This is a genomic window from Dietzia sp. Die43 (assembly GCF_024519835.1).
Taxonomy (GTDB): Bacteria; Actinomycetota; Actinomycetes; order Mycobacteriales; family Mycobacteriaceae; genus Dietzia; species Dietzia kunjamensis.
This window is the reverse complement of sequence record NZ_JALJRF010000012.1, coordinates 115,344-156,819: the sequence shown is the minus strand read 5'-3', so window position 1 is coordinate 156,819 and position 41,476 is coordinate 115,344. Positions and strand designations below refer to the sequence as shown.

At 71.2% G+C, this 41,476-nt stretch carries 38 protein-coding genes, 1 tRNA gene, 1 other RNA gene and 1 pseudogene (1 of these 41 running past the window's edge); 21 read left to right on the top strand and 20 right to left on the bottom strand.

What is annotated here, in order from left to right:
- Positions 1-209 precede the first annotated feature (209 nt).
- From NR111_RS12020 to NR111_RS11970, 11 genes are all read right to left on the bottom strand, one after another.
- Positions 210-1,214, bottom strand: a complete 1,005-nt coding sequence (locus tag NR111_RS12020; protein WP_256820879.1) for an alpha/beta hydrolase — start codon at positions 1,212-1,214, stop codon at positions 210-212.
- Entirely contained in the window at positions 1,211-2,083 is an 873-nt protein-coding gene (locus tag NR111_RS12015) for an SDR family oxidoreductase (protein ID WP_256820878.1), read from the bottom strand. The genes NR111_RS12020 and NR111_RS12015 overlap by 4 nt, the downstream gene beginning before the upstream one ends.
- Positions 2,080-3,240 (bottom strand): hypothetical protein, encoded by a 1,161-nt coding sequence (locus NR111_RS12010; protein WP_256820877.1) that lies wholly within the window; start codon positions 3,238-3,240, stop codon positions 2,080-2,082. The genes NR111_RS12015 and NR111_RS12010 overlap by 4 nt, the downstream gene beginning before the upstream one ends.
- Positions 3,241-3,338: 98 nt before the next feature.
- Positions 3,339-4,358, bottom strand: a complete 1,020-nt coding sequence (locus tag NR111_RS12005) for an AraC family transcriptional regulator (RefSeq protein WP_256820876.1) — start codon at positions 4,356-4,358, stop codon at positions 3,339-3,341.
- Between the two features lie 115 nt (positions 4,359-4,473).
- Positions 4,474-5,280, bottom strand: a complete 807-nt coding sequence (locus tag NR111_RS12000; RefSeq protein WP_256820888.1) for a sucrase ferredoxin — start codon at positions 5,278-5,280, stop codon at positions 4,474-4,476.
- Between the two features lie 92 nt (positions 5,281-5,372).
- The gene (locus tag NR111_RS11995) at positions 5,373-6,620 is read right to left on the bottom strand and encodes a cupin domain-containing protein (protein ID WP_256820875.1); all 1,248 of its coding nucleotides are present in this window, start codon (positions 6,618-6,620) and stop codon (positions 5,373-5,375) included.
- A complete protein-coding gene (locus NR111_RS11990) occupies positions 6,621-6,899 on the bottom strand; it encodes a BatC protein (RefSeq protein WP_182634398.1) in 279 nt (92 codons plus the stop codon).
- A 272-nt stretch (positions 6,900-7,171) separates the two neighbouring features.
- Complete coding sequence (locus NR111_RS11985) at positions 7,172-7,843, bottom strand: enoyl-CoA hydratase/isomerase family protein (protein WP_256820874.1); 672 nt, start codon at positions 7,841-7,843, stop codon at positions 7,172-7,174.
- Between the two features lie 180 nt (positions 7,844-8,023).
- Positions 8,024-8,236: a type II toxin-antitoxin system PemK/MazF family toxin gene (locus NR111_RS11980; RefSeq protein ID WP_256820873.1), complete on the bottom strand. Its 213-nt coding sequence runs from the start codon at positions 8,234-8,236 to the stop codon at positions 8,024-8,026.
- Entirely contained in the window at positions 8,229-8,456 is a 228-nt protein-coding gene (locus NR111_RS11975; protein ID WP_061917071.1) for a hypothetical protein, read from the bottom strand. The genes NR111_RS11980 and NR111_RS11975 overlap by 8 nt, the downstream gene beginning before the upstream one ends.
- A gap of 201 nt (positions 8,457-8,657) precedes the next feature.
- The gene (locus NR111_RS11970; protein WP_256820872.1) at positions 8,658-9,692 is read right to left on the bottom strand and encodes an aspartate-semialdehyde dehydrogenase; all 1,035 of its coding nucleotides are present in this window, start codon (positions 9,690-9,692) and stop codon (positions 8,658-8,660) included.
- Positions 9,693-10,048: 356 nt separating this feature from the next.
- Here NR111_RS11970 and NR111_RS11965 point away from each other — a divergent pair, with 356 nt between their 5' ends.
- Positions 10,049-10,954 carry an endonuclease domain-containing protein gene (locus NR111_RS11965; RefSeq protein ID WP_256820871.1) on the top strand — a complete coding sequence of 302 codons (906 nt, stop codon included), beginning with the start codon at positions 10,049-10,051 and terminating at the stop codon, positions 10,952-10,954.
- Positions 10,955-11,080: 126 nt separating this feature from the next.
- Here the strand turns inward: NR111_RS11965 and NR111_RS11960 are convergent, their stop codons facing one another.
- Complete coding sequence (locus NR111_RS11960) at positions 11,081-12,343, bottom strand: aspartate kinase (protein ID WP_067714585.1); 1,263 nt, start codon at positions 12,341-12,343, stop codon at positions 11,081-11,083.
- Positions 12,344-12,414: 71 nt separating this feature from the next.
- Here NR111_RS11960 and NR111_RS11955 point away from each other — a divergent pair, with 71 nt between their 5' ends.
- The 5 genes from NR111_RS11955 (at position 12,415) to NR111_RS11935 (ending at position 18,144) form a co-directional block, all read left to right on the top strand.
- Complete coding sequence (locus tag NR111_RS11955) at positions 12,415-13,308, top strand: DMT family transporter (protein WP_256820870.1); 894 nt, start codon at positions 12,415-12,417, stop codon at positions 13,306-13,308.
- 103 nt (positions 13,309-13,411) lie between these two features.
- Positions 13,412-14,224 carry a trypsin-like serine protease gene (locus NR111_RS11950; protein WP_256820869.1) on the top strand — a complete coding sequence of 271 codons (813 nt, stop codon included), beginning with the start codon at positions 13,412-13,414 and terminating at the stop codon, positions 14,222-14,224.
- Positions 14,225-14,276: 52 nt separating this feature from the next.
- Positions 14,277-14,708, top strand: a complete 432-nt coding sequence (locus NR111_RS11945) for a GNAT family N-acetyltransferase (RefSeq protein ID WP_256820868.1) — start codon at positions 14,277-14,279, stop codon at positions 14,706-14,708.
- Positions 14,709-14,866: 158 nt separating this feature from the next.
- Entirely contained in the window at positions 14,867-16,726 is a 1,860-nt protein-coding gene (leuA, locus tag NR111_RS11940; protein WP_256820867.1) for a 2-isopropylmalate synthase, read from the top strand.
- Positions 16,727-17,043: 317 nt separating this feature from the next.
- On the top strand, positions 17,044-18,144 hold the full coding sequence (locus NR111_RS11935; protein ID WP_206473353.1) for a peptidoglycan recognition family protein: 1,101 nt from the start codon (positions 17,044-17,046) through the stop codon (positions 18,142-18,144).
- A 223-nt stretch (positions 18,145-18,367) separates the two neighbouring features.
- Here the strand turns inward: NR111_RS11935 and NR111_RS11930 are convergent, their stop codons facing one another.
- The 3 genes from NR111_RS11930 to NR111_RS11920 form a co-directional block, all read right to left on the bottom strand.
- On the bottom strand, positions 18,368-18,799 hold the full coding sequence (locus NR111_RS11930; RefSeq protein WP_069389444.1) for a phage holin family protein: 432 nt from the start codon (positions 18,797-18,799) through the stop codon (positions 18,368-18,370).
- Positions 18,800-18,806: 7 nt separating this feature from the next.
- Positions 18,807-20,168, bottom strand: a complete 1,362-nt coding sequence (locus tag NR111_RS11925) for an aspartate aminotransferase family protein (protein WP_067714604.1) — start codon at positions 20,166-20,168, stop codon at positions 18,807-18,809.
- 143 nt (positions 20,169-20,311) lie between these two features.
- Entirely contained in the window at positions 20,312-21,253 is a 942-nt protein-coding gene (locus tag NR111_RS11920; protein WP_256820866.1) for an exonuclease domain-containing protein, read from the bottom strand.
- On the opposite strand from NR111_RS11920, the gene NR111_RS11915 reads away from it, so the two are divergent.
- The 4 genes from NR111_RS11915 to NR111_RS11900 all read left to right on the top strand — a co-directional run bounded on the left by NR111_RS11915 (position 21,252) and on the right by NR111_RS11900 (position 24,660).
- Positions 21,252-21,374: a hypothetical protein gene (locus tag NR111_RS11915; RefSeq protein ID WP_256820865.1), complete on the top strand. Its 123-nt coding sequence runs from the start codon at positions 21,252-21,254 to the stop codon at positions 21,372-21,374. The two genes, NR111_RS11920 and NR111_RS11915, sit on opposite strands and share 2 nt — an antisense overlap.
- Positions 21,375-21,418: 44 nt before the next feature.
- Positions 21,419-22,726, top strand: a complete 1,308-nt coding sequence (locus NR111_RS11910) for a MurT ligase domain-containing protein (protein WP_256820864.1) — start codon at positions 21,419-21,421, stop codon at positions 22,724-22,726.
- On the top strand, positions 22,723-23,556 hold the full coding sequence (locus NR111_RS11905) for a type 1 glutamine amidotransferase (protein WP_206473347.1): 834 nt from the start codon (positions 22,723-22,725) through the stop codon (positions 23,554-23,556). The genes NR111_RS11910 and NR111_RS11905 overlap by 4 nt, the downstream gene beginning before the upstream one ends.
- Positions 23,557-23,730: 174 nt before the next feature.
- Positions 23,731-24,660, top strand: coding sequence for an amidohydrolase family protein (locus NR111_RS11900; protein WP_256820863.1), 930 nt, complete (start codon positions 23,731-23,733; stop codon positions 24,658-24,660).
- A gap of 231 nt (positions 24,661-24,891) precedes the next feature.
- Here the strand turns inward: NR111_RS11900 and recR are convergent.
- From recR to ffs, 5 genes and pseudogenes are all read right to left on the bottom strand, one after another.
- Positions 24,892-25,497, bottom strand: a pseudogene (gene recR / locus NR111_RS11895) (recombination mediator RecR); the annotation flags it as partial.
- 112 nt (positions 25,498-25,609) lie between these two features.
- The gene (locus NR111_RS11890) at positions 25,610-25,945 is read right to left on the bottom strand and encodes a YbaB/EbfC family nucleoid-associated protein (protein ID WP_067714618.1); all 336 of its coding nucleotides are present in this window, start codon (positions 25,943-25,945) and stop codon (positions 25,610-25,612) included.
- Positions 25,946-26,093: 148 nt separating this feature from the next.
- On the bottom strand, positions 26,094-28,865 hold the full coding sequence (locus NR111_RS11885) for a DNA polymerase III subunit gamma and tau (RefSeq protein WP_256820862.1): 2,772 nt from the start codon (positions 28,863-28,865) through the stop codon (positions 26,094-26,096).
- A 525-nt stretch (positions 28,866-29,390) separates the two neighbouring features.
- Entirely contained in the window at positions 29,391-30,665 is a 1,275-nt protein-coding gene (locus NR111_RS11880) for an aminotransferase class I/II-fold pyridoxal phosphate-dependent enzyme (RefSeq protein WP_256820861.1), read from the bottom strand.
- Between the two features lie 59 nt (positions 30,666-30,724).
- Positions 30,725-30,819: signal recognition particle sRNA small type (gene ffs / locus NR111_RS11875), an RNA gene on the bottom strand.
- Positions 30,820-30,937: 118 nt separating this feature from the next.
- On the opposite strand from ffs, the gene NR111_RS11870 reads away from it, so the two are divergent.
- From NR111_RS11870 to nuoI, 11 genes are all read left to right on the top strand, one after another.
- Positions 30,938-31,025, top strand: a tRNA-Ser gene (locus NR111_RS11870).
- Positions 31,026-31,237: 212 nt separating this feature from the next.
- Positions 31,238-31,657, top strand: coding sequence for a hypothetical protein (locus NR111_RS11865; protein ID WP_374210719.1), 420 nt, complete (start codon positions 31,238-31,240; stop codon positions 31,655-31,657).
- Between the two features lie 250 nt (positions 31,658-31,907).
- A complete protein-coding gene (locus tag NR111_RS11860; RefSeq protein ID WP_067714630.1) occupies positions 31,908-32,267 on the top strand; it encodes an NADH-quinone oxidoreductase subunit A in 360 nt (119 codons plus the stop codon).
- A gap of 27 nt (positions 32,268-32,294) precedes the next feature.
- On the top strand, positions 32,295-32,849 hold the full coding sequence (locus NR111_RS11855; RefSeq protein ID WP_067714633.1) for an NADH-quinone oxidoreductase subunit B family protein: 555 nt from the start codon (positions 32,295-32,297) through the stop codon (positions 32,847-32,849).
- Positions 32,846-33,598 carry an NADH-quinone oxidoreductase subunit C gene (locus NR111_RS11850; RefSeq protein WP_206473334.1) on the top strand — a complete coding sequence of 251 codons (753 nt, stop codon included), beginning with the start codon at positions 32,846-32,848 and terminating at the stop codon, positions 33,596-33,598. Before NR111_RS11855 ends, NR111_RS11850 begins: the two co-directional genes overlap by 4 nt.
- Entirely contained in the window at positions 33,595-34,947 is a 1,353-nt protein-coding gene (gene nuoD / locus NR111_RS11845) for an NADH dehydrogenase (quinone) subunit D (protein WP_256820860.1), read from the top strand. Before NR111_RS11850 ends, nuoD begins: the two co-directional genes overlap by 4 nt.
- A complete protein-coding gene (nuoE, locus tag NR111_RS11840) occupies positions 34,944-35,741 on the top strand; it encodes an NADH-quinone oxidoreductase subunit NuoE (RefSeq protein WP_256820859.1) in 798 nt (265 codons plus the stop codon). Before nuoD ends, nuoE begins: the two co-directional genes overlap by 4 nt.
- A 1-nt stretch (position 35,742) precedes the next feature.
- Positions 35,743-37,161 (top strand): NADH-quinone oxidoreductase subunit NuoF, encoded by a 1,419-nt coding sequence (gene nuoF / locus NR111_RS11835; RefSeq protein WP_256820858.1) that lies wholly within the window; start codon positions 35,743-35,745, stop codon positions 37,159-37,161.
- A complete protein-coding gene (locus tag NR111_RS11830; protein WP_256820857.1) occupies positions 37,158-39,956 on the top strand; it encodes an NADH-quinone oxidoreductase subunit G in 2,799 nt (932 codons plus the stop codon). Before nuoF ends, NR111_RS11830 begins: the two co-directional genes overlap by 4 nt.
- A gap of 95 nt (positions 39,957-40,051) precedes the next feature.
- Positions 40,052-41,407, top strand: coding sequence for an NADH-quinone oxidoreductase subunit NuoH (nuoH, locus tag NR111_RS11825; RefSeq protein WP_256820886.1), 1,356 nt, complete (start codon positions 40,052-40,054; stop codon positions 41,405-41,407).
- Positions 41,400-41,476, top strand: the 5' portion of a protein-coding gene (gene nuoI, locus NR111_RS11820; RefSeq protein WP_256820856.1) for an NADH-quinone oxidoreductase subunit NuoI. The gene runs 553 nt beyond the window's last position; 77 of the gene's 630 nt are visible here — the first part of the coding sequence; the start codon lies at positions 41,400-41,402; its stop codon lies off the right edge, out of view. Before nuoH ends, nuoI begins: the two co-directional genes overlap by 8 nt.

Sequence of the window (41,476 nt, the reverse complement as noted above, 5' to 3'; positions counted from 1 at the left end):
TCCTCCGCCTGGTCGACGCGGCCGTAGAAGAGGCCGTGCGGCAGGACGAGCATCGTCGCGGCGAAGCGGTCGCTGCCCGGCTACTGAGCCGGATGCGTGGTCCTCGGCCGGTGCTCACGGACCGGGAGTCCGAGGTCCTGCGCGCCGTGACCGAGGGGGCTCGAGCAACCGGCAGCCCGCCGAGTCGCTGCACCTGTCCGAAGGCACGGTCAAGACCCATCTCGTGCATGTCTTGAGAGAGGATGCTGTGAGACCGGTGCCGTCATCGTCCGGCGCAAGAACTCGGCCGTGATCCCGCCGGCGTGGCGGCTGTGCGGGGTCAGGCCGGCGAGCACCGGGAACGCGTGGACTGCCGAGTACCACCGATGGGTCTCGACGGGCCGCCCGGCCGCGTGGAGGCGTTCGGTCAGCTGGAGCGCGGCCGGTTCCACGAGTTCGCCCGCAGCCAGGGTGATCAGCGTCGGCGGGAACACCTCCGGATCGCAGGTGAGCATCGAACGGCTGCTCTCCAGCCCGTCGGCGTGGAGCTGCCACAGCCTCTGGAACCGCTGCACCGTGACGGCCGGTTGGTAGGAGTCGCGCGTGGCCCACGGCCCCTCACGCACCTCGCCATCGACGTCGAGCAGGGGCGAGTAGCCCACCATCGCGGCGGGCTGGCGGACGCCATCGCGGGCGGCCAACTCGCAGATCGCGGCGGCCAGGTACCCGCCCGCCGAGTCCCCGGCCACCACGATCCGGTGATCCGCGGGCAGTTGCTCGGACAGAGCGCGATACCCGGCGTAGGCATCCGCGACCGCGGTCGCCAGGTCGACCTCCGGCAGCATCCGGTAGTCCAGCGAGTGCACGGTCACGCCGAGGTCTATCGCCAGCCGGCCGCAGAGCCCACGGTGGGTGCCGGGGCCGCAGAAGACGAACGCGCCGCCGTGGAGGTAGAGCAGGGTCACGTCGGCCAATGCGTCCGGGCCGACGGAATCGGGGGTCGACGTCTCGGCCGCGGTGCCGCCGAGCACGGTCCGTTCCACACGCACCCCGGCGGGGCCCGCCAGCCGCGAGAACCCGCGCTCGACTTCGGCCAGCCCCCGGATCCCGGCGCCGGTCATGGGCCAGAAGCGGTACACCTGACGGAGCGTCGCCCGCCCGGCCCAGTAGAGCAACCGGGACTGCAGGTCGACCTCACGATGGATGATCACGGAGGGGTCTGTCCGAGTGGTCAAGAGCGGGACGATCCTTGCGTTCGTAGGAGAGTGCGCTGCTTCCGGCGACCCTTGGCGGCCATCAGCGGCAGGAGGGCGGACGCCAGGCGGGGGAACGCGGCACCCAGCCTGGCCAGCGCCCCGCGCCTAGCCGGGACGGCCGTAACCGGGCGCCGCGACTCCAGCACTCTGCCCACCGCGCGCACCACGTCCTCCGACTGCAGGAGGACACCCGAGAACGACAGCGCCGCCTGCGGGTCCTCGAGTTTGTCGAAGAGCATCGGGGTCCAGATGCCGTCCGGGCAGATGCACGAGATGTCGATATCGTCCACCCCGGCCAGCCGCAGGTCGGCGGCCGAGCTGGAACTGAAGCCCATCACCGCGTGTTTGGACGCCGCGTAGACGGCCTCGCCCGGGACCGCGGAGATCCCCGCCAGCGAGACGATGTTGACGATGTGCCCGCCACTGCCGGTCGCGCCGGTGCCCGGGATACCAGCGCTGCGGGCGCGCATGGCCTCGATCGCGGCGACCGTGCCGTTGATCGTCCCCAGCGCGTTGACGTCCAGCATGAGCCGCCGCTGGTCGTCGGTCTGCTCCCACGCCGGGCCGGTGAGCAGGACACCGGCGTTGTTGACCCACACGTCCACGCCCCCGGTCTCCGCGACCAGCCGGTCCCGGGCCTCGTCGACCTGCCCGCGATCACGGACGTCGACAGCGGCCCAGAGCGCACCCCGCCCGATCTCCGCGGCCGCCGTCCGGGACGACTGCTCGTCCAGATCGGTGATCATGACGCGATACCCGCGGTCGGCCAGCAGGCCCGCGATATCTCGGCCCAGGCCGCGACCGGCCCCGGTCACGAGCGCACTGCGGGTCCTCGCCGTCGTCGTCACTTCCCGTCCCTCAGTCCGGCGCGGATCTCGCCGTAGGAGATCCCACCGTGGCAGTACGTCGGCACCACCGGCCAGAAACGCTTCCACGGCGCCAGTTCGGTGGAGGGCAGGATCTGGAGCCAGCGCGGGTCGGTCGAACACGGGTCGGCGAGTGTCTTCTCCTTGATCATGGAGTCGTACTGGTCCAGCGCGTCCTCGAGGGTGTTGGCGTTGGGGCAGATCTCGCGGCCGTACTCGCGGTGGTAGCGGCGCACGCCCGGGATCTTCGACAGCTCCGGCTGCCAGTTGTCCAGGGAGATGCCGTTCTCGGAGGACACCCACACGCCGTCCGGGGTGTTGATGACCAGCGAGTGGTTGCCGTCCGTGTGGCCGGGCGTCCACAGCAGGGCGATGCCGGGGCCGAGCTCGATGTCGCCGTCGAACACGGCGAACCTGTCCCGGTGGACGCCGTCGAGTCCGTCCTCGACGTACCAGGCCCATTGCATGGGGTGCAGGTCCTCCAGGGTGGCCAGTTCGCGGCGGTGCACGAGCAGCTGCGCGTCGCCGAACAGGGCGGTGCGCGGCGTCGGCTCGCCCGCGATCACCTCGCTCGAGCCGAGAATCATCCGGGGGTCCTGCACGTGCAGGTGGTCGAACGTGAGGAAGTCCACGTCCTCCGGCCGCAGCCCCACCTTCGCCAGGGCCTCGCCGGGCTCGTTGAAGTACTTGAGAATCGCCTTGCTGGCCAGGCGGCCGCCGGGGACGGCGTCGACCAGCCTCTCCAGACTGGCGTAGAACGGCGCCTTGGCGGAACCGGCGGGGACGGTCGGCTCGAACACCAGGGTGCGGGGCCGACCGTTCCAGTCGTCGTACTGGACCACCACCATGCGGTTGATCATGGTGACCAACGGCAGGCTGGGCACCGACACCGCGTTGTCGAAGGCGTACTTGACCGGGTACGGCGCCCCGGCCACGTCGACTGACCGCACCGCCCGCACCTGCCCCTGTTGCACGAACCGCTTCTTGTACTCGGCGGCCGCCGAGCGCACCGCCCTCAGCCGCTCGCCCCGCGGCCACACGTCGTGGACGCCGTCGAATTCGGGGATCGGCCGCGCGCCGATCTGCTCGAGCATGGGTCCGGACACCTGGTCCGAACGCGGTGGATCTTCGCGCAGCATCGTTCGCTCCTCCTCGCCGATGGGGTGGCCGCCCGGGGGGCGCCGGTCGTTCCCGCGGTCGACACCAGCATCCGGTGTCCGGCGGCGGGAAACTTGTGTCAGGGCGACAGGTTGGTGGTCCGCCTCAGCTCCCCGGGGGACATACCGAACCACCGGCGCGCCGCGTGGCTGAGCGTGGCCTGCTCGGCGAAACCGACCAGGTCGGCGATCTGGGTGAAGGACAGGTCGCTGGTCGTGATGAACCGGTGCGCGCGATCCCGACGCAGGTCGTCGACGACCCGGCCGTAGGTGGTGTCGACGGCGGCGAGGCGACGTTGCAGCGTCCGCGGGTGGAGCAGGAGCGCCCCGGCCACCTCGACGAGGGTGGGGACGCGGCCGGGAAGGCGCTCCCCCACGAGGCGGCGCACCTGGTGAGCCACCGAGTCCGACGGGTCGGAGTACGAGCCCGTCAGGTGATCGAGGGCCGCGCGACGGAGATCCTCATCCGCGGAGGCGAACGTGGCATCCAACATCCGACGGTCGACACACAGCGCGGCCGCGGGCCGGTCGAACTTCACGTCGACGCCGAAGAAGCCCAGATACCGGCCGACCGGCGAGAGTGGTCCGTGCGGCACCTCCACCGACCGCAACCCGGTGGACTGCCCGACCAGATGAACGGCCACCCGGTAGAACACCCCCAGCCCCAGCTCGGCGGCCTGCGGCGAGTACGGCGACTCGGTCAGCTCCTTGCGGTACGTCAGGGCGATCACGCCGCGCCGGCCCCACGGGTCGTCGGCGACCTCGATCCTCAGCGCGGGGCTGTGCACGAACATGAACCGAGCCGCGCACTCCAGCGCCTCCGCGGAGGTCTGCGACGATCCGATCGCCCGCGCGATGGGGCCGAGAATCGTCACGTCCTGCCGTTCGGCCAGCCGCAGACCGAGGTCCGGGCAGCGCAGGTGGGCTGCCGCCACATCGAGCATCCGGTCGTGGTCGGTGATCGACAGCAGCCCGTCCTCGTCCGCCAACGTCTCTGGCTCGATGCCGAACCGCGCGAGCAGCCGATCCGGATCCCCGCCGAGTTCGGTGACGAGCTCAGCGAACCCGCGCAGGCTCGCGGCGCGGATCAACGGCTGCATCGACGTCGCCTGTCCTTTCGCGTGCGGAGTCCCCGAGGAGCCGCGGTCGAGGACGTCTCCGCGGAGCCACACGTGGTTCGACCATCCTCGCTCCACCTCGCCCCGACGTCCGGCCCTACCCGCCGCCCCTGACCTCGATCAGCTCCCACTGCCGGACCGGCCCGGGGGCGTGGGCCCGGCACATCGTGAAGATCGGCTCCGAGTAGGTTTCGCGCAGCCACACCTCGACCGGACCGTGCGGGCCCTCGAGCGTCACCTCGACGTGCTCGTCCCGTTCGACCACGCGCACCGGGGCGAAGGCGTCGATGCGGTCGTCGGGCACCACCGCGCGGGCGTGGTGCTGCGCGCTCTGCACGGCCGCCGAATGGCTACTGCGTCCGCGCAGGTACCGCTCGTCGACGCGGCCCTCCGTGTAGCGGGTGACGATGTCTGCCGGATCCTCCGCCTGGTCGACGCGGCCGTAGAAGAGGCCGTGCGGCAGGACGAGCATCGTCGCGGCAAAGCGGTCGCCGCCCAGGTGCGAGCACTCCCAGGTCGCCTCCGGATACCGCTCGGCGATCCGCGCCGCGGCGCTGCGCCCCCGCACGGCGCAGCACTGATCGTGCTTGCCGTGCGCGCACACGGCGACCAGCGGCTCCGCTGACGGGGTGCCGGCGGAACCGTCGAGGGGGATCTCGGCGTACCCGACCGGGCCGTCAACCTCGCCCCACCGCAGCGACTCGTGCCCGGGCCGGGCGTCGGCGAGCGCCCACCGCCAGCGTTGCTCATCGGTCTGACGACGACGACCCGGCCTCCGGATCGCGGCAACCCGGACATCGGCCTCCTGGGCGCGCCCGGCGATCTCGCGACCCAGCTCGGGCGGAAGGAGACCCGGCGAGTCGAGCAGCGCCGAATATCCCCACGGGCCGGCCAGCTCGACCATCAGCCACCGCAATCCCCGGGAGCCCGACCCGTCCAGAGGATCGCCGCGGCGCGACGACGAGTCACTGCACGGCTCCCAGTCCGCAGGCCTGCTCACAGCGCCACCACCACGCCCTCCCGCAGCAACCGCCGGAGAACCACCCGGCCGTCGTCGGCATCGAGGCCGGGCAGCGAACCAGCGCTCACGGGGTCGCCCTCGAGGACAGCGCGCAGGGCGGAAGTGCACACCGCCGGGAAGGTCACCGACTTGGTGGGCAGCCTCAACACCACCGTGCCGGGATTGGCGGCGTCGGAGTCGGAGTCGGCGTCGGAGCCGGTGCAGTCCACCCGTGCGTGGAGCCCCTCCCGCAGCCGCAGCTGAGTGTCGGCGTCGAGCGACGCGACGGCATCGAGGGTGGCCAGCGGGCGGATCGCGGCGGGGCGCGTGAGGTCCAGGTACTTCTCGGCCAGCGCGTCGCCGGCGAGACCGCTGAGCTGGTCCTGTTTCTCGGCGATCAGCCTGGCCAGCACGTCGAGCACCTCGCGGGCGTGGGGCTCGGCGCGCGCGGCATCGACCGGGGCGAGCCCGAACGGCAACGACGCCCGCAGCTCCTCCTCCGAGGCCAGTGCCTCGATCATCGCCGTGGCGACGTCGTGCCCGGTCAAGGGGGCCACGCCCACCGTGAGGTGGATGGAAGTGTCACCCTGCGCCTCGGCCGAGTGGACCCAGCCGCGCGGCAGGTAGAGGCAGTCCCCCGACTCGAGCACGGTGTCGATGACCGGCTCGTCCTTCGCCCGTTCGGCGATCGCCTCGCGGTGGTCGGTCCACGGCTGGTCCGCAAGCGGATGGTGATGGACGGGCTCGTGCACCCGCCACCGCTTGGTGCCGGACACCTGGAGCACAAAGACGTCGTGGACGTCGTAGTGCGGATCGAACCCGCGATTCGCGGGCGGGGTGATGTAGGCGTTGGTCTGCACCGGATGGCCGATGTCCGAGGTCATGCCCCGGACGAAGTCGATGATCGGCGGCCAGAACCGGTGCAGACCCTGCAGCACGAGCGTCGCCCCGGCGGCGTACTGCGTGAGCACGCCGTCGGGGTCGAGCTGATCGGAGATCTGGGCCCCGAAACCCGCGGATCGGGTGAAGCACGCCCGGTCGACGAGCGTGCCCTCCCGAGCCATGCGCACGAAGGGCGTGCGCACGCCGCGTTCGGCGATGATCTCGTCGACCATCCCGGGCGCGAGCAGGTCGGAGTAGTCGCGCGGCAGCTCGGCCGCCCGGGTCAGCAGGGGCCGCTGCCCCCACACCCCCGCAGCGAACTCATCCGAGCTGCACGCGACGCACCGATGAAGCGCCCGCAATTACTGCGTGCCGTCAGCGCCGCCGTCGGCACCATCCGGGTTGGAACCGCCGTCGGCCACCCCTTCGCCGGTGTTCGCGGCGCCATCGGCGGAACCGTCCGCGCCGCCGTCGTGACCGTCCGGGTTCGAACCGCCGTCAGCCAGGCCCTCGCCCTCGCCCTTCATGTGGTGGGCGGACCCGTCGGCGCCACCGTCGTGGCCGCCGGGATTGGAACCGCCGTCGGCGATGCCCTCGCCCTGAGCGCCGGACGTGGTGATGTCGTCGTCGTTGATAGCCATCTGCGTTCCTCTCGTCGGTGCAGGCGTGAACCTGCAGGGAGTCGTGCGATCTGGCCACGTGTTCCAGCAGCAGGCCGGGACACGAGGGGCGTGCAGTTCCACTATGGCACTGGACCGGCCTCGATACGACCGAAGCCGCCGCCGGTTCGGCGTGACCGGGCGACCGCATCGTTTCCCCGCGGCGGCGGTCCTCGTCGTCGTCGTTGTCGTTGCCGGTGTCGAACTATCCCCGCGCTACCCCGAGCTGGCGATCCACCAGGGACGGGTGGGCGTCAGAGGCTGACGCCGCCGGGGCCCCGGCCCAGCGCCTCGGTGACGGAGGCGAACATCGTGGTCTTGATGGCGCCGAGAGTGGTGCGGTCCTTGCCGAGGATCGGCTGGAGGCGCCCGAGCGCCGCGGCGACGATCTCGGACTCCGCAGCGGTCGCGTCGACGAGGCCCGCCTCCTCCGCCTCGGCCCCGGGGTAACGGTGGCCCGTGCTCATCGCGGTCATGGCGGTCTGCGGGGTGGTCTTGGCCTGGATCAGCGCCGCCATGCCGGGAGTGAACGGGATGTTGATGTCCACCTCCGGGAAGCAGAAGTAGCCGCGGTCGTCGCGCATCACCCGGTAGTCGTGGGCCATCGCGAGCATCGCGCCGCCGCCGAAGGCGTGCCCGTTGACCGCGGCCACCGTCGGCAGGGAGAACGTCAGGACGCGGGAGAACAGCTCCTGGATCCGGCCGACGTACCAGTCGAGGCGGTCGGAGTTGGCCATGAGCCAGTCGAGGTCGAGGCCGTTGGAATAGAACTTGCCCGACCCCACGGTGACGAGCCCCTTCGCCGACTTCTCGACCTCATCGAGGTGGGCGTTGATCGCGTCGAGCCGGTCCGGGGAGAAGCGGTTCTCGTCGCTGCCGAGCGTGAGGACGGCGATGTCCTCGTGGTGGGTCAGGGTCGGGGTCATGGGTGGTCCTCTCGGGTGGTGGGGTTGTGGGGTGTGGGTGGGTCGGTCGGCGGCGGGGCGGTCGACCGCTACTCGTGTAGGAAATCCTGGATCCACCGGCGAATGTCTGCCAGGGTCCCCGCATCCACCTGGCCGGCATGGCCGACAACACGCTGGCGCGAAAGGGTGCGCGCTGCTCGGTCATCGCCCAGGAGTCGCGATCGAACACGTCTCCCCGGAGCAGGACGGGGTTCGACCATCCGACGTCACCGGAACCACCATCACGAGAGTATCGGCGAGGGAGATGTGCGCGCGCGACGAGACCACCACCGCGGGCCGGCGACCACTCTGCTCACGACCCACCGCGGGATCGACGACAACCCATATGACTTCCCCGGGAGTCGGGTCAGGCATCCTGCGCCCGCTCCCACCACTCGGATTCCTCGCGGTAGGACGCCAGATCTTCTGGCGATGTCGCGTCTATCTCCGCACGCAGGCGCTTGAGCCGCCGTTGCTTCTCGGCGAGTGAGGCGAGATACGCAAGATGGTCGCCCAGCGTGCGGTGCTCCTCGGCGGCCTGCCTCTTCAGAAGATCCCGGAGGTCGCGACTCACCTTGATCGTCGTGTGGGACATACCGAAAGTATGCCTTTGGTCATACCGCCGAGACGGCGAACTCCTCGCACGCCCGACGCACGAGAGCCGCCGCCCGGTCTGCGCGACCGGGCGGCGGCTCTCGCCTGTGTGCGACTGCGGGGCCTCGTCGTCGTCGTACTCCCGACCGGCTGCACTCCCGACCAGCTCAGCCCGCGACTGGCCACCCGACCAGCAATTGCGCTACTTGACCAGCAGCTCCGCGATCTGGATGGTGTTGAGCGCCGCGCCCTTGCGGAGGTTGTCGCCCGCCACCATGAGGTTGAGGCCCTTGTTGCCCTCGATCGACTGGTCCTGGCGGATGCGGCCCACCAGCGACTCGTCGATGCCCGCCGCATCCAGCGGGGTCGGCACGTCGACGACCTTGACGCCCGGCGCCTTCGACAGCAGCTCGCGCGCCTGCTCCGGCGTGATGTCCTTGTCGAACTCCGCGTTGATGCTCAGCGTGTGACCGGTGAACACCGGCACGCGCACGCAGGTGCCGGCGACCCGCAGCTCCGGCAGGTCGAGGATCTTGCGCGACTCATTGCGCAGCTTCTGCTCCTCGTCCGTCTCCTCGGACCCGTCATCGACGAGCCCACCCGCGAGCGGCAGCACGTTGAACGCGATCGGCGCGACGTACGGCCCGTGGTCGTCGGTCTTCAGCGCCGAGCCGTCGTGAACCAGCTCGTGGCCGGCGCCGACATTGCCGGTGATCTGATCGTTCAGCGTGTCCACGCCGGCGAGCCCGGAACCGGAGACCGCCTGGTACGTCGACACGACCAGACGCTTGAGGCCCGCCGCATCGTGCAGCGCCTTGAGCACCGGCATCGCGGCCATCGTGGTGCAGTTGGGGTTGGCGATGATGCCCTTGGGTGGGTTCTTCGCCGCGCCCGGGTTCACCTCGGAGACGACGAGCGGGACGTCGGGGTCCTTGCGCCACGCGCTGGAATTGTCGACGACGACGGCGCCGGCGGCGGCGAACCGAGGGGCCTGCTCCTTCGACATCGTGCCGCCCGCGGAGAACAGGGCGATATCGATCCCCTCCAGCTCCTCGTCGGGCGTGTTGGCGGTGTCCTCGACGACGATGTCCTCACCGCGGAACGGCAGCGTGGTCCCGGCGGACCGGGCGGACGCGAAGAAACGGACCTTGTCAGCCGGGAAGTCCCGCTCCTCCAGCAGGGCACGCATGACGCGCCCCACCTGGCCCGTGGCTCCGACTACGGCGACAGTGGTCATCTCTGAGGTCAACTCCTGAAAGTCTTGTCCCGGCCCGCCGCGGACGGGTTCTCCGCCCTGCGCTCGACCGACCGGCAGTACCCCATCCTACCGGGGTCGCCCAGCTCCGACAGCGGCGTGCGTCACACCCGGCCGCGCTTCGGGCACAGAACACCACCCCGCCCCGTCGCGTCGCGTCGCGTCGCGAAGACAGTCCGGCACACATCGGCCGAGACGAGGGTGTGCGGAACGTCCTTCTCGACGGGGAGGGGGGATCTGGCCGGCGGCCGGCAGAGCGAGTCCAGGAATAACTGACCGCTCTCCGACCGCGGTCCGGTCTCTCCACAGCCGCGCCCGCCTCCACAGGCGACGTCGCGATGGCGGGATCGACGGCCGAGGTGGCCCTCGTCGTCGTCGACGCTTGGACCATGCGCCCCGACCAGACCCCCCGCCGCACGCGCGACCTCGTCCCGGAACGCGGGCGGCGCCTGCACTCCAGCGGCCTCGTCCGGCACCACCGCGGACTGTGGTTGCCCCGGACCGCCGATCGCAGCCACCCGCTCACCCGGATCACGGCGATCTCCGCGCTGTACCCGGACGCCGTCGCGACCGGCTGGCTGGCGGCAGACGCACACGGCCACCCGTTCCCGCCGCGCGACTACCTTGACGAGTTCGCCGCCGGATCGACCCGGGTGCGCCGGCCCGGGATGATCGGCCGCCAGTACCGGATTCCGCCGGAGCACGTCGTCCACCTGACGGGAACCTCGGGCGCCGGCCTGGCCGCGAGCCCCGCCTGGGCACTGTTCGATATCGCGCGGCGAGGCACCCTGACCGACGCCGTCATCGCCCTGGATGCGGGTCCGTCCATCGGCGTCGACCCGGAGCGCGACGTCCGGCCACTCGCGATGGACCCCCGACGGATCCCCGGCAAACGACAGGTGCTGGCCGCACTCGACCTCTGCGACACCGGAGCCGCGTCGCCGTGGGAGACCCGGACCCGACTATTCCTGCTGGACCACGGTCTGACGGGATTCGAGACGCAGGTGCCCGCACCCGGGCTGCCGTACGTCCTCGACCTGGCGCGCCGTGAACTGAAGATCGGTGTCGAGTACGACGGCGAGCACCACCGCGACCCGGCGCAGCACGCCAAAGATCTCACCCGCTGGAACCGCCTGCGCCGCGCGGGCTGGCTGGTCTATCCGCTCACCACGACCATGGTCACCCGCGATGCGCACGCGACCGCCGCGGACATCCGGGCCGGGGTCCGAGAGCGTGGAGGGTGAGCGCCCGGGGCGCCGGGGCGCCGGGGCGCCGTCGAAAAGACAGTTCCGCACGCACCGCTTTCGGGCGATGGGTGCGGAACTGTCTTATCGATGTGGGCGCCGGGGCGGGCCGGCGGAGGGGTCAGGTCAGCGGCCGGTGCCGGCGTAGACCTGCGCCTCCTCGTCGCCGCCCAGCTCGAACGCCTTGTGCAGCGCGCGGACACTGTCGGGCAACTCGTCCTCGCGGACCAGCGCCGAGATGCGGATCTCGGAGGTCGAGATGAGCTCGATGTTGATGCCGGCCTCGGACAGCGACTCGCAGAACGTCGCGGTGACGCCCGGGTGCGACTTCATGCCCGCGCCGACGAGGGAGACCTTGCCGACGTTGTCGTCGTAGAGCACCTGGTCGATACCCAGATCGTCCTTGGCCTGCGAGAGGACCTCAACGGCCTTGGCGCCCACCTCACGCGGGCAGGTGAAGGTGATGTCGGTCTTGCCCTCCGCCTTGGAGACGTTCTGCAGGACCATGTCGATGTTGATCTCGGCGTCGGCCACCACGCGGAAGATCTTGGCCGCGTACCCCGGCTGGTCGGGGATGCCGACGACCGTGATCTTGGCCTCCGAGGCGTCGTGAGCGACTCCGGTCAGGACTGCGTCTTCCACGGGGATGTCCTCCACTTTTCCGGCCACGAGCGTGCCCGGGTTGGTCGAATACGAAGAGCGGACGCGCAGCGGCACGTGGTAGCGGCGGGCGAACTCCACACTGCGCAGGTTGAGGATCTTGGACCCGACCGCCGCCATCTCCAGCATCTCCTCGTACGAGATGGTGTCGAGCTTGCGGGCATCGGGCACGATCCGCGGGTCGGCGGTGTAGATGCCGTCCACGTCCGAGTAGATCTCGCACACGTCCGCACCCAGGGCCGAGGCCATAGCGACCGCGGTGGTGTCGGACCCGCCGCGACCCAGGGTCGTGACGTCGCGGGTCTCTCGGGACACCCCCTGGAAGCCCGCGACGAGGGCGATCTTGCCCTCGTCCAGCGCCTCACGGACGCGCCCCGGGGTGATGTCGATGATGCGGCTGTTGCCGTGCCTGGTCGTGGTGATGATCCCGGCCTGGGATCCGGTGAAGGAATAGGCCTCCATCCCGAACGAACTGATGGCCATCGCGAGCAGCGCGTTGGAGATGCGCTCCCCCGAGGTCAACAGCATGTCCATCTCGCGCTGCGGAGGCGAGGGACAGACCTGATCGGCCAGATCGAGTAGCTCGTCGGTCGTGTCGCCCATAGCCGAGGCCACGACCACGACGTCGTTACCCGCCTTCTTGGTCTCCACGATCCGTTCCGCCACCCGGCGGATTCGTTCTGCGGACTCCACGGAGGAGCCGCCGTACTTCTGCACTACGAGTGCCACGCGGTCACACCCTTCCGGTGTTGATCGGCTTACCGCAGACCTACTTTACGGGAGGTGTTTACTCATCAGGGATGAGTGAAATCTGGGCGGCAGTGATTCTCGCCCTCGCGTCCGCCCTCAGCCAGGCCTTCGGAACCGTCATGCGGCACCGATCGCCCCAGCGCGCGAAGGGTCGACACGAGGGTCACTTCAACGTGCTCGCGAGCCGGTACTGGTGGACCGGCATGGTCATCAGCCTCGCCGGATTCGCGTTCCAGGGCCTCGCGCTCGCGTTCGGATCGCTCATCCTCGTCCAGACGATCACCGTTCTCTCACTGACCTTCGCCCTCCCCCTCGGCGCCTGGGTCACCGGTCGGCGGGTCACCAAGACCGAACTCCTCTGGGGGTACGTCCTCACGGGATGCGTGATGGTGCTCGTCATCTACGGACGGCCCACCGGAGGAGACGCCCACCCGCCCTGGTGGCAGTGGGCACTCGCGTGCGCGGGCGGACTCCTCGTCGTCGTCGTCCTCCTCGGTGTCTCCCGCAACCGCCGCTCCAACGGCAACCGTGCCCTCCTGCTGGGCGTGGCCGGCGGCACCGCGTTCGCCTACGTCGCACTGCTGACGAAGGGCGTCACCGAGCGGTTCCACGACGGCGGGCTGCTCACCGTGGCCACGACCGGCGAGGTGTACGGCCTGGGAGTGGCCGCAGTGGCCGCACTGACGCTGCAGCAGATGTCGTTCTCCGCAGGCGCCGTGCACCAGGCCGTGCCCGCCTCCACGGTCACCACCCCGGTCGTCTCGCTCGGCCTGGGCGTGGTGGTGCTCGGCGAGTGGTTCTCCGTCGACGGCGCCGCGCTGATGCTCCTGGGCGCCACCCTCACCGTGATGGTGCTCGCGACGGTGCGGCTCGCGCACAAGGAGGTCGACACGGCTCCGTCGATCCCCGACCACCGCGCGCCGAACCGCCGCGCCGCGGAGTGACGCGCCTCCGAGTAACGCCCCCGGTTCACGCCGCGACGTCCTCACCATGAGGACCCATGTCGAGCGGCCCGAAAACTCTCCACCATCGCCTACGCTGGGCCCCATGCGCCTCACACGTCACAGTGGCCTCACCCGCCCCGGCCGGTTGGCCGCAGCGGTGGCCTCCATCGTCGGGACGGTCGCCGCGTCGCTCGCGGTCGCCGCACCCACCGCCGGCGCCGTGGTGAACGGCGCCCCCTCCGGCCCCTCCCCCTGGGCCGTGCAGATCACCGTCTTCGACGGCGTCCCCGGCGCACCGTGCTCCGGCGTCGTCATCCACCCGCGCTGGGTCGCCACCGCCGCACACTGCGGCCCGACGAACCCCAACGCGTACACCCTCGGATTCGGGAACCTCGCCACCGTTCCCGGCGGCTTCACCGCGACCGCCTCCCTGGCCAGCCCGCCCATCGTCGGCGCATTCGGATCTCTCGACACCGGCAGCCTCGGTCGCCACACCCCCGAGAGGGTCTACAAGGCCCCCGCCGGGGACTTCATGCTCCTCAAACTGCGCCACCCCGCGCCGTCGCCCGCCGTGCGGCGCGCCGGGGTCGACCCCGCCCCGGGCGCCGTCCTGCGCTTCCACGGATTCGGCGAGACCACCCCCCGCGGCCTGCGCTCCCCCGAACTCCGCACGGGCCTCACCCGCCTCGACCGGATGGAGCCCCGAGCCGGTTCACGCATCGGCCGCTCCCACACCATCCAGGGCGGATACGGGTACGGCGACTCCGGCGGACCCGTCTTCCGGGGCGACCGACTGGTGGGCGTCCACTCCGGCTCCGACCACGACCGCCGGCAGCCCGACGGCACCAACCCGGCCCGGTACGAATCGATCCCCGCCCAGAACGGCTGGATCGACTGGATGATCGCCAACCGATGACCCAGGGCAGTCGGCGATGCCGAACCCCCTCGATTTTTGCCACACTGGACAGATGACCCCGCCGGAGCTCGTCATCCGCCGCGCCGCGCGCGCGGATGTGGACCTCGTGCTGTCCGCGGGTGACCTGCTCAGCACCCCGCCCACCGCGGAATGGACCACGGACTTCCTCGACCGAGGTTCCAACCTGCTCGTGCTGGCGCTGCAGGACGAGGTGCCGGTCGCGATGCTCGTCGCGGTGGAGACCGGGCACCTCGGCGCCAGCCCCGACCTGTTCGTCTACGGGATCCGGGTCCGCGAGGACCTGCGCGGCATGGGCATCGCCCACCGACTGGTCGATAAGGCGGTGGAGGTGGCCGAGGAGGCCGGCTGCAGCAAGGTCTGGGGATCCATGCAGGTGCCCGACGACCTCACGCAGGACCCGCCGCCGTCACCGCCCGAAGGGACCACGACCGAGGCCTCGACGTTCGTCATTCCGATTCCGTGACGTCCCGCGCAGATGTGTATAATGGCCCGCATGCAGCGCGTGCTCCTTCTTGGGTGCCGCGGCGGGGCCCGCTGAGGCGGACCGGCTCCCCGTCGCGGGATCTCGTCGCGCCGGTCCGATCCCTGCCGATCGCCCCCCTAGGAAGTTGAGCCACTGCAATGAATCCCGCTGATGCCTTCGTCTCGTCGTCGTCGACCCTGACTCCCCCCTCCAAGCCCGTCCGCCCCGACCAGCCGTCGTGGAACAAACAGCGCGGCTCCTCGATGCCCGCGCACCGGTACCGGCCGTTCGCCGAGGAGGTCGAGGACGTCTCCCTGCCCGACCGCACCTGGCCGGACAAGATCATCACCCACGCCCCCCAGTGGTGCGCCGTGGACCTGCGCGACGGCAACCAGGCCCTGATCGATCCCATGAGCCCCGCGCGCAAGCGCCGCATGTTCGACCTGCTCGTCCGTATGGGCTACAAGGAAATCGAGGTCGGATTCCCGTCCGCCTCGCAGACGGATTACGACTTCGTCCGCGAGATCATCGAGGACGACGCGATCCCCTCCGACGTCACCATCCAGGTGCTGGTCCAGTGCCGCGAGGACCTCATCCGCCGCACGTTCGAGGCGTGCGAGGGCGCGTCCGACGTGATCGTGCACTTCTACAACTCGACGTCGATCCTGCAGCGCAAGGTGGTCTTCCGCAAGGACCGCGACGCCATCAAGAAGATCGCCACCGACGCCGCCGAGCTGGTCACCACGATCGCCAAGGACTACCCCGACACCAACTGGCGCTGGGAGTACTCGCCCGAGTCCTTCACCGGCACCGAGCTGGCGTTCTCCAAGGAGATCTGCGACGCCGTCACGGAGGTCGTCGGCGCCACCCCCGAGAACCCGATCATCCTCAACCTGCCGGCGACCGTCGAGATGGCCACTCCCAACGTGTACGCCGACCAGATCGAGTGGATGCACCGCAACCTGGCGCACCGCGAGTCGACCATCCTGTCGCTGCACCCGCACAACGACCGCGGCACCGGCGTCGCCGCCGCCGAGCTGGGCTACCAGGCCGGCGCCGACCGCATCGAGGGCTGCCTGTTCGGCAACGGCGAGCGCACCGGCAACGTCTGCCTGGTGACGCTGGGCATGAACCTGCTCACCCGCGGCGTCGACCCGCAGATCAACTTCTCCGACATGGACGAGATCCGTCGCACCGTCGAGTACGCCAACCAGCTGCGCGTGCCCGAGCGCCACCCCTACGGCGGCGACCTGGTCTTCACCGCGTTCTCCGGCTCGCACCAGGACGCCATCAACAAGGGCTTCGACGCCCTGCAGGCCGAGGCCGACACCCGCGGCGAGGACATCACCGACATCACGTGGGAGGTCCCCTACCTGCCCGTCGACCCCAAGGACGAGGGCCGCACCTACGAGGCCGTCATCCGCGTGAACTCGCAGTCCGGCAAGGGCGGCGTCGCCTACATCATGAAGAGCGACTACGGCCTGCAGCTGCCGCGGCGCCTGCAGATGGAGTTCTCGCAACTCGTCCAGAACGTCACCGACTCCGAGGGCGGCGAGGTCACCCCCAAGGCGATGTGGGACATCTTCTCGACGGAGTACCTGGACCGCGTCTCGCCCATGGAGCGCATGTCGCAGCACCTCGTCCCCGCCGAGACCGACGACGGCGAGGACGCCATCGAGGCCGTCATCAAGTGGAAGGGCGAGACCCGTGAGCTGTCGGGGTCCGGGAACGGACCCCTCGCCGCGTTCGTCGCCGCCCTGAACGAGATGTTCGACGACGAGGTACGCATCCTCGACTACTCGGAGCACGCGATGACGTCCGGGGATGACGCCACCGCGGCCGCGTACGTCGAGGTGCAGTTCGGAAACCGGGTCTTCTGGGGTGTCGGACGAGCCGGTTCCATCACCACCGCCTCCCTGCGCGCAGTGGTCTCCGCCGTCAACCGCGCCTACGCCGACGAGGCCGAGGGCGCCGAGGCCGTCGGTTCGGTCGAGGGCGCCCGCACCTGGGCCCCCTGACCGTCTGATCGACGGCTGGGCCGGCGCGCCGGGTGGGCCCGCCCTCCGGACATCGACAAGACCGTTCCGCGCACATCGCCCGAGAGGCTGTGTGCGGAACGGTCTTCTCGTCGCGCGTCGTGGCCGCCCGAATCGTGGGGCGGCACAAGCCGTTTGGTCTCATCGTCCGGGCGAACGCCGCCACATCAGTCACATCACCCTCAGATATCCCTCCGGTAACGAGGGTCTCGATTCGGTCACGTCAAGCGCGTAATGTAGCGGCGGGCCGCGCCGATAGGTATGGGTCGGCCCTTCGCAAACCTCAGTCTGGAGCCCGTATGTCCGTGACACGCCGTGGATTTCTCACAGCCGCATCCGTCGGCGTGGGCGCCGCCGTCGCCTCCACCGTCCGAGGTCCCGTCGCCGGGGCCAATCCCTTCACCACCGGCTCGCTCGGCGTGGCCCAGGACCTCATGCAGTCGGTCTCGACCGGCAGCGGGATGATCCAGCCCAACGGCCCGCTCGGCTACGTCGGCGTGACGTTCCCCAGTGCCGAGGAGATCGTCGGCCGGATCCGGTTCGCATTCCCCGACGGCTCGGTCGGTGACTGGCTCCCGCTCGAGGGGATGGACTCCGCCCCGGACGCCGGCAGCACGCCCGCCTCCGAACTCGTCGGCGCGCCCGATGGTGCCGTGGGGTACGAGGTCGATGCGCCCGCGGGCGCCGAGGCGACCGTGTTCGACGACGGCCGCGGCACCCCGCGCAACTACAGCCTCGGCAGCGTCGGCCTGGCGGGCCTACCGGTCATCCCGCGCGCGGCGTGGGGTGCGGGCGATGTCGCGGGCTTCCGCTGGGCGCCCTCCTACTTCCCCGCGCAGTCCATCACGATCCACCACACCGCCTCCCCGGTCGGGCCGGACCGTGCGGCCAGTGTGCGGGCGATCTACAACTATCACGCCAACACCCTGGGCTGGGGCGACGTCGGGTACCACCTGCTCATCGACCCCGAGGGCCGGATCTACCAGGGCCGCGGCGGAACGCCCGTCGGAAACCCCGTCTTCCAGTTCCCGCCGGTCGCCGGGATCGCACCCCCGATCGTCACCGGTGGCCACGTGGGGGGCTTCAACAACGGCAACATCGGCATCAGCCTGCTCGGTGACTTCACCGGTGCACCGCCAACCTCACGCGCGGTGGGCGCGGCGATCGACTGCGTCCGGGCCCTGTGCAACGCCACCGGCATCAACCCGCGTGCGGGGATCAACTACCGCAACCCGCAGGGTGGGGCCACGCGACCGATGATGGCCGTGTCGGGCCACCGCGACTGGGGCGGGACCGCCTGCCCGGGCAACTCGTTCTACCCGCAGATGCAGTTCATCCGCGACCAGGCAGCGCGGGGTTGGGCCCCGACCGCCGTCTCCTCGGCGGTGTTCGGCTCCTGACCTGAACGGGGCCGCGCCGCACGCCCCTCGCGGCGTAGCCGTCGCCGCCGAGCAGAGGATCTCTACTGCATCGCCCGAGTAGCGGGTGCGCGAATTCCTCTGCTCGGCGGGCGGGTGCCCGCCCGGGCGCCGCTCAGCCGCCGCCGCTCGGTCGCGGGCGGGTGCCGGCCCGGCGGGTGCCCGCCCGGGCGGCCGCCGCCGCTCAGTCGCGGGCCGCCGCCGCTCAGTCGCGGGCGCGGCTGGGGACCAGCATGCCGAGCACCCAGTTGACCAGGCCGATCACGATCGCGCCGAAGAACGCAGCCCAGAACCCGCTCACCACGTACTCGGCCCCGAAGGGCTGGAACGTCGTGGTGATCCAGCCGGTGAGCATGAGCATCAGCGCGTTGACCACCAGCAGGAACAGGCCCAGGGTGAGGATCGTCAGCGGCAGCGACAGCAACTGAACGATCGGTTTGATCACCGCGTTGACCAGCGTGAACACCACCGCGACGACGAGCAGCGCCGTGATGGTGGGGACGTTCACCTCGTTCTCGATGTCGCCGGCGCCAGAGGCTGCGGCCCCGGAGATCTCGTGCAGCGTGATGCCCGGCACGATCAGCGTCGCCACCCACAGGGCGACGGCGTTGACGATCAGCCGCAATATCAGCGCCATCGAATGGTCAGCTCCTCACGTACTCGTCGGCCACGTCGAGTGCGCGGTCGAAGATGTCGAGGCCCTCGTTGGCCTCGTCCGGGGTGATGATGCACGGCGGCACCACGTGGAATCGGTTGTAGTTCATGAACAGCAGCAGGCCGTCGGACTTTGCCTTACCGAACGTGCGGGCCATGGCCTCCGATGATCCACCGTAGGGCGCGAGGGGCTCGCGTGTCTCGCGGTCGGCCACCATCTCCACGGCCCAGAACACGCCGAGGCCGCGGACCTCGCCGATGGAGGGGTGCTTCTCGGCGAGCTCGCGCAGGCGCGGGCCGATGACGTCCTCGCCGATCATCTTCGCGTTCTCGACGATCTTCTCGTCGCGCATGAGGTTGATCGTCGCGACCACGGAGGCGCAGGCCAGCGGGTGCCCGGCGTAGGTCAGGCCACCGGTGTAGGGCGTGGTCTCGAAGGAGGCGGCGATGCGGTCGTGCAGGATGACGCCGCCGAGCGGGACGTAACCCGAGTTCGAGCCCTTGGCGAAGGTGATGAGATCGGGCGCCCAGTCGTCGTCGCCGGAGCGGAAGTGGTCCAGGGCGAGCCACTCGCCGGTGCGGCCGAAGCCGGACATGACCTCGTCGCAGATCATGACGATGCCGTACTTGTCGCAGATCTCGCGCACGCCGCGCAGGTAGTCGGCGGGCGGCACCATGATGCCGACCGTGCCGGGCACCGACTCGATGATGAGGGCGGCGAAGTGGTCGGGTCCCTCGAGGCCGATGAGCGAGTCGAGGTGCTCGAGCGCCCGGTCGCATTCCTGCTTGTCGTTCTCGGCGTAGAACTGCGAGCGGTACAGGAACGGGGCGTGGAAGTGCACGGCGCCGGTGTTGCCCATGTCGTTGGCCCAGCGGCGGGTGTCACCGGTGAGGTTCATCGAGGTGGTGGTGGCGCCGTGGTAGCTGCGGAACGCCGACAGGGTCTTGTGGCGGCCGGTGTGGCGGCGGGCCATGCGGACGGCGTGCTCGACGGCCTCGGTGCCGGCGTTGGTGAAGAACACGCGGTTCATCCCGGCGGGCGCGACCTCGGCGACGAGGCGGGCGGCCTCGGCGCGGGCGGCGTTGGCGTGCGCCGGATTGATGGTGCACAGCTCGGCGGCCTGGTCCTGGATGGCCTTGACGACCACCGGGTGCTGATGGCCGATGTTGGTGTTGACCAGCTGCGAGGTGAAGTCGAGCAGCCGGTTGCCGTCCCCGTCGGTGAGGTGGCAGCCCTCGGCCGCGGTGACGACCATCGGGTCGCTCGAACCCCAGGCCGACCACGGGGTCAGGACGTGGGCGCGTTCCTTCTCGTAGACCTCACGGGCGGCGGCGTTCTGGGGTGCGGGCACTTGCGGTACTCCTGTGGTCGACGACGGTGGCCGTCGCCCATCATGTCAGTTCCGCCGCGCCGCCTCGGGCCAGCGCCCCACGATGCGGAACGCGGGGGTCTGGAGGCGCGGAACGCGGGCGCCGAGCAGCGCGGAGCGCGGGGTCAGAAGAGCGCCCCCTGCGCACTGTCCACGGCCTGGGCCCCGGCGACGGGCCGCCCGGGGGCGACGGCGGCGAGCATCTCCTCGAACCGGGCATACGGCACCAGCTCGAGCCCCTTCTTGCGGGCGAACGCGGTCCGACCTCGCACGGCACCCGGTGCGTCGCACACCGCGAGGGACGTGCGGGACGAGATGCGGTCGGCGACGTAGAGACCGGAGTCGACGACGAGGCCGGCGATCTCCTCCGGATCGCGGTCCACGTCCTGGGTGAAGACCACCTCCATGCCCTGCACCAGCCCGCCGCCGCGCTTCAGCCGCCCGGCCGGCCGCCACAGCCTGGGGGCGGCGAGGGCCTCCGCCCACACCGTGGACACGAGGTAGCCGGTCTCGGGGTGCGCCACCATCGCGTCGAGCTCGCGCACCTTCGGCTGCACGTCCTTGCCCCGGGCCACCTCGAGCAGCCCGGCGAACACCCCGGCCAACACGAGGGCGTCATCGTGGGCGTCGTGCGCGGCCCGCTGCTCCACCCCGAAGTGGGCGGCGAGCGTCGACAGTTTGAGGTCGGCGGTGGACAGGTGCAGCCGACCGGCGAAGTCCAGGGTGCAGAGGAACCGCTCGAGCGGGGCCGGGAGTCCTGCCCGGCGGGCCTCGGCCGCGAGGAACGACGCGTCGAAGGCGGCGTTGTGGGCGACGACCGTCCTCCCGTCGAGCACCCGGTCCAACTCGGCGGCCACGTCCGCGAAGCGTGGTTTGCCCGCGAGGAGTGCGGGGGTGAGGCCGTGCACGTGGACCGGCCCCGGGTCGACGCCCGGATTGAGCAGGGTCGTGAACTCCTCGACCACCTCGCCGTCGTCGTCGATCACCACCGCGGCCACCGACAACACACGGTCGACCGCCGGCGTCATCCCCGACGTCTCGACGTCCACCACCACCCAACCTGCCATGCCCACCATCGTCCCAGACCCCTACGACATCCCGGCCGTCACCGTCGCAGGTCACGGCGTTCACACCGCGATGGACACCGCGAGCGGCCGCCACGCGCTGGGCGGTGCGGTGCGGTTCTGAGGCGGCCGCGCTGCCCGGACGCCGCGCTGCCTAGACTCTGCGGCATGAGTTCCCCCGCGATCACCGCACTCACCCCCCGCGGCCGGGTGGCCGTGGCCGTCTCCCGGCTGGCGACCTGGGCGTCCCGGGTGTCGGGGCGCGGGTCGGGCGGGATGATCGGCGGCCTGGTGGCGCTCAAGCTCGATCCTGGCCTCATGCGCCAGCTCGCGGCGGGCCGGCGGACCGTGCTGGTCACGGGGACCAACGGCAAGTCGACGACGACGAGGATGGTCGCCTCCGCCCTGTCGACCGTGGGCCGGGTCGCCTCGAACGCGAACGGCGACAACATGGATGCCGGGATCGTGTCCGCTCTCGGGGCCGACCGGGTGGCCGGGTTGGCCGCCATCGAGGTCGACGAGCTCCACACGCCCGCGGTCGCCGAGAACACGACGCCCGAGGCGATCGTGCTGCTCAACCTCAGCCGCGACCAGCTTGACCGGGTCGGGGAGATCAACGCCATCGAGCGCCGGCTGCGCGCCGGGGTGGCCGCGCAGCCGCAGGCGACGGTGGTGGCGAACTGCGACGACGTGATGATCACCTCCGTGGCGTACGACAACCCGTCCGTGGTCTGGGTGGCCGCCGGGTCCGCGTGGGCGGGCGACTCGGTGAGCTGCCCGCGCACCGGCGAACCCATCTCGCGGACGGTGGACTCCACCGGGGCCGTGCGGTGGCGGTCGGAGGGCACGCTGCCCGACGGCCGGACGTTCGAGCGGCCCGAGCCGGACTGGTGGGTCGACGACGACGCGATCCACGGGCCCGACGGATTCACCGCCCCCATGACGCTGGCCATCCCGGGCCGGGCCAACCGGGGCAACGCCGCGCAGGCCGTCGCCGCCGCCGTGGCGATGGGCGCCGACCCCGCCGCCGCGGTCCGGGCGGTGGAGCAGGTCGACGACGTGGCCGGGCGCTACTCGACCGTCGACGTGGACGGGCGGGCCGCACACCTGCTGCTGGCCAAGAACCCGGCCGGCTGGCAGGAGGCGCTCGGCATGATCGACACCTCCGCCGACGGCCTGGTGATCGCGGTCAACGGGCAGGTCGCCGACGGCGTGGACCTGTCGTGGTTGTGGGACGTGCGCTTCGAGAGCTTCGAGGGCGTGACCGTCTACGCCTCGGGCGAGCGGGCGGCGGATCTGTCCGTGCGGCTGACATACGCCGGGGTCCGACACGAGCTGGAACCTGATCCGCTGGCCGCGATCCGGCGTTGTCCCCCGGGGCGGGTCGAGGTGCTGGCAAACTACACCGCGTTCCGCGACCTGGGGCGGGCGATCGCCGCAACGGGAAAGGCTCAGATGGGAGGGACCCAGTCATGACTACTCAGGACCCGCGCAACGCCGGGGGCCGCGACGCCGGCGCCTCGGCCTCACCGCTGGACACTGTCGCCGCGGACTCTCCCCGTCCCTCCGAGTCGACCGTGCGGATCGGCCTGGTCCTGCCCGACGTCATGGGTACGTACGGCGACGACGGCAACTCGTTAATCCTGCGTCAGCGCCTGAGGTGGCGCGGATTCGACGCCGAGATCGTGCGCATCACCCTGGAGGACGAGGTCCCCGACTCGTGCGACCTCTACACCGTGGGCGGTGGCGAGGACGCGGCGCAGAAGCTGGCGTCCCGGCACCTGACCGCGTCGCCGGGGCTGCAGCGGGCGGTGGAGCGCGGCGCGCCGGTCCTGGCGATCTGTGCCGGGATGCAGGTGTTCGGCGAGTGGTTCGTCGTCTCGGACGGCTCGCGCGCGCCGGGGCTCGGGCTGCTGGACGTCACCACGTCTCCGCAGGCGACCCGCTCGATCGGCGAGCTGGTGGTCACGCCGCAGGTCGACGGCCTGACGCAGCCGCTCACGGGCTTCGAGAACCACATGGGCGCCACCGTGTTGGGCTCCGACGCCGCTCCCCTGGGCCGGGTCACCTCCGGTGTGGGCAACGGTGTGCCGGCCGGTCAGTCGGTCCCCGCCGGCGGGTTGGTCGAGGGTGTGGTGCAGGGCTCGATCATCGCCACCTATATGCACGGGCCGGTGCTGGCCCGCAATCCGGAGCTCGCCGACCTGCTGCTGTGCCGCGCGCTGGGCGTGGACTCGCTACCGCCGGTCGAGGTGCCGGCGGTGGAGCGGCTGCGCCGCGAGCGGATCGCCGCCGCTCGCCGCTGAGCTGCCCCGATCTCCCCTCCGACTATTGATACGCGCTGCGGCGCCCGCGGGCGGATCGCATACCGAGGGGCGGATTCGTGTCGTGACCGCGAGGTCGTCAGCGTCCGGGGGTGAAGATGGCCGCGGACGCCCGAACGACCGGCGGGTCGGCGCCTCTGACATACCCTCGGTGACATGTGTGAACACCACGGCGCCGCCACACTCACCGAGACCGTGTCCCCGCCCGACCCCGCCGTCGAGGCAGCGCTGGTCCGCGCGTTGTGGGAGCCGCTGGGGCTACCGGGGATCATCGACGTCCACACCCATTTCATGCCAACACGGGTCATGGACAAGGTGTGGGACTATTTCGACGCCGCCGGCCCCAAGATCGGGCGACCCTGGCCCATCACGTACCGGGAGGCCGAGGACGAGCGCGTCGAGCGGCTGCGCTCGTACGGGGTGCTGGCGTTCTCGTCGATGCTGTACCCGCACAAGCCCGAGATGGGGGCCTGGCTCAACGCGTGGGCCGCGGAGTTCGCCTCCCGGCACCCGGACTGCCTGCACACGGCGACCTTCTACCCCGAGCCGGCGGCGGGCGACTACGTCCGGGATGCAGTCGACGCCGGGGCCCGGGTGTTCAAGTCGCACATCCAGGTGGGCGAGTACGACCCCCGCGATCCGCTGCTCGACCCCGTATGGGGCGTGCTGTCCGAGGCGCAGGTGCCGACGGTCATCCACTGCGGTTCGGGCCCGGTGGCCGGCGAGTTCACGGGCCCCGAGCCGGTGGCTGGGGTGCTCGAGCGGTTCCCGGATCTGCCGCTGATCGTCGCCCATATGGGGATGGGTGAGTACTCGGCTTTCCTCGATCTGGCCGAGCGGTACGAGAACGTCTACTTGGACACGACGATGGCGTTCACGGACTTCGTCGAGGAGACCATGCCGTTTCCGGAGGCCGAGCGCGGTCGCCTGGCCGATCTGGGCCACAAGATCCTGCTGGGGACCGATTTCCCGAACATCCCGTACCCGTACGCGCACCAGCTCGAAGCCCTGGCCGGGCTCGGGCTCGGCGACGACTGGCTACGGGCGGTGTGGCACGGAAACTCCGCGAGGCTGTTCGGGCTCTGACTCCGCGCCCGGGTAGCCGATCTCCGGGCTCGGTGCGGGGTCGGCCGGGGCCGGGGCCGGGGCCCACGCGTCAGGGGCGGGCGGGGTGTCCTGGGCGGGCGCCGAGTTCGGCGCGGCTACCGCGGGATGCGCGGGCGCTGCGTTCTGGGCGGGAACCGCGGGCTGCGCGGGGTCGATCTGCTCGGGGCGAAGCACGCCGCCCGACCGCGGGGCCTGGGCGGGGCCACCGGAGAGGATGCGACGCCCCGACAGCGCGCTGCCGAGTGTGAGCTCGTCGGCGAATTCCAGGTCGGCGCCCATCGGCAGCCCGGACGCCAGCCGGCTCACCACGAGGTCGGGGAACGGCCGCAGCAGGCGGGCCAGGTAGGTGCTGGTGGCCTCGCCGGTGGTGTTGGGATCGGTCGCGATGATGATCTCGGCGATCTCCTCGCCCTCGGCCTCCCCACCGACCCGCCGCATCAGCCCGGCGATGCGCAGCTCGTTGGGTCCGATGCCGTTGATGGGGTCGAGAGCCCCGCCGAGCACGTGGTAGAGCCCGCGGAATTCGCGGGTGCGCTCAATGGCCTCGATGTCCTTGGGTTCCTCGACCACGCAGATGAGCGTGGGGTCGCGGCGCGGGTCCGAGCAGATACGGCAACGCTCGGCCGCCGCGACGGTCCCGCAGACCTCGCAGTAGGTGACGCCCTCGACCACGGCCTGCAGCGCGGAGCGGAGGCGTTCGACGGAGTCGGGCTCGGCCTGCAGCAGGTGGAAGGCCAGACGTTGCGCAGACTTCGGACCGATGCCCGGCAGCTTGCCGAACTCGTCGATCAGGTTCTGGACCGGTCCCTCGTACATCGCGCTTTCCTGTGCTCTTGCTGGCCCGACGACGGCTGCGTCGCCGGGTGGCGGGTCCGATTACGGGTCGGAACCCGATGGCGGGGCCCGGAACGTGCCGGGCCCCGCGGGCTCACATTCCCAGTCCGCCCATCATGTCGCCGAGGCCGCCACCGGAGGCCAGCGGGCCGAGGCGGGACTCGGCGAGTTCCTGCACTTTAGTGTGGGCGTCGCCGAACGCGCCGACGAGGAGGTCCTGGAGCGTCTCGATGTCCTCGGGGTCGACGACCTTCGGGTCGATCGTGACGCCGGTGACCTCACCGGTGCCGCGCATGGAGACGGTGACGAGTCCGCCGCCCGCCTGACCGTCGACGGTGCTCGCGGCGATCTCCTGCTGCGCCTCGGCGAGCTGGGCCTGCATCTGCTGTGCCTGCTGGAGCAGGGCGTTCATGTCGGGTCCGGGCTGCATGGCGGGGTCCTTTCGGCGGTGTGCGGGGCAGTGCTGAGTTCATGCCTGTTGTTCAGGCCTGAACCTGCCGGGGCGGCCCCGGTCGGTCGGTTCCCAGCGTAACCGTCCGGTAGGACACCGTGCCCCGGCGCGCGGCGGTCCGGGTGGGTCAGCGCTCGAGCGGGCGGGCCCCGAGGTGCTCCTTGAGCAGGGCCAACGCGATGTCCTCACCGGTCCGGTGGTCGAGGTTCTGGGGGCCACTGCGGGCCTCGTCCACCATCTCCTCCTCGCTGACCGGCTGCGGGGGCGGGCTGTTGGGCTCGCCCGGTTCCGGCTCCGGCTCCTCGGGCGGCGGCGGGATGTCGTCGTACCCGCCGCCCGAGCGACCGCCGCCCTGGCCCCGCCCCGCGTCCGCACCGCGCAGGCGACGCTCCCAGCCCCGCGGCTCGCCCTGGGGCGCGCCGGGGGCGTCAGTAGGGCCCGCGGCGGATCCCCGTCCGGGTGCTGGAGGAGACGCATCGGCGGGAGCCGCGGCGTCCCCGGCTGCCGCGGCGTCCCCGGCTGCCGCGGACGCGGAGCCCGACGTGCAGCGGATGGTCCAGTCGCCGCCCACGACCTCGGTGATCGAGTCGGTGATCGCGGTGGCGTTGTGTGGCTGCGAGAGACGCTTGGCCAGCGGTGCGTAGTCGTGCACCAGATGGATCACCCGGCCGTCCACCCCGGCGACCGTCGCGCCAGCGAGCATCACCTCCACCGTGCGGGTGCGGGTGCGGACGGCGTCGCGGATGGCGGGCCAGGCCCGGCGGATGTCCTCGGCCTCGATCCCGGGTGCGGCATCCGCGGGCGCGGACGCCGCCTCGGGCTGTGTCTCCGGGTCCGGCCCGGACGACGCCTGCTCCGGAACCGATGCCGGCGGCACGGGTGCGGACTGCTCGGTCGCGGTTGCGGGATGTTCGCGCCACGGGTCGTCGGTCTGCGCCGGCGCGGGAGCGGGTGCGGGAGCGGGCGCGGGCGCGGGTGGGGCCGACGCGGCGGCAGGAGCCGAGTCGGCGCCGGCCGCGGTTGCCTGCGCAGGATCCGGAGCGCCCGCTCGGGCAGTTGGCGCCTCGGTACCCGCGTCGGAACCTGCGGCGGGTGCGGTCTGTGCAGCGTTCGCGGCGTCGGGACGAGCGGCGGGCTCGGATGCCGGCCCGGGCAGTGCGTCACCCACGGGCTGCTGCTCGGAGGTCGGCGGCTGCGCCGACTGCGGGGACTGTGCCGACTGCGAGGACTGTGCCGACTGCCGGGACTGAGCGTGCTGCGAGGACTCCGACACGGGAGTCCGGTTCGCCGCGATCTGCTCCGCGACGGACCCGGCGGGCACGGCCGGGGCGGCGGGGTCGTCTGCCACGGCGGGCTGGTTCGGCGCTTCGGTCCCAGTCGCCGCTGCCGGCTCAGTCGGCGCGGCGGGTCGACTCGGCGCGGACTCGGCGGCGGCGTGCGTTGGCGCAGGCGTCGGAGGCGGCGTCGGAGCCGGAGGCGCAGCTGCAGCCGGAGCCGGAGCCGGAGCCGGGGTCGACGGCGCACCCTGGCCAGCCGGCTCCGGAGACCGCGGCGCCGCCTGATCGGCGGCGGGCGCGGCCTGCTGCTGCGACCGCCGCACGAACTTGGGCCGCCCCTCGGCCTGGCCGGCAGCCTGCGGCCCCGGTCCGCCGGCGGAGTCGGGGCGGAACTCGTCGTCGTCGCCCCGAGGCGCCCCTCCCGGCGTGGATCCACCGCCACCAGCGGCACCCGCCGCGGCGGCCGGCCGCACGGCACCCGACTCGAGCGACTCGACACGCTGCAGCAGCGCGATCATGGAATCGTCCGCCGAGGGCAGGAGCAGCTTGGCGCAGAGGATCTCCAACAACAGCCGCGGCGAGGTGGCCCCGCGCATCGACCCCATCCCCTCGTGCACCATGTCGGCGCAGCGGGCGAGAGTGGCGGGCCCGATGTTCTCGGCCTGACGCCGCATGGTCTCGGCCTGCTCGACCGGCGCGTCGACGAGCCCACGCTCGATCGCCTGCGGCACGGACTGCACCATGATGAGGTCGCGCAGCCGCTGCAGCAGATCGGCGGCGAACCGACGCGGGTCGTGCCCGGCCTCGACCACCTTGTCGACGGTCCGGAACAGCGTGGCCCCGTCGCCGGCGGCCAGCGAATCCACCGTGTCGTCGATGAGCGCGACCTCGGTCGCCCCGAGCAGGCTCACCGCGCGCGGATAGGTGATGCCCTCGTCACCGGCGCCGGCCATGAGCTGGTCCAGCACACTGAGAGTGTCTCGCGGCGATCCCCCACCGGACCGGATGACCAGCGGGAACACGGTCGGCTCGACCTGCACACCCTCCTGATCGCAGATCCGCTCGAGCAGCCCGCGCATCGACGTGGGCGTGAGCAACCGGAAGGGGTAGTGGTGTGTGCGCGAGCGGATGGTGGGCAACACCTTCTCCGGCTCGGTGGTGGCGAAGATGAAGATGAGGTGCTCCGGCGGCTCCTCCACGATCTTCAGCAGCGCGTTGAAGCCCGCGTTGGTGACCATGTGGGCCTCGTCGATGATGAGCACCCGGTACCGCGAGGACGCCGGCGCGAAGAACGCCCGCTCGCGCAGGTCACGCGTGTCATCGACGCCGCCGTGGCTGGCCGCGTCGAGCTCGGTGACGTCGAGGGTCCCGTGGCCACCGGGCGCCAGCGCCACGCACGAATCGCATTCGCCGCACGGGTCGGCGGTGGGCCCCTGCACGCAGTTGAGCGAGCGGGCGAGGATGCGGGCGGACGAGGTCTTGCCGCAGCCGCGCGGGCCGGAGAAGAGGTAGGCGTGGTTGATACGACCGGAGGACAACGCCACCGAGAGCGGTTCGGTGACGTGCTCCTGGCCCACGACCTCGGCGAAGGAGGCGGGGCGGTACTTCCGATAGAGAGCCACGCCTAGAGGGTACCCAGGGGGTACGACGACGAGGACTTCCGCTTCCGACGACGATCACGCGTGATCCGGGATGGACCGAAATGACCGGAGGGGCCGCGTCATACGCAGCCCCTCCCGACGTCCCTCGCGCGCGGATCGGGCCCCCTCAGACCCCCGCAGCACGGTTCCCGAACCGATATCGGACACCGGCCCCTCACAGCCCCTCAGCTGTCTCCGGTGTCCGCATCCCTCTAGCTCGGACCACTCCGATACAACCAGACGGCCCCGGCCCGGACAAGACCGCACTTGCGTTGACAATTGCTCAACAGGCCGGGTGAATTACATTCATGCAGGTGACAGGCTTACCTAAGCTACGGACATCCACATTCACACTATGGGAATGTGTCCGAGATCACTGAGCGGCAGACGTGCTGGTCACCTGTCAATTCCCCGCTCCCAGGATTAGATACCGGAGTACAGTCCGTTAAGGGCTCCGCTTAACGCGGATGACGCAGTTGTTACACGCCGCGCGGGCCGAGCGATCGCTCAGTCGGCGAGCGCCGCGCGACAGGCCGCGAGAAGGGCGCACAGGCCCACGACATCCATGGCGGCCTCGACCTCGGCCAGCGGCGGGAGCGTGGGCGCCAGACGTATGTGACGGTCGTCGGGATCCTTGCCGTACGGGTACGCGGACCCGGCCGGCGTGAGGGCCACCCCGGCCTCCTTGGCCAGGCGGACGGTCTCGGTGGCGGTGCCGTCGACCACCTCGAGGTCGATGAAGTACCCGCCCTCGGGACAGGTCCAGCCGGCCACGTCGTACTCGCCGAGCCGGTGGGCCAGGGCCGCGGCGGCGGCCTCGAACTTCGGCGCGATGACCTCGCGGTGGCGGAGCATGTGGTCGCGCACCCCGTCGGCATCACCGAAAAAGCGGGCGTGCGCGAGCTGGTTGACCTTGTTCGGCCCGATGGAGCGCACGGAGGTGTGGCCGAGGTACCAGTCGAGATTGGCCCGCGAGGCGGAGAAGAACGACACACCCGCGCCGGCGAACGTGATCTTGGAGGTCGAGCACACCTGCCAGAAGCGGTTGGGGTGACCCGCCTCGGCGGCCAGCGTGTCCACGTCCGGGACCTTGGGGAAATCCTCGGTGAGCGTGTGGACGACGTAGGCGTTGTCCCAGACGATCCGGAAGTCCGGGGCGGCGGTCGCCATGCGCGCGAGCCGGGACACTGTGTGGTCGTCGTACACCGCGCCGGTCGGGTTGGCGAAAATCGGGACGCACCACATGCCCTTGATGGACGGGTCGTTCGACACGAGACGCTCGACCTCGTCCATATCCGGACCGGTCGGCCCCAGCGGCACCGGGATCATCTCGATCCCCAGCGCCTCGGTGATGTTGAAGTGGCGGTCGTAACCGGGCACGGGGCACAGCCAGCGCAGGACCGGCTCGTCCTTCCACGCACGCTGGGAGTCGGGCGTGCCGAAGAGCATGGAGAACGTCAGCAGGTCGTACATGATCGACAGGCTCGCGTTGTCCTGGGCGATCACGCGGTCGGTCTCGACCCCGAGCAACTCGGCGATGATCGACCGCAGTTCCGGCAGGCCCGCGCCGCCGCCGTAGTTGCGGACGTCCGTCTTACCCGCCGTGTGGTCACCCTCCCCCGGCAGCGACAGCAGCCGCTCGGACAGGTCCAGCTGTTCGGGCGAGGGCTTTCCGCGGGTGAGGTCGAGGGCCAAGCCCTTGTCGGCCAGCGCGTCGTACTCGGCGGCCAGTTGCGACTCGAGTCGGGCGAGTTCGTCGGCGGGGAGATCGGACAGTGCCACTGTGGCCTCCGGCGGGATCGACAACTTCGGTGTTGGTGCCCTAAGACATGTCCCAAGACATAAGGGGACCCCGCGCACCCGCCAGAGCCCGCTGACCCTTGCTGCCTTCCGGCCCTGGGGGAGTTCACAGGATGGACGCCGCGCGGGGTCCACGGATGAGTCTAACCGCCCCGCCTCCCGCGCCGCACCCCACCCGCCTCCCGGGCCGCGATCCGACCCCCCTCGGCCCCGCGGTTTGCCTCTGCTTGCGCGTCCTGGGTATTCTCCTCCACGGAGGATTCGCCTAGTGGCCTATGGCGCTCGCCTGGAACGCGGGTTGGGGTTTATAGCCCCTCAGGGGTTCAAATCCCCTATCCTCCGCCGCAGACGCGGCCCGGAGCTTTCGAGCCCGGGCCGCGTCGCTCATTTCGGCCCCGGTTGACCCTGCCGCCCCGCCCCTCTCCGGCTTGCGCGCCCCCTTTGCACACCGAACGCCCAGGTGCGCGCCCTCTAGGGTCCATTCCGGCAGCGCAAGCCGACTCCGCAGCGCAACCCGCCACCCGCGACCACCCACGCTCGGTAGGCTCGCGATCGTGACCGAGACCACGGGCGGCCGGACCGTTGACGACGACGTCGCCCTGCGGGTCCTCGTCTACAGCCACGACGCAGCCACCCGCAGCCGCGTGATGTCCGCCCTCGGCACCCGCCCGCACCCGGACCTGCCCCGGCTGACGTACCTCGAGGTCGCCACGGCCCCGGTCGCCCTCGAGCACCTCGACGCCGGCGGGGTCGACCTGGCGATCCTCGACGGCGAGGCGACGCCCACCGGCGGACTCGGCCTGGCCAAGCAGCTGCGGGACGAGCTCGACCGCTGCCCGCCGGTGCTCGTTCTCATCGGCCGGGCGGACGACCGATGGCTCGCCGACTGGTCCCGCGCGGACGCCTCGGTGCCCCACCCGATCGACCCGCTGCGCCTGCGCGACGTGGTCAACGGGCTTCTCGCCCCCGCCTGACACCGGCCCCGCGGCCGCGCGCACTCTGCCCCGCGCCCGGAGAACCCGACCGACACGCCGTCTGTCCGAACCCCCGACTTTCGCCAACACAGTGTGAGTAGAGTCACAGTAGTGGGCCGCACAGTGAACGGCCCGCCGGGGAGACGGACGACCGGACCCCATCAGCGCCGGTCGCTCGAACCCCCTGCGGTTGCAGTAGAGGCCCGCCCACAGGCGGCTTCTCATCACAAGCGCGAGGAGTGACGCCGACGTGAACGAATACGTGCCCATCCTGGTACTCGGGGCCCTGGCCGTCGCCTTCGCCGTCTTCTCCTCGGGCGTGTCCTCCTTCGCGGGGCCCAGTCGGTTCAACCGCGCCAAGCTCGAGGCCTACGAGTGCGGCATCCAGCCCACGCCGCAGCCGGCGGGCGGCGGCCGCTTCCCGGTGAAGTACTACCTCACCGCGATGCTGTTCATCATCTTCGGCATCGAGATCCTCTTCCTCTACCCGTGGGCCGTCCACTTCGACCAGCTCGGCGTGTTCGGGCTGGCCGCGATGGCCCTGTTCGTGTTCAACGTCTCCGTCGCCTACGCCTACGAGTGGCGCCGTGGCGGACTGAGCTGGGACTGACCCGGAGAGTCGGAGAGGAGCGCCGAGATGGGACTCGAGGAGAAGGTGCCGGCCGGCTTCCTGCTGACCACGGTCGAGCAGCTGGCGGGCTACATGCGCAAGGGCTCGCTGTGGCCGGCGACGTTCGGTCTGGCGTGCTGCGCGATCGAGATGATGTCCACGAGCGGCGGCCGCTACGACCTGGCCCGCTTCGGCACGGAGGTCTTCCGCGCGTCCCCCCGACAGGCCGATCTCATGATCGTCGCGGGGCGGGTCTCGCAGAAGATGGCCCCGGTCCTGCGGCAGGTGTACGACCAGATGGCCGAGCCCAAGTGGGTCCTGTCGATGGGCGTGTGCGCGTCGTCGGGCGGGATGTTCAACAACTACGCGATCGTGCAGGGCGTCGACCACATCGTGCCCGTCGACATATACCTGCCCGGATGTCCGCCGCGGCCGGAGATGCTCATGCACGCGATCATCACGCTGCATGACAAGATCCAGAACATGCCGCTGGGCGCGAACCGGGCCGAGGCGATCCGTGCCGCGGAGCAGGCCGCGCTCGACCAGCGTCCGCTCATCCCCGTCGAGGGGATGTTCCGATGACCGATCGTCGCCCGGACTCCGGCGCCGCGGACCGCGACCGGGCCCCCGACGCACCGAACCCACCCGACCGCACGGACAGCCCTGACGCGGACACCGTCGGCGTGCGCCACGGCATGTTCGGCGTCCGTGGCTCCGGGGACACCACCGGGTTCGGGGGCCTCGTGCGCCCGACCGAGATGCCCGGCAGTACCCCACCGCCCTACGAGGACGACGACGACGAGGTCATCCGCGCGCTCACCGCGGCCCTGCACCAGCGGGGTGGGCCGAGTTTTCAGGAGGCCGTCGAGAAGGTCGTGGTCCACTGCGGGCAACTCACCCTGCACGTGGAGCGGGAGCACCTACCGGCGGTGGCCCTGACCCTCAGGGACGCCCCGGACCTGCGCTTCGAGATGTCGTTGGGCGCCAGCGGGGTGCACTATCCCGACGCTTCGGGCCGGGAGCTGCACGTGGTGTATCCGCTGCAGTCCATCACCCACAACCGTCGCGTCATGCTCGAGACGTCGGCCCCGGACGCGGATCCGCACATCCCCACGCTGACCCGCGTGTATCCCACGACGGACTGGCACGAGCGGGAGACGTACGACTTCTTCGGCGTCGTCTTCGACGGCCATCCGTCGCTGACGCGGATCGAGATGCCGGACGACTGGGAGGGCCATCCGCAGCGCAAGGACTACCCGCTGGGCGGGATCCCGGTGCAGTACAAGGGTGCGACCATCCCGCCGCCGGATCAGCGGAGGGCGTACTCATGACCGCCGATCGCACCCGCGCGAGGCGCTCGGGCCGCTCGGCCCGTGCCGACCGCGCCGCGGACTCCGACACGATCCTCACCGCCTCCGGACAGGACTGGGACGCGATCAGCGAGGCCGCGCGCAACGCCGACGACGACCGCATCGTGGTCAACATGGGCCCGCAACACCCGTCCACGCACGGGGTGCTGCGGCTGATCCTGGAGATCGAGGGCGAGACGGTCAGCAAGGCCCAGTGCGGGATCGGTTACCTGCACACGGGCATCGAGAAGAACCTGGAGTACCGCTACTGGACCCAGGGCGTGACGTTCGTGACGCGGATGGACTACCTGTCGCCGTTCTACAACGAGGTCGCCTTCTGCCTCGGCGTGGAGAAGCTGCTCGGGATCTCGGACCTGGTGCCGCCGAGGGCGTCGGTCATCCGGGTGATGCTCATGGAGCTCAACCGGATCTCCTCCCACATGGTCGCGCTGGCCACCGGCGCGCTGGAGCTGGGTGCGAGCACACCGATGCTGTTCGGATTCCGCGAGCGGGAGCTGGTCCTGGATGTCTTCGAGGTCATCACCGGTCTGCGGATGAACCACGCCTATGTCCGGCCCGGTGGCGTGGTCCAGGACCTGCCCGACGACGCGGTGCCCAAGGTGCGCGAACTGCTCGAGGTGATGCCCGGGCGGATCCGCGAGATGGAACTCCTGCTGCGCGAGAACCCCATCTGGAAGATGCGGCTGCAGGACGTCGGCTACCTCGACCTCACCGGGTGCATGGCCCTCGGCGTGACCGGCCCGGTCCTGCGGGCCACCGGTCTGCCCCACGACGTGCGCCGGTCCGACCCGTACTGCGGATACGAGGACTACGAGTTCGACGTCATCACCGGGTCGGCGAGCGACTGCTACGACCGGTTCGTCATCCGGGTCGAGGAGATGAAGGAGTCGCTGAAGATCGTCGAACAGTGCCTGGACCGGCTCGAGCCCGGGCCGGTGATGGTCGACGACCCCAAGATCGCCTGGCCCGCCCAGCTCAAGGTGGGACCAGACGGGCTCGGCAACTCCGCCGAGCACATCCGCACGATCATGGACAGCTCCATGGAGGCGCTGATCCACCACTTCAAGCTGGTCACCGAGGGCTTTCCGGTCCCGCCGGGCCAGGTCTACGTGCCGGTGGAGTCCCCCCGCGGCGAGCTGGGGGTGCACATGGTCTCCGACGGCGGGACCCGCCCGTACCGGGTGCACTACCGCGACCCGTCGTTCACCAATCTGCAGGCCGTGGCAGCGATGTGCGAGGGCGGGATGCTCTCCGACGTCATCGCCGCGGTCGCCAGCATCGACCCCGTGATGGGAGGGGTGGACCGATGAGCAGCACGGAGTCGACGAGTAGAGAACCGGTGTTCCTGCAGTTCGGGCAGCAGCCCGACGAGCCGGGGGCGATCGTCCGGCCCGACGCCCGCCGGCGCTACCCCGACGACGTCCTGACGCGACTGCGGGCCGACGCCGAGGTGATCATCGCCCGCTATCCGCAGGCCCGGTCGGCGTTGCTGCCACTCCTCCACCTCGTCCAGGCCGAGGACGGGCATCTCACGCCCGCCGGCATCGAGTTCTGTGCCCTCGCCGTCGGACTCACCTCCGCCGAGGTCATGGCGGTCGCCACCTTCTACTCGATGTATCGGCGCACGCCCACGGGCGACTACCTGGTCGGGGTATGCACCAACACGCTGTGCGCGGTGATGGGCGGCGACGAGATCTACGCCGACCTGCGTGACCACCTGGGGCTCGACGGGCCCGGCACCACCGACGACGGCCGCGTGACGCTCGAGCGCATCGAGTGCAACGCGGCCTGCGACTACGCCCCGGTGATGATGGTCAACTGGGAGTTCTTCGACGACCAGACCCCCGCCTCCGCCCGGCAGGTCGTGGACGACCTGCGGGCCGGCCGGACGGTGACCCCGACCCGGGGCGCTCCGTTGTGCACGTTCCGGGAGACCTCCCGCATCCTCGCCGGCTTCCCCGACACCCGCCCCGGCGCGAACGACGGCGCCCCCGGCGACGCGACCCTGGTCGGGCTGCGGATCGCCCGCGAACACGACATGCGCGCCCCCGCTGCGCCGACCGACCCCGGTGCACCCACCGCCGCGCCGGACGAGGAGGCCTGACATGCCGCTCGCGCCGTACCTCAGCCGCTACTGGGACGCACCGGACAGCTGGACGCTCGAGACCTACCTGGACCATGACGGCTACACGGGCCTGCGGAACGCGCTGGCCACCGGACCGGACGAGGTCATCTCCACCGTCCTCGACGCCGGCCTGCGGGGCCGCGGCGGCGCCGGGTTCCCCACCGGCCGGAAGTGGGGCTTCATCCCGCAGGAGACCGGCGACGCGGGTACTGATGGTTCCGGTACCGAGTCCTCGGCCGCCGCCAAGCCCCACTACCTGGTGGTCAACGCGGACGAGTCCGAACCCGGCACGTGTAAGGACATGCCGCTCATGATGGCCACCCCGCACGTGCTCATCGAGGGCATCATCATCGCCGCGTACGCCATCCGCGCCTCGCACGCGTTCATCTACCTGCGCGGTGAGGTGGTGCCCGTCCTGCGCCGACTGCAGGTGGCGGTCGCCGAGGCCTACGAGGCCGGGTACCTCGGCCGCCACATCCTCGGCAGCGGATTCGACCTGGAGCTGGTGGTCCACGCCGGGGCGGGCGCCTACATCTGCGGCGAGGAGACCGCCCTGCTCGACTCGCTCGAGGGGCGCCGCGGCCAGCCCAGACTGCGGCCGCCGTTCCCCGCCGTCGCCGGTCTCTACGCCTGTCCGACGGTGGTGAACAACGTCGAGTCCATCGCCAGCGTCCCGTCGATCCTCCAGCACGGGCCGGAGTGGTTCCGATCGATGGGCTCGGAGAAGTCCCCCGGCTTCACCTTGTACTCGCTGTCCGGGCACGTCACCCGGCCCGGCCAATACGAGGCCCCGCTGGGCATCACCCTGCGCGAGCTACTCGACCTGGCCGGCGGGATCCGCCAGGGCCACACCCTCAAGTTCTGGACCCCCGGTGGTTCCTCGACCCCGCTGCTCACCGACGCCCAGCTCGACATGCCGCTCGACTACGAGGGCTGCGCCGCCGAGGGCACCATGCTCGGCACCAAGGCGCTGCAGATCTTCGACGACACCACCTGCGTCGTACGGGCGGTGCTGCGGTGGACGGAGTTCTACGCCCACGAGTCGTGCGGCAAGTGCACCCCCTGCCGCGAGGGCACGTTCTGGCTGGAGCAGATCATGCACCGTCTCGAGGACGGCACCGCCACCGCCGACGATCTGGACCGACTGCTCGACATCTCCGACAACGTCGCCGGCAAGTCGTTCTGCGCTCTCGGCGACGCCGCCGCGACCCCCATCATCTCGTCGATCGCGCTCTTCCGCGACGAGTACCTCGCGCACATCCCGGGTGGCTGCCCGTTCGACCACAGCCGCTCCACCCTCTTCGACCGGACCGACCGTGCGGGTGCCGGCTCCCGGCGTCCGCCAGTGCGGCCGGTCACACGACCGGATCCCACACGACCCGAGGAGGTGGCCCGATGACCTCCGCCCAGTCAGGTGTCCCCCGCGACGCCCGCGGTCCCGGCCAGGAACCGGACCATGACCGCGCCAAGTCAGAGCGCGCCGATTCAGACCACGCCGGTTCAGGCCGCGCGGACGACCTCGTCACTCTCACCGTCGACGGCCGCGAGGTCTCGGTGCCGCCGGGCACGCTCATCATCCGCGCCGCCGAGCGGTTGGGCGTGCAGATCCCTCGCTTCTGCGACCACCCGCTGCTCGAGCCGGCGGGGGCGTGCCGCCAGTGCATCGTCGAGGTCGAGGGCGCGCCCAAGCCCGTCACCTCGTGCACCACCCCGGTCACCCAGGACATGCAGGTGCGCACGCAATTCACCTCCGAGATGGCAGACAAGGCGCAGCGCGGGGTGATGGAACTGCTGCTCATCAACCACCCGCTCGACTGCCCGGTCTGCGACAAGGGCGGCGAGTGCCCGCTGCAGAACCAGGCCCTGTCCAGCGGCCACGGGCGGTCGCGCTTCACTGAGGTCAAGCGCACGTTCCCCAAGCCGATCGCCATCTCGTCGCAGGTGCTGCTCGACCGCGAACGCTGCGTCATGTGCGCCCGGTGCACCCGCTTCTCCGAGCAGATCGCCGGGGACCCGTTCATCGACCTCTTCGAGCGCGGCGCCCGGCAGCAGGTCGGGGTGTACGGCGACGAGCCGTTCGAGTCCTACTTCTCGGGAAACACCGTCCAGATCTGCCCGGTGGGCGCCCTGACCGGCGCGCAGTACCGCTTCCGCGCCCGCCCCTTCGACCTGGTCTCCAGCCCGGCGGTCTGCGAGCACTGCGCGAGCGGCTGCGGCCAGCGCACCGACCACCGTCGCGGGAAGGTCCTGCGCCGCCTCGCCGGCGACGACCCCGAGGTCAACGAGGAGTGGAACTGCGACAAGGGCCGGTGGGCGTTCACCTACGCCACCCAGCGCGACCGCATCACCACCCCCATGGTCCGCGGCGAGGGCGGCGGGCTGGTCCCGGTCCCGTGGTCCACCGCCCTGGCGACCGCTGCCCAGGGGTTGGCCGCCGCCCGCGGACGGGCCGGGGTCCTCACCGGGGGGCGGCTCACCGCCGAGGACGCCTACGCCTACGCCAAGTTCGCCCGCACGGTGCTCGGCACCAACGACGTCGACTTCCGCGTCCGAGCCCATTCGACCGAGGAGGCGGACTTCCTGGCCGACCGGGTTGCCAGGCGCGGCCCGGGCGGCGGGGCGGAGCAGGAGCCCGACGGCGGGCCGGGCCAGGACAGCGGGCCGGGCCAGGACAGCGGGCCGGGTCAGGGCGCCGAGGCCGTCACCTACGCCGATCTCGAGACCGCACCCGCCGTGCTTCTCGTGGGCTTCGACCCGGAGGAGGAGTCGCCGATCGTCTTCCTCCGCCTGCGGCGGGCCGCGCGCGACCACGGGCTGAAGGTCTTCTCGATCGCGCCCTTCGCCACCCCGGCCATCCGCAAGACCCGCGGCGCTCTGCTGCCGACCGTCCCCGGGGCGGAGCCCGAGGTGCTGAACGCCCTCGCCGTCGTCCCCTCCGACCCCGGCGGTGCAGACCCCGGCGGCGCGGCCCCCGCCGGCGAACCGACCGCCGACGTCGCCGGGCTCGACCACGCGACCGATCCCACCCGCGGCGCCCTGCCCACTCTGCTGCGCGAGCCCGGCGCGGTCATCCTCGCGGGCGAACGGCTCGGCGCGGTGCCCGGCGGGCTCACGGCCGCGGCCGCCCTCGCCGACGCCACCGGCGCACGGCTGGCGTGGATTCCCCGGCGCGCGGGTGAGCGCGGGGCGCTCGAGACCGGGTGCCTGCCGGGACTGCTGCCCGGCGGCGCTCCCGTCTCGGACGACGACGCCCGGCGGACCCTCGCCGAGCTGTGGCGCTGCGACGATCTGCCCACGACGCCCGGCCGGAGCACCGACGAGCAGTTGGCCGCGGCCGCCGCTGGCGAGCTCGGCGCGCTGCTCGTCGGCGGGGTCGAGGCCGCCGACCTGCCCGACCCGCGGGCCGCCCTGGCCGCGATCGACGCCGCCGGCTTCGTCGTGAGTCTCGAACTGCGCCGCAGTGAGATCACCGACCGCGCCGACGTCGTCCTGCCGGTCGCGGCCGTCGCCGAGAAGGCGGGCATGTTCGTGAACTGGGAGGGCCGGACCCGCCCCTTCGCCGCCGCCCTGACCGGCACCGACGCTCTGCCCGACCACCGGATCCTCAATGCCCTGGCGGAAGAGACCGGTGCATGGTTCGGCTTGGCGGACGTGGAGTCGGTGCGCCGCGAGATGCAGGCCATCGGCCGCGCACTCCGCCCCGCATCCGCCTATTCGGATCCGCAGCCGCACCCCGGCAGGGCGTCTCGCACCGACCGAAGCGCAGGCGAGACGCCATCGTCAGGAGCGGCTGCGGGGTCGGGGGCATCGGCGGGAGCGGCTGGGGGGTCGGCGACATCTGCGCGGGCGGCTGCGGGTCCGGAGCCCGGCGCCGGGCAGGCGGTCCTGGCCACGTGGCGGATGCTGCTCGACGCCGGACGTATGCAGGACGGGGAACCGCACCTCGCCGGCACCGCCCGCCGCCCCGTGGTCCGCCTGTCGCCGACGACCGCCCGCGAACTCGGAGCCGCCGACGGCGACCCGGTGACCGTGTCCACCGACCGCGGGGCGATCACCCTGCCGCTGGCCATCACCGAGATGCCCGACCGCGTGGTCTGGGTGCCGCAGAACTCGCCAGGGTCCGCCGTGAACGCGACTCTCGCCGCCAGCGCGGGCGACGTGGTGTCCATCGCGGCCGGGGAGGTGGCGTCATGACCGGGGTCGCGATGAACGGGGCCGCGGTGAACGGACCCGCCGTCCTCGCCGCCGCGGACCTGTCGACCACCGGCGCCGACCTCACGGCCTTCGGTATGGACCCGTGGTGGCTGGTGTTGGCCAAGGTCCTCGCGGTCTTCGTGTTCCTGGTGGTGACCGTGCTCGCGGCCATCTACCTGGAGCGCAAGATCCTGGCGTGGATGCAGATGCGCATCGGCCCCAACCGGGTCGGCCCCGGCGGGATCCTGCAGAGCCTGGCCGACGGCGTGAAGATCGCCCTCAAGGAGGGATTCATCCCGGCCGGGGTCGACAAGCCGATCTTCCTGCTGGCACCGGTCATCGCGGTGATCCCGGCGTTCATGGCGTTCGCGGTGATCCCCTTCGGGCCCGTGGTCTCCGTCTTCGGCCACTCCACGCCGCTGCAGCTCACGGACCTGCACGTGGGAGTGCTCTACGTCCTCGCCGTCACCTCGATCGGCGTGTACGGGATCGTGCTGGCGGGCTGGTCCTCCGGCTCGACCTACCCACTGCTCGGCGGCCTGCGCTCCACCGCTCAGGTGATCAGCTACGAGATCGCGATGGCGCTGTCGTTCGTCGGGGTGTTCCTCTTCGCCGGCACCATGTCGACGTCGGGGATCGTCGCCGCCCAGTCGCAGGTGTGGTTCGTGTTCCTGCTGCTGCCCTCGTTCGTCATCTACGTCATCTCGATGGTCGGCGAGACCAACCGCGCCCCCTTCGATCTGCCCGAGGCCGAGGGAGAGCTGGTGGGCGGGTTCCACACCGAGTACTCCTCGCTGCGTTTCGCGATGTTCATGCTGGCCGAGTACGTCAACATGACCACCGTCTCCGCGCTGGCGGCCACCCTGTTCCTCGGCGGCTGGCAGGCCCCCCTGCCGTTCTCGCTGATCGACGGCGCGGACTCCGGCTGGTGGGCGCTGCTGTGGTTCGTGGCCAAGGTGTGGGCGTTCATGTTCCTGTTCATGTGGCTGCGGGCCACCCTCCCGCGACTGCGCTACGACCAGTTCATGGCCTTCGGCTGGAAGGTGCTCATCCCCGTCTCGCTGGCCTGGGTCATGGCGGTGGCGACCATCCGGGTGATCGTGGGCCCCGGGTCCGAGCTCCTCACGCCCGCCATGGTGGTCGCGGGCCTGGTGGCGGTGGCGGTCATCGTCGTCGTCCATCGGTCCCGCTACCGGCGCGGCGGCCGGGCCACGCCCACCCGCGGCGACTCCCCACCCGCGTCCGTCACGCGGGGCGCGCCCGTCGGCCCCACGCCCGTCGACCGTGCGCCCTCCGACTCCGCTTCCTTCACCCCCGCTCCCTTCGACCCCGCAACCTTCGACCCCACGGCCGGAGGGTTTCCCGTCCCTCCGCTCCCCCACCAGCGCGTCGCGCTGGGCCGAACCACATCTGCAGACACGCCCCCCAGTCAGGAGTCCCGCCATGCCTAGGCAGTCACGGTCCCGGGTTCCCAGGTTCCTCGAACCGCTCGCCGGGTTCGGGGTGACGTTCTCCACGAT

What these genes read in the sequence shown, in the direction of transcription:
- nuoD (WP_256820860.1), top strand. Translation starts at nt 33,595, where the DNA reads ATGACCGCCGATCGCACCCGCGCGAGGCGCTCGGGCCGCTCGGCCCGT.
- nuoH (WP_256820886.1), top strand. Translation starts at nt 40,052, where the DNA reads ATGGACCCGTGGTGGCTGGTGTTGGCCAAGGTCCTCGCGGTCTTCGTG.
- NR111_RS11970 (WP_256820872.1), bottom strand. Translation starts at nt 9,692, where the DNA reads ATGACCACTGTCGCCGTAGTCGGAGCCACGGGCCAGGTGGGGCGCGTC.
- NR111_RS11965 (WP_256820871.1), top strand. Translation starts at nt 10,049, where the DNA reads ATGGCGGGATCGACGGCCGAGGTGGCCCTCGTCGTCGTCGACGCTTGG.
- NR111_RS11935 (WP_206473353.1), top strand. Translation starts at nt 17,044, where the DNA reads ATGTCCGTGACACGCCGTGGATTTCTCACAGCCGCATCCGTCGGCGTG.
- leuA (WP_256820867.1), top strand. Translation starts at nt 14,867, where the DNA reads ATGAATCCCGCTGATGCCTTCGTCTCGTCGTCGTCGACCCTGACTCCC.
- NR111_RS11980 (WP_256820873.1), bottom strand. Translation starts at nt 8,236, where the DNA reads ATGCCTGACCCGACTCCCGGGGAAGTCATATGGGTTGTCGTCGATCCC.
- NR111_RS11955 (WP_256820870.1), top strand. Translation starts at nt 12,415, where the DNA reads ATGAGTGAAATCTGGGCGGCAGTGATTCTCGCCCTCGCGTCCGCCCTC.
- NR111_RS11830 (WP_256820857.1), top strand. Translation starts at nt 37,158, where the DNA reads ATGACCTCCGCCCAGTCAGGTGTCCCCCGCGACGCCCGCGGTCCCGGC.
- NR111_RS11910 (WP_256820864.1), top strand. Translation starts at nt 21,419, where the DNA reads ATGAGTTCCCCCGCGATCACCGCACTCACCCCCCGCGGCCGGGTGGCC.
- NR111_RS11990 (WP_182634398.1), bottom strand. Translation starts at nt 6,899, where the DNA reads ATGGCTATCAACGACGACGACATCACCACGTCCGGCGCTCAGGGCGAG.
- nuoF (WP_256820858.1), top strand. Translation starts at nt 35,743, where the DNA reads ATGCCGCTCGCGCCGTACCTCAGCCGCTACTGGGACGCACCGGACAGC.
- NR111_RS11890 (WP_067714618.1), bottom strand. Translation starts at nt 25,945, where the DNA reads ATGCAGCCCGGACCCGACATGAACGCCCTGCTCCAGCAGGCACAGCAG.
- NR111_RS11985 (WP_256820874.1), bottom strand. Translation starts at nt 7,843, where the DNA reads ATGACCCCGACCCTGACCCACCACGAGGACATCGCCGTCCTCACGCTC.
- NR111_RS11855 (WP_067714633.1), top strand. Translation starts at nt 32,295, where the DNA reads ATGGGACTCGAGGAGAAGGTGCCGGCCGGCTTCCTGCTGACCACGGTC.
- NR111_RS11850 (WP_206473334.1), top strand. Translation starts at nt 32,846, where the DNA reads ATGACCGATCGTCGCCCGGACTCCGGCGCCGCGGACCGCGACCGGGCC.
- NR111_RS11900 (WP_256820863.1), top strand. Translation starts at nt 23,731, where the DNA reads ATGTGTGAACACCACGGCGCCGCCACACTCACCGAGACCGTGTCCCCG.
- NR111_RS11945 (WP_256820868.1), top strand. Translation starts at nt 14,277, where the DNA reads ATGACCCCGCCGGAGCTCGTCATCCGCCGCGCCGCGCGCGCGGATGTG.
- NR111_RS11915 (WP_256820865.1), top strand. Translation starts at nt 21,252, where the DNA reads ATGCCCACCATCGTCCCAGACCCCTACGACATCCCGGCCGTCACCGTC.
- NR111_RS11975 (WP_061917071.1), bottom strand. Translation starts at nt 8,456, where the DNA reads ATGTCCCACACGACGATCAAGGTGAGTCGCGACCTCCGGGATCTTCTG.
- NR111_RS11920 (WP_256820866.1), bottom strand. Translation starts at nt 21,253, where the DNA reads ATGGCAGGTTGGGTGGTGGTGGACGTCGAGACGTCGGGGATGACGCCG.
- nuoE (WP_256820859.1), top strand. Translation starts at nt 34,944, where the DNA reads ATGAGCAGCACGGAGTCGACGAGTAGAGAACCGGTGTTCCTGCAGTTC.
- NR111_RS12010 (WP_256820877.1), bottom strand. Translation starts at nt 3,240, where the DNA reads ATGCTGCGCGAAGATCCACCGCGTTCGGACCAGGTGTCCGGACCCATG.
- NR111_RS11950 (WP_256820869.1), top strand. Translation starts at nt 13,412, where the DNA reads ATGCGCCTCACACGTCACAGTGGCCTCACCCGCCCCGGCCGGTTGGCC.
- NR111_RS12000 (WP_256820888.1), bottom strand. Translation starts at nt 5,280, where the DNA reads ATGGTCGAGCTGGCCGGCCCGTGGGGATATTCGGCGCTGCTCGACTCG.
- NR111_RS12005 (WP_256820876.1), bottom strand. Translation starts at nt 4,358, where the DNA reads ATGCAGCCGTTGATCCGCGCCGCGAGCCTGCGCGGGTTCGCTGAGCTC.
- NR111_RS11905 (WP_206473347.1), top strand. Translation starts at nt 22,723, where the DNA reads ATGACTACTCAGGACCCGCGCAACGCCGGGGGCCGCGACGCCGGCGCC.
- NR111_RS11930 (WP_069389444.1), bottom strand. Translation starts at nt 18,799, where the DNA reads ATGGCGCTGATATTGCGGCTGATCGTCAACGCCGTCGCCCTGTGGGTG.